A 57,671-nucleotide genomic window follows, 5' to 3' on the forward strand; every position below is an offset into this window, starting at 1 on the left:
CCACGATGAAGTGACTGCAGAGCGTTATCGCGCGGCTGGCGTCGAGGCGCAGGTGCAGCCCTTCATCAAAGACATGGCCCAAGCCTACAGCTGGGCCGACCTGGTGGTATGTCGCGCAGGCGCGCTGACCATCAGTGAACTGGCCGCCGCCGGTCTGCCCTCGATGCTGGTGCCTTTGCCTCATGCCATCGACGATCACCAGACCCGCAACGCCGAATATTTGGCCCGTGAAGGCGCAGCCTTCCTGATGCCACAAAGAACGACTGGCGCAGCGGATCTTGCCGCTCGCCTGACAGAGGTCCTGATGCAACCACAACGACTCAACGAAATGGCTACCGCGGCACGCCGCCTGGCCAAACCCGATGCCACCCGTAACGTGGTCGATAGCTGCCTGGAGGTGGCCCATGGTTGAGAGTCAGAAAGCCATGCCGCAACCGGAAATGCGCCGCATCCGTCGCATCCACTTCGTCGGTATCGGCGGTGTGGGCATGTGCGGGATTGCCGAAGTGCTGCTGAACCTGGGTTATGCCGTGTCCGGTTCCGACCTGAAGGCTTCGCCGGTGACTGAACGCCTGGAGTCCTTCGGCGCGCAGATCTTCATCGGCCATCGCGCCGAGAACGCCGCGGCCGCCGACGTGCTGGTGGTGTCGAGCGCCGTGAACACGTCCAACCCGGAAGTCGCTACCGCGCTGGAACGCCGTATCCCGGTGGTGCCGCGTGCAGAGATGCTGGCTGAGCTGATGCGTTATCGCCACGGTATCGCCGTTGCCGGTACCCACGGCAAAACCACGACCACCAGCCTGATCGCTTCGGTGTTCGCCGCCGGTGGCCTGGACCCGACATTCGTGATCGGTGGCCGCCTTAATGCCGCGGGCACCAATGCCCAGCTTGGCACCAGCCGCTACCTGATCGCCGAAGCCGACGAAAGCGACGCCAGCTTCCTGCACTTGCAGCCGCTGGTGGCCGTGGTCACCAACATCGACGCCGATCACATGGCGACCTACGACGGCGACTTCAACAAACTGAAGAAAACCTTCGTCGAGTTCCTCCACAACCTGCCGTTCTATGGCCTGGCCGTGGTGTGCCTGGACGATCCGGTGGTGCGTGAAATCCTCCCGCAGGTCAAGCGTCCGACCGTTACTTACGGCTTCGGCGAAGACTGCGACGTGCGCGCCATCAACGTGCGCCAGCAAGGCATGCAGACCTTCTTCACCGTACTGCGTCCCGACCGCGAGCCACTGGATGTTTCGGTGAACATGCCGGGCAACCACAACGTATTGAATGCCCTTGCGACCATCTGCATCGCCACCGACGAAGGCGTCAGCGATGAAGCCATCGTCCAGGGCCTGTCCGGGTTCCAGGGGGTCGGCCGACGCTTCCAGGTCTACGGCGAACTGCCGGTGGACGGCGGCAATGTGATGCTGGTCGATGACTACGGTCACCACCCGACGGAAGTCGCGGCCGTGATCAAGGCCGTACGCGGTGGCTGGCCGGAGCGCCGCCTGGTGATGGTCTACCAGCCGCACCGTTACAGCCGCACCCGTGACCTGTACGACGATTTCGTCAATGTGCTGGCCGACGCCAACGTACTGCTGCTGATGGAAGTCTATCCGGCCGGCGAAGAGCCGATTCCGGGCGCCGACAGCCGCAAGCTGTGCAACAGCATCCGTCAGCGTGGCCAGCTCGACCCGATCTACATCGAGCGTGGCGTTGACCTCGCGCCAGTGGTCAAGCCGCTGCTGCGCGCCGGCGACATCCTGCTGTGCCAGGGCGCCGGCGATATCGGCGGTCTCGCACCAAAACTGTTGAAAAGTGAGTTGTTCGCCGGTGCCGTTGCCGCGCCGGAGAAGGGGAAGTTGAAATGACTGTTGCCTACGCCAACCTGGTCTCCACGATCGCGCCGAAAGACTTCGGCCGCGTCGCCGTGCTGTTCGGCGGCAAGAGCGCCGAGCGTGAGGTCTCCCTGAAGTCGGGTAACGCCGTTCTGGACGCGCTGCAAAGCGCCGGTGTGGACGCGTTCGGCCTCGACGTGGGCGATGACCTACTGCAGCGTCTGCTCAACGAAAAAATCGACCGCGCCTTCATCATCCTCCACGGCCGTGGCGGTGAAGACGGCAGCATGCAGGGCCTGCTCGAATGCCTGGGCATTCCGTACACCGGCAGCGGCATCCTGGCTTCCGCCCTGGCCATGGACAAACTGCGCACCAAGCAGGTCTGGCACAGCCTGGGCATTCCAACCCCACGTCACGCGGTACTGAGCAGCGAGGCCGATTGTATTTCGGCGGCGACGGAACTGGGCTTCCCTTTGATCGTCAAACCGGCCCATGAAGGTTCAAGTATCGGTATGGCCAAAGTGAGTTCCGCGTCCGAATTGATCGACGCATGGAAGGCGGCCAGTACCTACGATTCGCAAGTGTTGGTCGAGCAATGGATTCACGGTCCGGAGTTCACCATCGCCACCCTGCGTGACCAGGTGTTGCCACCGATTGCCCTGGGCACCACGCACAGCTTCTACGACTACGACGCCAAGTACATCGCCAACGATACCCAGTACCGCATTCCGTGCGGTCTGGACAGCGCCAAGGAAAAGGAACTCATGGACCTCACGGCGAAAGCCTGTGAAGCGCTGGGTATCGCCGGTTGGGGCAGGGCAGACGTGATGCAGGACGCCGACGGGCAGTTCTGGTTCCTGGAAGTCAACACCGCACCGGGCATGACCGATCACAGCCTGGTGCCGATGGCGGCCCGTGCCGCCGGTCTGGATTTCCAGCAACTGGTTCTGGCCATTCTGGCCGAGAGCGTTGTCGGCAAGACTGCCGGTAACCAAGAGTCGACGAGAGGTTAAGGCCATGCAAGGCGCTCAGCTCAGACATCAGCCCACCGCACCGATCGGCCGCAAGCCGGTACCGCGGGGTGCCAGCCGAATGGTGGCCAAAGAGCCGATGTCCGCGCGCCTGCCGAAAGCCAACTTCGGTTTTCTCAAAGCGTTGTTCTGGCCGGTACTGCTGGTGGCTTTGGGGTTCGGTACTTACGAAGGCGCGACACGGTTGTTGCCGTATGCCGACAGGCCGATCACCAGGATCAACGTGCAGGGCGACCTGAGTTACATCAGCCAGCAAGCGGTGCAGCAGCGGATCGCCCCCTACGTGGCGTCGAGCTTCTTCACCATCGACCTGGCGAGCATGCGCACCGAGCTGGAACAGATGCCATGGATTGCCCACGCCGAAGTGCGCAGGGTGTGGCCGGATCAAGTGGTGATCCGCCTGGAAGAACAACTGCCCGTGGCCCGTTGGGGCGACGAGTCGCTGTTGAACAACCAGGGCCAGGCCTTCACCCCGCGCGAGCTGGCGAACTATGAACACCTGCCACAGCTGTTCGGCCCACAGCGGGCTCAGCAGCAAGTGATGCAGCAATACCAGGTACTGAGCCAGATGCTCAGGCCGCTGGGCTTCTCGATTGCACGCCTCGAACTGCGTGATCGCGGCAGCTGGTTCCTGACCACCGGCCCCGGCAGTGCGGGTCCCGGGATAGAACTGCTGCTGGGACGCGGCAACCAGGTGGAAAAGATGCGCCGTTTCATCGCCATCTATGACAAGACGCTCAAAGAACAGATTACGAACATTGCGCGCATCGATCTGCGCTACGCCAACGGCCTCGCTGTTGGCTGGCGGGAACCTGTAGCGCCCACGGCAGCCCAACCCGCTGTCGCGAAGAATTAAGAAGAGGCAGGACCCATGGCAAACGTGCAAAGCGGCAAAATGATCGTCGGTCTCGATATCGGCACCTCCAAGGTGGTGGCGCTGGTGGGCGAGGTCGCGGACGACGGCACGCTGGAAATCGTCGGGATCGGCACCCATCCGTCCCGTGGCCTGAAAAAAGGCGTGGTGGTGAACATCGAGTCCACCGTGCAATCGATCCAGCGCGCCATCGAAGAAGCGCAGCTGATGGCTGGTTGCCGCATTCACTCGGCGTTCGTCGGCGTGGCCGGTAATCACATCCGCAGCCTGAACTCCCACGGCATCGTGGCGATTCGTGATCGCGAAGTCAGCTCGGCGGACCTTGAGCGCGTGCTCGACGCGGCCCAGGCCGTGGCGATCCCGGCTGACCAGCGCGTGCTGCACACCCTGCCGCAGGATTACGTAATCGATAACCAGGAAGGCGTCCGCGAACCGCTGGGCATGTCCGGCGTACGTCTGGAAGCCAAGGTCCACGTGGTCACCTGCGCCGTCAACGCCGCACAGAACATTGAAAAATGCGTGCGCCGCTGCGGTCTGGAAATCGACGACATCATTCTCGAGCAACTGGCTTCCGCGTACTCGGTACTGACCGATGACGAGAAAGAGCTGGGCGTGTGCCTGGTGGACATCGGTGGCGGTACTACCGACATCGCGATCTTCACCGAAGGCGCGATCCGTCACACCGCGGTGATCCCGATTGCCGGTGACCAGGTGACCAACGACATCGCCATGGCGTTGCGCACTCCGACCCAGTACGCCGAAGAAATCAAGATCCGCTACGCCTGTGCCCTGGCCAAACTGGCCGGTGCCGGTGAAACCATCAAGGTGCCAAGCGTTGGCGACCGTCCACCGCGTGAGCTGTCCCGCCAGGCCTTGGCCGAAGTGGTCGAGCCGCGCTACGACGAACTGTTCACGCTGATCCAGGCCGAACTGCGCCGCAGTGGCTACGAAGACCTGATCCCGGCCGGCATCGTGCTGACCGGCGGTACGTCGAAGATGGAAGGCGCTACCGAACTGGCCGAGGAAATCTTCCACATGCCGGTGCGCCTGGGCGTGCCTCACGGCGTGAAAGGTCTGGATGACGTGGTACGCAACCCGATCTATTCCACCGGCGTCGGCCTGTTGATGTACGGCCTGCAGAAGCAGTCCGACGGCATCTCGTTCTCGGGCATCGGCAGTCGCGACAGCTACAGCAACGAAGAGCCACAGGCTCCGCTGCTGGACCGCCTGAAGAAGTGGGTCCAGGGCAATTTCTGAAGATTTACCGCAATACCGTTACACCGAAGCACGCAGTAGGCGAAAAAACTAGAGAATGTAAAGGAGAGGGAAAATGTTCGAACTCGTAGACAACATCCCCGCAAGCCCGGTAATCAAAGTTATCGGTGTCGGCGGTGGCGGCGGCAACGCTGTCAACCATATGGTCAAGAGCAACATCGAAGGCGTCGAATTCATCTGCGCCAACACCGATGCTCAAGCGCTGAAAAACATCGGCGCGCGGACCATCCTGCAACTGGGCACCGGCGTGACCAAGGGCCTGGGCGCTGGCGCCAACCCTGAAGTCGGCCGTCAAGCCGCTCTGGAAGACCGTGAGCGCATTGCCGAAGTGCTGGCCGGCACCAACATGGTGTTCATCACTACTGGCATGGGCGGCGGTACCGGTACCGGTGCTGCGCCGATCATCGCCGAAGTGGCCAAGGAAATGGGCATCCTGACCGTTGCGGTCGTGACCCGTCCGTTCCCGTTCGAAGGCCGCAAGCGTATGCAGATCGCCGACGAAGGCATCCGCATGCTCTCCGAAAGCGTCGACTCGTTGATCACCATTCCCAACGAGAAGCTGCTGACCATCCTCGGTAAAGACGCCAGCCTGCTGTCGGCTTTCGCCAAGGCAGACGATGTACTGGCCGGTGCCGTCCGCGGTATCTCCGACATCATCAAGCGTCCGGGCATGATCAACGTCGACTTCGCCGACGTGCGTACCGTGATGAGTGAAATGGGCATGGCGATGATGGGCACTGGCTGCGCCAGCGGTCCGAACCGTGCACGTGAAGCGACCGAAGCGGCCATTCGCAACCCGCTGCTGGAAGACGTGAACCTGCAAGGCGCTCGCGGCATCCTGGTGAACATTACCGCCGGTCCGGATCTGTCCCTGGGTGAATACTCCGACGTGGGTAGCATCATCGAGGCATTCGCCTCCGAGCACGCGATGGTCAAGGTCGGTACCGTTATCGATCCGGACATGCGCGACGAGCTGCACGTGACTGTCGTTGCCACAGGTCTGGGCGCTAAAATCGAGAAGCCTGTGAAGGTCATCGACAACACCGTTCACACTTCGATGGCTGCACAGCCACAACAACAGGCCCCTGTTCGTCAGGAAGCTCCAGCGGTGAACTACCGTGACCTGGACCGTCCGACCGTCATGCGCAACCAGGCTCAGGCCGGTGCTGCGACTGCCGCGAAGATGAATCCGCAAGATGATCTGGACTACCTGGACATCCCGGCTTTCCTGCGTCGTCAGGCCGATTGATGGAATGTATCAGGGCTATGAAGGTGATTGGTGTTCAGCAAAGGCGTGGTCTGCTATCATCGCCAGCCTTTGTTGATACCAGTTCGCAATTTGCGCTGAAGCGGCCCAAGCCATGATTAAACAACGCACACTGAAAAATATTATCCGTGCCACAGGTGTAGGCCTGCACTCCGGGGAGAAGGTCTACCTGACCCTCAAGCCTGCGCCTGTCGACACTGGCATTGTGTTTTGTCGCGCTGACCTCGACCCTGTGGTGCAAATTCCTGCCCGCGCGGAAAACGTCGGTGAAACCACTATGTCGACCACGCTGATAAATGGCGACGTCAAAGTGGACACGGTAGAGCACTTGCTCTCGGCCATGGCTGGCCTGGGCATCGATAACGCCTACGTCGAGCTCTCCGCGTCCGAAGTCCCGATCATGGATGGTAGCGCTGGACCCTTCGTATTCCTGATTCAATCGGCAGGCCTGGAAGAACAGGACGCCGCCAAGAAATTCATCCGCATCCTGCGTGAAGTGACAGTGGAAGACGGCGACAAGCGCGCCACTTTCGTCCCTTTCGAAGGGTTCAAGGTGAGCTTCGAGATCGATTTCGATCACCCGGTTTTCCGGGACCGCACCCAAAGTGCAAGCGTGGATTTTTCCAGCACTTCGTTCGTAAAAGAAGTCAGCCGCGCCCGTACTTTCGGTTTCATGAGTGATATCGAGTACCTGCGCAAGCACAACCTCGCACTCGGCGGCAGCGTTGAAAACGCTATTGTGGTCGACGCCGATGGCGTACTGAACGAAGACGGCCTTCGCTATGAAGACGAATTCGTGAAGCACAAGATTCTCGATGCAATTGGTGACCTCTACCTGCTGGGCAATAGCCTGATTGGTGAGTTCAAGGGCTTCAAGTCCGGCCACGCACTGAACAACCAGCTGCTGCGCAAGTTGATTGAGCAGACAGATGCCTGGGAAGTCGTGACGTTCGAAGACGCCAGCACTGCACCGATCTCTTACATGCGCCCGGTTGCGGCCGTGTAAGCAAAAAACCTCTCTAGTTTTTAAAGGCTACCTTCGGGTGGCCTTTTTTTATGTCCGAAGTTTGTAGTGCCTGGGCTGGCCTCATCGCGAGCAAGCTCGCTCCCACAGTTGATTGCATTCCCCTGTGGGAGCGAGCTTGCTCGCGATGGCGTCCTCCCATCCAATGAAAATCCTATTCGACACAAACCACCCGGTTACGCCCCCCTTCCTTGGCCTGATACAGCGCCTTGTCGGCACTGAACAGCAATTGCTCCAGGTTGATATCGCTGGCCGCCGTCCAGGTGGCAATACCGATACTCACACTCATCGGCGGTCCACCGACGTCCACCAGTGGCAGTTTCTGCACCGCCTCGCGGATGTGCTCGGCGATCTGCTTCGCGCCTTCACTGTCAGTTTCGGCCAGGATCACCGAAAACTCCTCGCCGCCATAGCGAGCCACCAGATCCGTCGGGCGATGGACATTGGCGCGCAGGACCCCGGCCAACGCCCGCAAGGCTTCGTCGCCGGCCTGATGCCCGTGCCGGTCATTGAAGGCCTTGAAGTGATCGGCATCGATCATCAGCAACGACAACGGCCTGCCACTGCGCTGCGCACGAAACCATTCATGGCGCAGGGTCTGATCAAGGGATCGACGGTTGGCCACGCCGGTCAAGGCATCGGTGGCCGCCAGTTGCGCCAATTCCTGCTCGGCACTTTGGCGCCGTCGCAGCTCGCGGCAGAGCAGCCAGGTCAGCCACAACAGGCCGATGCACAAGACCCCTGTTGCACCGCTGATCACATAGGCCGTGCGGTTCCAGGTGGCGAACACTTCGTCGATGGAAAGGGCCACGATGACGGTCAGCGGCAGATTGCCGACCCGGGTAAAGGTGTACAGGCGCCGTTGATGATCGACACTCGACACGCTTTCAAAGGTACCACTGCGCTCGCGCAGCATGCGTGCGACGTTGGGACGGCTGGAGAAGCTTTTGCCGATGGCGTTTTGCTCCCGGTACGGTTTCTGCGCCAGGAGGATCCCGTCATCGTTAATGATGCCCAGCGTACTGCCGTTGCCGATGTCGAGGCTGTTGAACAGTTGGTCGAAGTAGCTCATGCGCATCGACGCCACCGCGACCCCCACAAACTCACCCGTGGGCGAAGAAATGCGCCGGCTGAAACTGATGCGCCATTCGTCGCTGTCATCGCAGTCGCAGCGTGGCTTGAACGGTCGGCTGATAAACATGCCGGTGTCGTGATTGAAGGCATGGGCCAGGAAATAATCGCGGTCAGCGAAGTTGCCCGGTTTCGGTTCGATCAATGATGAGTCGGCCAGCACGTCGCCGTGCTTGTCCAGCAGCAGGATGTCGCCCTTGTAGCGCGCAGTGGTGGAGCGGTCGAACAGCACCAGATGACGGATCTGCGGTGCAACCTGTTTAAGGTCGTCCCGTTGGGCGGCGGCGATCAGGCCCTGCAAGGTCAAGTCATAGAGCTCGACCGTACGCAGGACATCGGTATCGATCAGTTGCGCAATGGTGGTCGCGCTGCGTGTGGCGGTCTGCTGGGCGTAGGCGTGTTCGCGGATCAGCAGGAAAGTGACGATGCACAGGATCGAGATGACGGTCAGGGTACTGCCGAAGATCACCATGATCTCGGGTCGCCCGGTCGGGCCTTGAAAATGTGCAGTGCGGCTTGCGGTCATAGGGCTGACGTTCGCTAAAGGGACGCTCTAAGCGTAGTTGCATAAACGTAGCAGCCGAGTGAATCGTTCCCGTTGCTCGAACGATTGATCCTGGGTGTGGGCGTCAGTGACTTTCGTTGCGCAAATTGCAATGAAGGCCGAGTCGCCACTATAAAAAAAGCCGCTGACAGCAGCGGCTTTGAAGACAACTTCTCAAAGGGAAGAGCCGATGAAAAGTGTCGAGGGAAACGGGAGTGATCGGTGCGGATCAGCTGTCTTTCTCGGCCAGTGGCTGGGCCTGGATGCTGGATGCCTGCGGGGCTTGGGAGTCTTGAGCAGCCTTGGCCGTCATCTCGATCTGATGCTCTTCGAACGTTGCAGCGCGTGCGGCGTTATGCGCGACGAAAGTCTGCGATTCTTCCGCCATCGCCAATGGCGACAGGAACAAAGAGGACAAAACGAAAGCGCTGGCAATACCCATACTGTTGGACATTTTTAAAACCTTCTTGCTTGGCAAGTGCTGTTTGGTGCGGGCAAAGATAAGGATATGAGGCGAGGGGAAAAAGAGCGGATTCATGAAAGGACTGTTGCGCTTATGGCAATAGTTGATTGGCCGCTTATATGTGTTCAACCCAATCCAATGTGGGAGCGAGCTTGCTCGCGATAGCATCACCTCGGTTCAGAAGTTGCACCGAGTCGCCTGCATCGCGAGCAAGCTCGCTCCCACAAAGGAGAGGGTTTCAGACGGGAAGATGAATCCCGAAAGTATTCATCCCATGATCACTGCGCACGAACACATCGCCGCCATGCATCAACGCAATTGCCTTGACGATGGCCAGCCCCAGACCGTGATTGTGGCCGCTGTTGCTACGCGACGCATCGACCCGGTAGAAGCGTTCGAACAGGCGCGGCAGATGTTCGTTGGCAATCGGCGAACCCGGGTTGGCGACGCCGATGCTGACTTGATGCTCCTGGGTTTCGATCCGCACTTGAATCACCTGTCCGGGCGCGGTGTGCTGCACCGCATTATTCAGCAAGTTGATCAATGCCCGGCGCAGATGGGCGATCTCGATGCGCACCTGCGCGTCACCACTGACCTCAACCTGGACCTGAGCGTCTTCGAGAATGAAATCCAGATATTCCAGGGTCGTGGCCACCTCGTCGGCCAGCGAGGTTGAGGTGAGCTTGGTCGCCTTGCTGCCCTGATCGGCGCTGGCGAGAAACAGCATGTCGTTGATGATCGAGCGCAGTCGCTCAAGCTCTTCGAGGTTCGATTGCAGCACTTCGAAGTAATGCTCGGCGGAGCGCCCGCGGGTCAATGCGACCTGGGTCTGGCCGATCAGATTGGTCAGTGGCGAGCGCAGTTCGTGGGCGACATCGGCGTTGAATGACTCAAGGCGCGAGTAGGCTTGCTCGACCCGTTCCAGGGTCGAATTGAACGAGCTGGCGAATTGATCGAGTTCCGGCGGCAACGGTGACAATCGCAAGCGCCCCGAGCGCAACGGCGGGGCCAGGCGCTGGGCTTCCTGGGACAGTTTGATCAGCGGCTTGAGCCCGATCCGCGCCACCCAATAACCCAGTGCCGAGGCCAGCAGCACACCGACAATCGCCAGGCTGATCAGCGCGACCAGCAGGTGATGCTGGGTATGGAAAAACGTTTCGGTGTCGATGGCGATCATGAAGCGCAACGCTGGGCGCTGGTCCTTGGCCGGGAACTCGCTGACCAGCACTTTCAGCGGATACGGGTGCTCCGGCAGATGCATGTCGCGCGTACCCAGCGGGCCTTGGGCAAAGGCACGGATCTGCGAGGTCAGGTTGCCGTATTCGTAGTGTGGATCGCCGCTGATGATCCAGAAACTGATGCGCTTGTCTTCTTCGCTCAGCAGGTTGAGCTTGTTGTTGATCTTCACCCAGTGCTCTGGCGTGCCGTAACGGCCGACCGTGGATTCGAGCACGCTGTAGCGCGCATCGAGTTCGGCTTCTGGCAGCAGGCCCAGGCCCTTGTCGACCTGCTGGTACAGCGCCCAGCCAATCAGCAGGAACACCAGCAGCGCCACCAGCGTGAACATTGCGCTCAGACGCAGGGCGATGGAATTACTGGACACCACGGCTCTCCAGCACATAACCCATGCCACGAATGGTGTGCAGCAGTTTCTCTTCGAACGGCCCGTCGAGCTTGGCCCGCAGGCGTTTGATCGCGACTTCGACGACGTTGGCGTCGCTGTCGAAATTGATGTCCCAGACCATCTCGGCAATGGCGGTTTTCGAGAGGATTTCACCCTGGCGCCGGGCCAGTACACTGAGCAGCGAGAACTCCTTGGCGGTCAGGTCCAGGCGTGTACCGGCGCGGGTGGCCTTGCGGCTGATCAAATCTATCCACAGGTCGGCGATGCTCACTTGCACCGGTTCATGACCGCCGCTGCGCCGGGTCAGCGCTTGCAGGCGTGCCACCAGTTCAAGGAAGGAAAACGGTTTGCCCAGATAGTCATCGGCGCCTTCACGCAAGCCCTTGATGCGGTCTTCCACACGCTCGCGGGCGGTGAGCATGATCACCGGGGTTTGCTTGCGCGCACGCAGGGCGCGCAACACACCGAAGCCGTCGAGGCCCGGTAGCATGACGTCGAGGACGATCACCGCGTAGTCGCTCTCTAGCGCAAGGTGCAGACCTTCCACACCATCGCGGGCCAGATCCACGGTGAAACCCTGTTCCGTCAGGCCGCGATGTAGATAATCCGCGGTTTTTTCTTCGTCTTCGATAATCAGAACGCGCATGACCCCGCCTCAGTCTGTGGTCGCCAGCACCGGTTCTGGCGCAGGTTTAGGTCGATGGAATAGCCGCTCAAGCCACAAGTATATGACCGGTGTGGTGAACAGCGTCAGCGCCTGGCTCACCAGCAAACCGCCGACCACCGCGATCCCCAGGGGCTGGCGCAGCTCGGCACCGGTGCCATAGCCGAGCATCAACGGCAGAGCGCCGAGCAGGGCGGCGAGGGTGGTCATGATGATCGGCCGGAACCGTGTGATGCAGGCCTTGAAAATTGCGTCCTCGGGCGACATTCCGCCATTGCGCTGCGCTTCGAGGGCGAAGTCGATCATCAGGATGCCGTTCTTCTTGACGATACCGATCAACAGCACCAGTCCGATCAAGGCCATGATGGAAAAGTCCTGGCCGCAAATCCACAGCATGATCACCGCGCCGAGGCCCGCCGAAGGTAAGGTCGAAATGATCGTCAGCGGGTGCACGAAGCTCTCGTAGAGCACGCCGAGAATGATGTACACCGCCAACAGCGCCGCAAGGATCAGCCATGGCTGGCTGGCCAGCGAGCTCTGGAACGCCTGGGCCGCGCCCTGGAAATTACCGCTGATGGCGGTCGGCATGCCGATGTCGGCCTTGGCCTGGTTGAGCATGATCACCGCATCGCCCAGTGCCACGCCGGGGGCCAGGTTGAACGACAGGTTGGCGGCGGGGAACATCCCGTCATGGGCGATGGACAGCGGGCCGACAGTCGGCGCATCGAACCTGGCCAGGGCCGACAGCGGCACCATTTCCCCGCTCAGGGGCGAGCGCAGGTAGAAGTAGTTGAGGCTTTCGGCCTTGCCGCGCTGCTTTGTATCCAGTTCCAGGATCACGTTGTACTGGTTGATCTGGGTCTGGAATTCATTGACCTGACGCTGGCCGAAAGCATCGTACAGGGCTTCGTCGACGTCACTGGCGGTGAGGCCGAAACGTGCAGCGGCGCTACGGTCGATGCTGATGTGGGTGATGCTGCCGCCCAGTTGCAGGTCGTTGGAAATATCGCGGAACGCCGGGTTGCTGCGCAGTTTTTCCGTCAAGCGTTGGGTCCAGGTACTGAGGGTCGCACCGTCGTTGCTCTTGAGCACGTATTGGTACTGGGCGCGGCTCGGGCCGGAGCTGAGGTTGATGTCTTGCCCTGCACGCAGGTACAGGACGATGCCCGGGACTTTCATCAGTTGCGGGCGAATCCGGTCAATGAATTCGCTGGCCGAAACATCACGGTCGCCGCGTTTTTTAAGGGCGATCCAGAAGCGACCGTTAGCGATGGTCTGGTTGCTGCCCGAGACGCCGACCGAGTGGGAAAATGCTTGAACCGCAGGATCAGCGGCGACGATTTCGGCCATCACCAGGTGTTTTTTCACCATGTCGCCGTAGGAAATATCCGCAGCTGCTTCGGTGGTACCGAGAACAAAGCCAGTGTCCTGAATCGGGAAGAAACCTTTAGGGATAAAGATGTACCCGGCGACCGCCAACCCCAGGGACAAACCGAACACGCCGATCATCAATTTCTGGTGGGCGAGGGCACGGCGCAGGCCTTTTTCGTACCACGTCAACAGGCGCTCACCGAACCCCGGTTTGTCGTGGGCATGATGCACGGGCGCGCGCATGAACAGCGCAGCGAGGGTCGGTGCCAACGTCAGCGAAACCACCACCGAAATCATGATGGTGGAGGTGGCGGTCAGGGCGAATTCCTTGAACAGTCGGCCGACCACACCGCCCATGAACAGCAGTGGAATGAACGCCGCCACCAGCGAGAAACTGATCGACACCACGGTAAATCCGATCTCGCCGGCGCCCTTGATCGCCGCCTCGCGCATGCCGTCGCCGGCCTCCAGATGCCGGTGAATGTTCTCCACCACCACGATCGCATCGTCCACCACAAAGCCCACGGCGACCACGATCGCCACCAGCGTGAGGTTGTTCAGGCTGAAGCCCATGACGTACATCAGCGCAAAGCTGGCGATCAGCGACACACCGAGCACTGCCGACACGATCAGCGTGGCCGACAGTTGGCGCAGGAACAGCGCCATCACCGCCACCACCAGCATCACAGCGATCATCAAGGTGATTTCCACCTCGTGCAGCGAGGCGCGGATGGTCTGGGTGCGGTCGATCAACACCTTGACCTGCACCGAGGCGGGCAACATCGCTTGCAGCGCCGGCAGCGCGGCCTGAATGCGATCCACGGTCTCGACGATGTTGGCGCCTGGCTGGCGGAAAATCACAAGGTTCACGCCCGGTTGCGAACCCGCCCAGGCCTGAACGTAGGCATCTTCCGAACCGTTGACGACTTTCGCGACATCCTTGAGGTGAACCGGTGCACCGTCCTTGTAGGAAACGATCAACTGGCTGTATTCGTCGGGGTGGAACAACTGGTCGTTGGTCGACAGGGTTGAAATGCTTGATTCGCCGTACAGCGCCCCTTTGGCCAGGTTGAGGCTGGTCTGCTGGATCGCCAGGCGAATGTCCGCCAGAGTCAGGCCGATGGCGGCGAGTTTGTCGGCGGACACCTGGACACGGATCGCCGGACGCTGCTGACCGGTGATGACGACCTGGCCTACACCGTCCACCTGACTGAGCTGACGGGACAACAGGGTTTCCGTCAGGTCGCTGAGCTCAGGGCCAGGCATCAGCGAGGAGTTGACGCTGAGGATCAGCACCGGGCTGTCGGCCGGGTTGACCTTGCGCCAGGTCGGCAGGTTCGGCATGTCCTTGGGCAGTTTGCCCGCGGCGGTGTTGATCGCCGCCTGCACTTCCTGGGCGGCGGTGTCGATGCTCTTGTCGAGGGTGAATTGCAGGGTCAGGTTGGTCGAGCCCAGTGCACTGCTCGAGGTCATCTGGGTTACGCCGGGAATGGCACTGAATTGCACTTCAAGGGGCGTGGCCACCGAGGAAGCCATGGTTTCCGGGCTGGCGCCGGGCAGTTGCGCGGCCACCTGGATGGTCGGGAATTCTGCCTCCGGCAACGGCGCTACCGGCAGGCGCGGAAACGCGATGACACCCAGCAGCACCAGGGCGAACGTCAGCAGGACCGTGGCCACCGGGTGGTCGATGCACCAGGCTGAAATCGAACCATGGCCCTTCATTGCGCCGCCTCCGATCGCACCACCTGAGGTGGCTCGGTCAGCACTTGCACAGTAGCGCCGGGCTTGAGCCGCGACTGACCATCGCTGACCAGTACATCACCCGGCTTCACACCCTTGATGATGTCCTGGCCGCTGCCTTGATAGACCATCTGCACCTGCACGGCTTCGACCTTGTCCCCATTGACCCGGTACACGAAGTGCTGGTCGAGGCCGCGTTGTACGACTGTCGGCGGCACCACCAGCGCATCTTTATCCAGGGCTGTCTGAATCTTTACCGTCACCAGCAGGCCCGGCCAGAGTTTCTGTGCGTCGTTGTCGAATTCGGCTTTGGCGCGGATGGTGCCGGTGTTGGCGTTGATCTGGTTGTCGATCAGGGTCAGGTGACCTTCGCCGAGCAGGTTGCCGGTTTCGCCGTCGGTGTCGGCCCCGATGTAGGCCTTGACCCGGGCGTGCTGTGGGTCGTTGATCAGGCCTTGCAGGGTCGGCAGCATTTGCTGCGGCAGGGAGAATTCCACAGCGATCGGGTCGATCTGGGTCACGGTGAACAGGCCTTGGGTGTCGGTCATGCGCAGGAAGTTGCCTTCGTCGACGGTACGAATGCCGACACGACCGCTGACCGGGGAGCGAATTTGTGTGTAGGAAAGCTGTACCTCGGCGGAGTCAATCGAGGCCTGGTTACCTTGGGCGGTGGCCTTGAGCTGGTTGACCAGGGCTTGTTGCTGGTCGTAAGTCTGCTTGGACACGCCATCGTCGACACTCAACAGCTTGTAGCGCTTGAGGTTGACCAGCGCCACTTGCAGTTGCGCCTGGCTTTCGCCCAGTTGTGCCCGGGCCTGGTCGAGGCTGGCGCGGATCGACCGGTCGTCGATGGTGGCCAGCAGATCACCTTTTTTCACCAGTTGGCCTTCTTTGACCAGCAATCTGGTGAGGATGCCGTCGATTTGCGGGCGGACCACGACGCTGTGCAGGGACAGTACCGAACCGATGCCGCTGACGTAGCGCGGTACGTCTTTTTCGGCGACGGCGACCACGCGCACCGGGATGGCGGTGGGGGTGGCGAGTTTGGCCTTGGCCGGTTTGGTGGCGTACCACAGGCCCAGCGCTGCCAGGACGATCAGAAGGGCGACGAGCAGGGCGGATTTTTTCTGGATTCGCATGCGAGTGGGGCGCCGGGGCTGGGTGGTCGGTAGGTGGGTAAGGTAGTTTCCTTTATAAACCTGTTTGCTGGTCAGGAGGGTGACGGCTAACTGACGGCGCTGTCAGTTTGCGGTTTGGTTTGGTCTTGGCGGCCTCTGGGCCGACCATGTTGTGGGTGACCGTGTGCATATCCGTTTCTTCGGTCACGGCGGCTATCGGTTCCGCCCTTACGGCGGGTCACTTGGAAAAGCCCCAAGTAACCAAGGGCTCTTGCCCCTGACGTTCGGCCCTTCGCTTAGGCTCAGGGTGCCCTCGCTCCGGTCCTGCTCCGTGGGCCCGCCGCCATCGGCCATCCATGGCCGGGGGCGGCTAACCCGGCATCCATGCCGGGTTGCCCACTCCGCAGAACCTGCGCTCAGCCTCTCGAGGGGGCGTGTACCGCAAAAGCAAAAGCGAGGCGGCCTACCGGCCGGCCTGATTTTCCTGACCGTGCATAATTCAAAATGTGGGAGCGGGCTTGCTCGCGAAGGCGGCCTGACAGCCGGCCAATTTCTGGCAGATTGATGCAAATCCAACTGTGGGAGCGAGCCTGCTCGCGAAAGCGGTGTATCTGCTCACAGAGATTTGAATGTGAGTACGCCATCGTGAACAGGCTCGCTCCCACAAGGGATCAATCTGATATGAGCCGGGCTCGGGCATCCATCAATTCGCCACCCGAACCCCACCCAGACTCCCGCTCAATTCATACGCCGCCAATTCCGCCTGATGCGCCGCCAGCAATTCAGGCAACGATCCACGCAAATACTCGACCCAGGTCTTGATCTTCGCATCCAGGTACTGGCGCGACGGGTAGATCGCATACAGGTTCAGTTCCTGGGAGCGGTAGTTGGGCATCACGCGCACCAGTGTGCCGTTGCGCAGGCCCTCTATCGCGGCGTACAGCGGCAGCACCCCAACGCCCATGCCGCTGATGATCGCGGTTTTCATCGCGTCGGCGGAGTTCACCAGGAAGGGTGAGCTGTTGATGGTGACCATTTCCTGGCCATCAGGGCCGTCGAAGGCCCATTTCTCCAGCGGAATCACCGGGCTGACCAGGCGCAGGCAGGCGTGGTTGAGCAGGTCGCTGGGTTTTTGTGCGCAGCCGTTGGCTTTGACGTAGGCCGGCGAGGCGCAAACGATGCTGTAGGTAATGCCCAGGCGCTGGGAGACGAAACCCGAGTCTGGCAGTTCGCTGGCGAGGACGATGGACACGTCGTAACCCTCGTCGAGCAGGTCCGGCACGCGGTTGGCCATGGTCAGGTCGAAGGTCACGTCCGGGTGGGTCTTGCGGTAGCGGGCGATGGCGTCGATCACGAAGTGCTGGCCGATGCCGGTCATGGTGTGCACTTTCAGTTGCCCGGCCGGGCGTGCGTGGGCGTCGCTGGCCTCGGCTTCGGCTTCTTCGACGTAGGCCAGGATCTGTTCGCAGCGCAACAGGTAGCGCTTGCCGGCTTCGGTCAGGGCGATGCGGCGGGTCGTTCGGTTGAGCAGGCGGGTTTGCAGGTGGGCTTCCAGGTTGGAGACCGCGCGCGAGACGTTGGCCGTGGTGGTGTCCAGTTGCACGGCGGCGGCGGTGAAGCTGCCGGCTTCGGCCACGTAACTGAAGGCGCGCATGTTTTGCAAAGTGTCCATGGGGGGCTCTCGTGTGCGATGGCAAATTGTGACACGAAGTTTCAGAGTCTGAGACCCCAGACTTAAGGATTATCTCGTTAACGGTAACAAAGATTCACAGGAATCCCAGCTTATCGCCATTCAGGCCGCCCCATAGAATTGCGCAACTTGGGGAACCGGGGCTCGACCCACCGCATAACCTGTGGGAGCGGGCTTGCTCGCGAAGACGGTCTGACATTCACCATCAATGTCGACTGATGTACCGCTTTCGCGAGCAAGCCCGCTCCCACAAAAGCGGAACTCCAGTTTCCAGAAAATCTCGTACCTCCCCCTATTTCAGGAAATCGCAGCAGTGCCGCGTCGCATCAGCAGAGCGCTTCAGCCGCTCAGTGTTTTGGCTTTAACCCTGGCAATCAGCGGCTGCATCGGAACCGGAGGTATTGCCCCACAGGGCAAGGCGCTGGAGGCCAATTCACTGGCTACCGACGAAGCGATCCAGAGCGCCGCGCAGGATGCCCACTGGCCCACCGCACAATGGTGGCAAGCCTACGGCGACCCGCAACTGAATCGCTGGATCGACCTCGCCCTGCAAGACAGCCCGACCTTGGCCATGGCCGCCGCCCGGGTGCGTCAGGCCAGGTCCATGGCCGGCGTGGCCGAAGCGGCCGAATCGCTGCAGATCAATGGCGAGTCCACCCTCAAGCGTCACAACTGGCCTACCGACCAGTTCTATGGCCCTGGTGAGCTGGCCAACAGCACCACCTGGGACAATAACGCAGCGCTGGGTTTGAGCTATGCCCTCGACCTCTGGGGCCGCGAAAGCAATGCCACCGAGCGCGCCGTGGATATGGCGCACATGAGCGTTGCCGAAGCGCGTCAGGCCCAGCTCGAATTGCAGGACAACATCGTACGGGTCTACATCGAGTTGTCGTTGCATTACGCCCAGCGGGACATCGTTGAAGCGACCTTGAAGCAGCAACAGCAGATTCTCGAACTGGCGCAAAAGCGTCTGGACGGTGGCATCGGCACCCATTTCGAAGTCAGCCAAGCTGAAACACCGTTGCCGGAAACCCATCGTCAGATCGACGCCCTCGACGAAGAAATCGCTTTGAGCCGCAACCAACTCGCCGCCCTCGCCGGCAAGGGCCCGGGGGAGGGCGCGCAGTTGCAGCGGCCAACGCTGTCACTGGGTGCGCCATTGAAGCTGCCGTCGTCGCTGCCGGCACAATTGCTCGGTCAACGCCCGGACGTGGTCGCCAGCCGCTGGCAAGTGGCGGCGCAGGCGCGGGGAATCGATGTCGCCCATGCCGGTTTCTACCCGAACGTCGATCTGGTCGGCAGCCTTGGCTACATGGCCACCGGCGGTGGAGCCCTGGAGTTCTTGACCGGCAAGAAACTCAACTACAGCGTGGGGCCGGCGATTTCGTTGCCGATCTTCGATGGCGGGCGCTTGCGCGCGGAATTGGGCGAAGCCTCGGCCGGGTATGACATCGCCGTGGCCAAGTACAACCAGACCCTGGTCAACGCCCTGAAAAACATCTCCGACCAGTTGATCCGCCGCGAGTCCATGGACAAACAGCAGGCGTTCGCCGCCGAGTCGGTGGCCACTGCGCAGAAGACCTACGACATCGCGATGATCGCCTACCAGCGTGGCCTGACCGACTACCTCAACGTGCTCAATGCCCAGACCTTGTTGTTCAAGCAGCAGCAAGTGCAGCAGCAGGTTCAGGCGGCGCGCCTCAGTGCCCATGCCGAACTGGTGACGGCGTTGGGCGGTGGTCTCGGTGCCGGTATTGACGTGCCGAACGCCGAAGAGACTCAAGTGCCGAAAACCCCGAGCCTTTTGCGTTGAACACGAACCCTGTGGGAGCGGGCTTGCTCGCGAAAGCGGTTTGTCAGGCGGAAAAAATGCTGACTGACACTCCCTCTTCGCGAGCAAGCCCGCTCCCACAGGTCCTGAGTCTGACCTTATTTTTATTGAGCAGGATTTCATGACTCCCTTGCCCGCCCCTTTGCGCTGGCTGTACTCCCTGGAATGGCGCCGGGGTTTCTTCGACTGGGCACGCAGCGACGGCGTGACTTGGGTCTACATTTTCAAGGTGCTGTTCGCGGCATTCCTGGCGTTATGGCTGGCCATGCGCCTGGAGCTGCCGCAACCGCGTACGGCGATGATCACCGTGTTCATCGTCATGCAGCCGCAAAGCGGCCAGGTGTTCGCCAAGAGCTTCTATCGTTTTCTCGGCACCCTGGCCGGTTCGGCGGTGATGGTCGCGCTGATCGCCCTGTTTGCGCAGAACACTGAGTTGTTCCTCGGTTCGCTGGCGATCTGGGTCGGTATCTGCACGGCCGGCGCCGCCCGCTGCCGCAACTTCCGCGCCTACGGTTTCGTCCTCGCCGGATACACCGCGGCGATGGTCGGCTTGCCCGCGTTGGCCCACCCGGATGGCGCGTTCATGGCGGCGGTCTGGCGGGTATTGGAAATCTCGTTGGGCATTCTCTGTTCGACCCTGATCAGTGCCGCCATCCTGCCGCAATCGGCTAGCGCGGCGATGCGCAATGCCTTGTATCAGCGCTTTGGCGTGTTCGCCCTGTTCGTCACCGATGGCTTGCGCGGACGCAGCCGGCGGGAGGCGTTCGAGGCCGGTAACGTGCGTTTCATCGCCGAAGCCGTGGGCCTGGAAGGCTTGCGCAGTGTCACGGTGTTCGAAGACCCGCACATGCGTCGACGCAATGGCCGGCTCAGTCGCTTGAACAGTGAGTTCATGGGCATCACCACGCGCTTCAATGCCTTGCACCAGTTGCTTGAACGCTTGCGCAGCAGCGCGGCGGACACCGTGGTGGCGGCCATCAAGCCGGGTCTGCAGGACCTCGCCGAGTTGCTCGACGGCTTCAGCGGACGTGCCCTGACCAGCGCCGATGCGGCACGCCTGGTCGCGGTGCTGAGCGCCTACAAGGAAGGTTTGCCGGCGCGAGTGCGCTGTCTGCGGGCAACGTTCCAGCAGCACAATCCGAGCGATGCCGAGCAACTGGATTTCCACACCGCGTACGAGCTGCTCTATCGTTTCGTCGACGACTTGCACGGTTATGCACAGACCCACGCCTCCCTGGCCGATCACAGTCACGAACGGGAGCGCTGGGACGAGCCGTTCACCCCGCAAACCAACTGGATGGCAGCGGCAGCATCGGGAATTCGCGCAGCGTTCATTCTGGCGGTATTGGGCAGCTATTGGGTGGCAACCGCCTGGCCGAGCGGGGCGACCATGACCCTGATTGCCGCCGCGACGGTGGGCCTGTCCGCCGCCACCCCGAACCCGAAACGCATGGCCTTTCAGATGGCGTGCGGGACATTGCTCGGGGCGCTGATCGGCTTCGTGGAGATGTTTTTCATTTTCCCGTGGATCGACGGATTTCCGTTGCTGTGCGTGATGCTCGCGCCGGTGATCGTACTGGGCTCGTTCCTGACTTCGCGGCCGCAATACGTCGGCGTCGGCCTGGGTTTGCTGATCTTCTTCAGCACCGGTTCGGTGCCGGACAACCTCACGGTCTACAACCCCTACACCTTCATCAACGACTACATCGCCATGGTGCTGGGCATGCTGGTGTGTGCAGCGGCCGGGGCGATCATTCTGCCGCCCAACAGCCGCTGGCTGTGGCGTCGGCTGGAGCAGGATTTACGCGGCCAGGTGGTGTACGCCATCAGCGGCAAGCTCAAGGGTCTGGCGTCGAGTTTCGAAAGCCGCACCCGCGATCTGGTGCATCAGGCCTACGGCTTCGCGGCGGGCCAACCGCAAGTGCAGCGGGACTTGCTGCGCTGGATGTTCGTAGTGCTGGAAGTCGGCCACGCGATCATCGAGTTGCGCAAGGAACAGGCGATTTTGCCGGTGCATCCGGCCTATGCCGAATCCCAGCCGTGGCGCCAGGCGATCCGGGTGATGGGGCGTGCACTGGTGCGGCTGTTCCTGCAACCGAACAGCAGCAATCTCGAACGCGCGCTGATTGCCGTCGATCACGCGATCAGCCGTGTGCAGTCCACCGACGAACCCTTCGCCCCGCACTTCGATACCTCGGCGTTGCGCCGGGTGAAGAGCTACCTGCACTTCATCCGCACCTCTCTGCTCGATCCGCAATCACCGCTCGCCGCCTTCGCAAACAGCCAGCCCCAAGGACTTGAACATGCCTCGTGAAATCGCCTTCCACGGCGTGTACATGCCGACCATGACCCTGATGTTTTTCATCGCCGCGGCGCTTTCCTGGGCGCTGGACCGGTTCCTGTCCGGGTTCGACCTGTACCGTTTTTTCTGGCATCCGGCGTTGCTGCGCTTGAGCCTGTTTACCTGTCTGTTCGGCGCGTTGGCGCTGACTGTCTACCGTTGACTCTCTATCACTGACTCTCTATCACTGACTCTCTATCTCTGAAGAATGCCCCGATGAAAAAGTTTTTCAGCCTGCTCGCGACCTTGCTGGTGCTGGCCCTCGCGCTGTGGATCGGCCGCTCCTTGTGGGAGCACTACATGAACACGCCATGGACCCGCGATGGCCGCGTGCGCGCCGATATCATCAACGTCGCCGCCGACGTCACCGGCGAAGTAGTGGACGTGCCGGTGCGCGACAACCAGTTGGTGAAGAAGGGCGATTTGCTGATGCAGATCGACCCCGAGCACTACCGTCTCGCAGTGAAACAGGCACAGAGTCTGGTGGCATCGCGCAAGGCGACCTGGGAGATGCGCAAGGTCAACGCCCATCGTCGCGCCGATATGGACAACCTGGTGATCTCCCGGGAAAACCGTGACGACGCCAGTAACCTCGCCGACTCGGCCCTGGCCGATTACCAGCAGGCCCAGGCGCAACTGGAAGCTGCCGAGCTCAACCTGAAACGCACTGAAGTGCGCGCGGCGGTGGATGGCTACGTGACCAACCTCAACGTGCATCGCGGCGACTACGCGCGCATCGGCGAGGCTAAAATGGCCGTGGTCGACATGAACTCGTTCTGGGTCTACGGCTTCTTCGAAGAAACCAAGCTGCCCCACGTGCGCGTTGGTGATAAGGCCGACATGCAACTGATGAGCGGCGAAGTACTCAAGGGCCACGTGGAAAGCATCTCGCGTGGCATCTACGACCGCGACAACCCGGAGAGCCGAGAGCTGATTGCCGATGTGAACCCTACGTTTAACTGGGTGCGTTTGGCGCAGCGGGTGCCGGTGCGGATTCACATCGATGAAGTGCCGGAGGGGGTGCTGTTGGCGGCGGGGATTACGTGTACGGTGGTGGTCAAGCAAGGTGATGGGGCATAACCCATTCCCCTGTAGGAGCGAGCCTGCTCGCGATGAACCAGAGCGCGCCGCGTGTATTCAGAATGCACGCGTTATCGTTGACGTCGATCGCGAGCAGGCTCGCTCCTACAGTTGATCGTCGTCGTGTTCAGCAGAAGGTCTCTTGCAGATGCCGCCAAAGAATTCTGCCTTCCACCTTCTCGAACACCACGGTCGAGCGACGATCCGAGTGCAGTCCGGTGGCATCGGTCTGCTGTTCGCGGTAACTCACGGTCGCGCCACCGTCATGCAACGCAATACCGCGCAACTCACTGAGCTCGATGCGGAACCCGAGCTTCTTGCCACCCGCCAGCGAGAACAATTCGTTCAGCGCGTCAAAGTCCAGCACCCGGCCGAGCGGCGAGACCATGGAGAACTGCGGCGAAAAACGTGTCAGCAGTTTTTCGAGCTCGCACGCGTCACGTTCTTCGGCCAGCCATTGTTCGATAGCCACGTGGGCCTGGATCACTTCTTCGAAGTATTCGGTGTAGTCGGTCATTGTGCAGTTACCTGAAGTTTTGTAGGGACTGTGCGGGTCTCTTCGCGAGCAAGCCCGCTCCCACAATTAATTGTGTTTCTTCAGGAACAACTCGGTCAAATGTGGGAGCGGGCTTGCTCGCGAAGGTGTCGACGCGGTCTCAGAGCTGCCCACGCAGCCCGAACCGCTTCATCAGCCCGGACTCGAGCCAACCCTTGGGCAACAAACCCGCAAGCAGCGGCAACGCGCGGCTGCCATTGCCCAGGCGAATCAGTCGCGGTGGCTTGTCCTGCTGCACAGCCTTGAGCAAACCGACGGCAAATTCACTGGCCGGGGTCGGATTGTCCTGAGAGGCTTTGGCCCGGGCGCGTATGCCTTCGCGCAGCGGAAACCATGGCGACTGTTCGCTGATCAGTTGCTCGGCTTCGTGCCCGGCATTCCTGGCGAAACTGGAAGCGATGGCTCCCGGCTGGACTTCCATGACCCGCACACCGAACGGCGCCAGTTCCATGCGCAAGGCATCGCTCAAGGCATGCACGGCGGCTTTCGAGGCGCAGTAGGCGCCGGCGAATGGCGTGACCAACACACCCGAAACGCTGCCGATATTCACGACCAATCCTTTGGTCCGGCGCAGCACGGGAAACATCGCGCGAGTGACGCCGACGATGGCGAACACATTGGTTTCGAACTGGCGCTGCATGGCTGGTACGCCACCATCGAGCAGCGGTCCCATGGCGCCATAACCTGCGTTGTTGATCAGCACGTCGAGACCACCGCGCTCCTGGTTGATGCGCTCGCTCAACTGCTCAAGGGCAACACCGTCGTTTACGTCAAGTTGCACGGCGGTAAATCCGGCAGCGCTCAGCATGGCAACATCTTCGGTCTTGCGCGCACTGGCCCAGACTTCATATCCGGCGACTTTGAATGCGTCGGCAAGGGCGCGGCCAATGCCGCTGGAGCAACCGGTAATCAACGCAACGGGCATGGCGCATTCCTTGTGCAAAAAGGGGGGGGAGGGATCAGTCGGAAAAGCTACCCTGCAATCGCTCGGCGCGAAACTCCAGGGTTTCCGGACGGTAGCCAGGGCGCAGTGGCGGCAGCGGCAAACAGTCTTCCCAGTTGCCACCGGCCTGCAATTCACCAGGGCCACGATAGCGCGGGGCGGTGTATTGATTGTCGGCCAGGTTCACCGTATCGCCCGGTGCATAAGCCGCGACCCGCCAGCGCAACTCAGTGAGCGGCACGTCATTGCCGTTGTTCAGGGTTAATTGCAATGGGCGGTCGGCGGGACACTGCTGCGGTGCGTAACTGATGCGCAACTCCAGGCGTTGCAGTTGCTTGAGTTCGTGGTGGTCCATCCAGATGACCCAGGTGGCGACGATGCCCAGCCCCACGGCGGCGGCCACGGATACGGGCAAGGCCTTGGCCGGATAGCGCAGCAACAGGATCAGCCAGGTGATGACCAGCAGGACGCCGATGAACATGACGTGAAATCTCGGGAATAGAGAGGGTCATCCTACCTAAGCGCAGGTGGGGTTGGCGATGGGCGATTCGGTGGTGTGCCGACTGGCCCATCGCGAGCAAGCTCGCTCCCACAGTGTACCGAGCCGAGCACAAAATATGTGATCAACCCAACACCCTGTGGGAGCGAACTTACTCGCGATGGGGCCAGGCAAGGCACTACAAAAACTCAGTACAAAAAAGCCCCCGCCCAGCCTGCTGCGGATAGGGAACGCAGCAGGCTGGACGGGGGCTTCTGTTTTACTGAACGTTACTGCGCGATGGTTTTCACCGACACGCCACGCTCGACCGGCGTCGAGCGCCCGTAGATATCTTCAAACCGCTCGATATCGTCTTCGCCCAGGTAGCTGCCCGATTGAACTTCGATGATCTCCAACGGAATCTTGCCCGGGTTGCGCAAACGGTGAACCGAAGCGATCGGAATGTAGGTCGACTGGTTCTCGGTCAGCAGGAACACGTTCTCGTCACAGGTCACCTCGGCGGTGCCGCTGACCACGATCCAGTGCTCGGCGCGGTGGTGGTGCATCTGCAGCGACAGGCAAGCCCCCGGTTTGACCGAGATGTGCTTGACCTGGAAGCGGCCGCCCATGTCCACCGAGTCGTAGGAGCCCCACGGACGGTAGACCTCGCAGTGGTTCTGGGTTTCGCTGCGGCCCTGTTCGTTGAGGGTGTTGACCATCTGCTTCACGCCTTGGACCTTGTCCTTGTGGGCGATCATCATGGCGTCCTTGGTTTCGACCACGACGATGTTTTCCAGGCCGATCACCGACACCAGTTTGCCGTTGCCGTGGATCATGCAGTTTTTGCTGTCCTGGATTACCACGTCGCCTTTGGTGACGTTGCCGTTGGCGTCTTTTGCATTGACTTCCCACAGCGACGACCAGCAGCCGACATCGCTCCAGCCCGCGGTCAGCGGCACGACGCAGGCACGTTGGGTTTTTTCCATCACCGAGTAGTCGATGGAATTGTCCGGGCAGCACGCGAAGGTGGCTTCGTCGAAGGTGATGGTGTCGGCATCCTGGTGGCTGCGCTCCAGGGTCAGCACGCAGGTGTCGTAGATGTCCGGATCGTGCTTCTTCAGTTCTTCAAGGAAGCGGCTGGCGCGGAACAGGAACATGCCGCTGTTCCAGAAGTAACCGCCGGACTGGACGAACTCGGTGGCGCGCTTCACGTCGGGCTTTTCGACGAAGTGCGAGACGCGGCTGACGCCTTCAGGCAGCAGCGAGTCGTTGGTCGACTTGATGTAGCCATAACCGGTTTCCGGCTTGGTGGCCGGCACGCCGAACAGCACCATTTCACCGTTTTCGGCGGCGACGGTGGCCAGGGCCAGGGCGCGTTGCAGGGCTTTCTGGTCTTCCAGCACGTGGTCCGCCGGCAGCACCAGCATCAGCTCGTCGCGACCTTCGTTGACCAGCATCAACGCGGTCAGGGCCACGGCCGGCGCGGTGTTGCGACCGAACGGTTCCATCAGGATGCGCTGGGTTTCCAGCTTGCGCGCGGCCAACTGCTCGTTGACGATAAAGCGGTGGTCCTTGTTGCAGACCACGATTGGCGAATCCATGCCTTCGAACACCAGGCGTTCCAGGGTTTGCTGGAACAGGGTGTGTTCGCCGGTCAGGGCCAGGAACTGCTTGGGGAATTGCTTACGGGAAAGCGGCCAAAGACGTGAGCCACTACCACCTGACAAGATCACCGGAATCATGTTTTTACTCCTTGAAAATCGATTGGTTAGAGCTACTGCGTTCTGTCGTTTCACTCTTGTTTTTGTTCCGTGTCCGGATTGACTACTCGATCTACTGTGGGAGCGGGCTTGCTCGCGAAAGCGGTGGGTCAGTCAACATCATCGTTGAATGTGAATCCGTATTCGCGAGCAAGCCCGCTCCCACAAGGGGATTGGGGTCAATCCGGCAAATTCATTAGCGCGTCGACACCGGGCGTTTCACCCAGACCGGCGACAGGCTGCTTCCGCTGCCGGTGACGTACAGCACCGCGGCTTCACCGCGTTCCAGGGCGACCGGTTTCACGTCGCCGACTTTGGTGGTGCCGTCGTACAAGGCCAGGCTGACCTTGACCGGGTTGATTTCACGCTCGCCGCGACCCTTGGGCGCAACGTTCGGGACCACGTCGGTCTTACCGTCGGCGGTCTTCAGGGTCAGCGCCTTGTCGCTGAGGTTTTGCACGCGTACCAGGGACTTCTGTTTGTTCTTGAACGGCGGCTCTTCGATCAGTTGCGGGGCGCCGCTGGCGTTGTTGACCAGGGTGTAATAGTGGTCGCCGGCCAGTTTCACCGGCAGGGTCTGGCTGCCAACCTTGGCGCTGTAGTCGCCGCCCGGCATGAAGCTGAAGTCAGTGCTGGACAGTGGCGCGACGTCGCTCAGGTTGGTGCTGCCGACGGTGGCGCTGACTTCGGCGTTGCCGGCGTTGTAGATACGCACGAAGGTCGAGCCTTTCGGTGCGGTCGGGCCGTACAGGGCGGCGTCGCCTGCGGCGAAAGCCTGTACCGACAGCACGCTGAGGCCGGCAACCAGGGCAAAGCTTTTAGCGAGACGACGAGGAGTTGTAGTGAAAGTCATGGTGTACCTCTCTTTCAGTTTTGCGCCCGGTCGGGCGTCTCGGATTTAGTGTTTGCAGCTACGTTTTGTTGGCGGGCGCCGGCTTGTTTAAGCTCTGCGACCCACTGCGGGTCGGCGTCGCCGATTTCGTTGTTCACGGGCAGATATCGTTCAGGGAACTCCCAGATCAGCACCTGTGGCGGGCTGTTCTTGAAGGCGTCGCTCTTGAGGTAGCTGAGCATCGGCAGAATCGGGCCGTGGCCGTCTTCGGCGTAATTGACCACGTCGCTGTTCAGCGCTTGCTTGAGCGCACCGACGAAGTTCCAGTTGGGGTTGGCGCTGTAGCTGGTGCCGATCAGGGCCACCGGCACTTCGGTGTTGGCGAACAGCGCGTCGTCACCGGCGGATTGATCTTCAGCCACGACCGTATTGCGCTTCTGCAATTGCTCCTGTTTAGGCATCAGGTTTTCGAAAAGCGGGTCCAGTGGCAGGAACAGACGCAGGTCGCCCTTGTGCGTAATGGTTTCGGCAGGTTCAGTGACGAAACGCTGGGGCTCGCCGCTCAGCGGGTACTTGTCGGCAATGGTCCTGGCCAGACGGTTGGCGGCGATCTCGGCACCTTGCGGCGTCCAGTGGGTGTCGGTGCGCAGGAACACTTGCTGGCCATTCTGCTTGGCCTGTTGCAGCGGGCCGAGCAGGTCAGGGGCCGGAATACGGTCGGCGGCCAGGCGCTGGTGGAAGTCCTTGTAGAGGTTGGCGTGGATGCTCGCCGGTTTCACTTCACCGAGGTGTTCCGGGTACAGGCGCACCTTGGCCGGCACCACCGCCATCACCAGTTGCACGCCTTTTTCCTTCAAGGTCTGGCGTACGCCTTCGACCAGCGCGTAGTTGCCTTGCAGGTTCAGCTCTTCGTTGACTACCGGGTGGAATTCTTCATCGCTGTACAACCACTGGTCGCGACCGAGCACCACGCCCGGACGACCTTCGTTGAACAGTTTGAAATCCAGCGCGGCCCAGAGGTTGGTGCCCAGGCGTTTGATCGGGAACTCGTCGTCGTAGTGCGTTTCCACGGCTTTGCTCCAGCGGCCGTTGAGCACAGTCGCATCGGCGTTGGTGCTGAAGCCGAAGAAGCTGCGCACCGACCACAGACCGAGCACCAGCAAGGTCACCAGGAACAGCGCGATGTAGAAGATGCGTAATGAGCGGGTCATGGTCAGATCCCTCAGAACTGGAAGTAAAGGAACGGCGAGAAGCTCTGCGCCGAGAGTTTGAGAATCGAGGCAATGAACAGCAGCAGCACCAGCGCACGCATCACGTAACGCGACCAGTCAGCGGTCCAGTAGGCCGGTTGCACCTGGGCTTCGACGCCGACGGTGTAGCCTGGCTGGTGGATGCTCGCCGGGTTATCCCCAGGCACGGCCTTGATCGTTCCCGTTGTCGCAGCGGCCGGGCCGTCGGTGTCGACGCTCACGGCAGGCTTGGTCTTGACCGTAGGCTGGTTGGTGTAGAAATCGCGCAGGCCGAAGAACGCCAGGGTCACGTAGGCCACGATCAGGGTCGCCACTTGCAGACCGGTGAGGCTGGCCTGGTTGAGTTCTGACAGCGACCAGTCGCCGAAGCTGAACATCGCGCCGTACATGCGCCCGGCGACGTGCAGGTTTTCCGCGCGGAAGATCACCCAGCCCATCACCACCAGCAGGAAGGTCAGTGCCCAGCGGATCGGGTTGAAACTGCGTGGCGAGGTGTTCAGGCCGATGGCTTTTTCAATCGCCAGCCACATGCCGTGCCACGCACCCCAGACGATGTAGGTGATGTTCGCGCCGTGCCACAGACCACCAAGCAGCATGGTCAGGAACAGGTTGCGATAGGTCATCAGCGTGCCTTTGCGGTTACCGCCGAGGGTGATGTACAGGTAGTCACGCAGCCAGGTCGACAGGCTGATGTGCCAGCGCCGCCAGAACTCGGTGATCGACTGGCTGATGTACGGCTGCTTGAAGTTTTCCATGAAGCGGAAACCCATCATCAAGCCCAGGCCGATGGCCATGTCGCTGTAGCCGGAGAAGTCGAAATACAACTGCGCGGTATACGCCAGGGCGCCGAGCCAGGCATCGCCCGTGCTCGGGTTTTGCAGGGCAAAGCAGTGGTCGGCCACCACCGCCAGGGTGTCGGCGATGAAGACTTTCTTGATGAAACCCTGCATGAACCGCGTGCAGCCCTCGGAGAACTTGTCGAGGGTGTGGGTGCGGTTGTTGAACTGGTCGGCCAGGTCACGGAAACGCAACACGGGGCCTGCGATCAAGTGCGGGAAGATCGCCACGAACGCTGCGAAGTCGATCAGGTTGCGGGTCGCGGGGGTGTCGCCACGGTAGACGTCGATGATGTAGCTGATGGACTCGAAGACGTAGAACGAGATCCCGATCGGCAGCAGCACGTGGGTCAGGATGAAGGGTTCCAGACCCACCGACGTCATCATTGCGTTGATGCTGTCGACGCCGAAGTTGGCGTACTTGAAGTAGCCGAGGATGCACAGGTCGACAGCCACGCCGAGCAGCAGCCAGCGCTGCGCCGGTTTGGTCCTGACCCCGGCGGCACCGACTTTCAGGCCGATCCAGTAGTTCCACAGCGTAACGCCGGCGAACAGCGCTAGGAAGTCCACACGCCACCAGGCGTAGAACACGTAACTGGCAATCAGCAGCAGCAAATTGCGATAGCGTTGCCCGCTCAGATAGTACAAGCCGAGGAAGATCGGCAAGAACAAAAACAGGAACACGTTGGACGAAAAAACCATCCCGATCTCTCCTTGTTTGAACCAACAGTCAAGGGCCAACGGCCCCCCCAAACCCCCCACGGAAATCCGGGGGGATCACACTCAACTAACGTCTTGCACTGACCCAGTGTGGGAGCGGGCTTGCTCGCGAAAGCGGTGCGTCAGTCGACATCTTTGGTGGATGTCAGACCGCATTCGCGAGCAAGCCCGCTCCCACAGGGGATCTGAGTTTGTCCTAGGAACCCTTGCTGCCCTTTTCATTGGCCGGGTCGTAGACCTTGGTCAGGTCACCGCCGAGGCGGAAGGTCTTGAACGGTTGCATCTTGTGCTTCTTCGCCAGCACCTCGGGCGAGCAGGTGTAGAGCGAGCAGAACGGTTCGAGCCAGGCGAATTTCGAGTCGACCTTCAAGTCGGTCATGTCCTGTTCCTTGCCGTTCTTTTCCTCGAACTCATCCGGGTCTTTCACCCCGGCGAGCACGCGATCACCCAGGCGTTTCAATGCGCCGTTGTTTTCCTGGCGCAAATCCACACCGTTGACCTGGGCGAAACTGGCGATCATCGCCAGCGGCGGCAGGGCGTAGTTGTGGTAGGCCAGGGCCCGTTGCTGACGCTTGAGTTCGTTGGGCAGGTAGCCGTCGGCGTCGACCTGGTTGGCGCCGACCTTGTATTCCTTCACTGCCCAGTCGAACAGGTCGCGACGGTTGGTGGCGACGGACGTGGCCATCACCGACCAGGCGGCCCAGTACGAGTGGTTGTTGGTCTGGTCGAGCGGCAGGTTGTCCCAGTCGCTGACCACCTGGTCGGCCATCTTGCTGAACCAGGCTTCGATCAGCTGCGACTCTTGCTGATGGTTGGCCAGCGGACGGGAGTCGGAGAATTTCAGGCGAATGTACGACGACGCCATGCTGCCCAACGCCCATTTGCGCATGGACTTGCCGGTGTGGTTGAAGTCCTTGGACATCAGCGCATCGGCCTTGGCCCAGGCGGTCAACCAGGTCAGCGTGCACTCCAGTTGTTCCGGGCGGCCGTCACGCATGAACTGCATCACGCGCTTACTGATGCCTCGCTCGATCTTGGTGATGTCGGCGGTACTTTCGCGGAAGGCTTTTTCCGACTGCTCGTTCAGGGTCGCGCGGGCCTTGTCCGAACCTTCGTATTTGCTGCGAAATTGCAGCGAGCCGGTGTACGGCGTCGGCATCGCATCGCAGCCTTCGCTCTTGTCGCCGGTTTTGATTTTTTCAATCGGCGCGAAGTATCCCTGCGGCGGGCGCAGTGGCGCCGCAGCCTGCGCTGCACCGGCGAACATCGCCAGGCTTAACAGGGTGGGTGCCAACAATTTTGAAAGTATCGGATTTCGCATAGCAGACCTCATTGCCCGACCGAAGCAGTACGCTGTTCGGCGCTCGGGAATACGTTGCGTTTGCAGATTTTCGCTTCGACTTTCTGTGGCGTGGTGGCGTTTTCAGGCCCCTGGATTTCGACGGCCAGCAGATTCTGCGTGGCCCAGTCTTCGTCCGTGCGCAACTCGAAGGCGAAACGCCCGTCGGTATCGGAGGTTTCCGGTTTGTCGATCTTGATGTCCTCGTGGCGTCCGTTCATGTACCAGAGGGTGGCTTGCAGGGTTTTCACCGAGGTGTCGGCGAAGCGGATGTCGACCTGGTGACTGCCGTTTTGCAGGTTCAGGTTTTTGCTGTTGACCATCAGTTCATTCTTGCCCGGCTTCAGGGTGGTGCTGCCGGACATCTGTGCATCCTTGCCTTCGCAACCGTTGTCCAGCAGCGCCATCATCTGGCGGTAGATGGTTTCCTGGTCGAGGCGATACAGCGGCGAGAATTCCCAGATGAGAATCTTCGGCGGGTTCTTCTGGAACTCGTCGCTGCCCAGGTACTGCAGCATCGAACCTTCCAGGCCGCCGCCGGGGAACGCCACGTTGAGAATGTCGGCGCCGATGGCCTCTTCGAGGAAACCGGCGAAGTTGTAGTTCTTGCCGCTGTGGGAGGTACCGACCAGGGTGATTTCCGGATTGCCGGAATCGCCGAACAGATCGCCATCACCCGCTTCGCCCTTCGGCTCGGTGGTGAACTGATCCATGTACTGGATCGCGTAGCTGGTGCCACAGAGTTGACCGGCCATGTTGTGCAATGTTCCGGTCTTGCCCATGCGACCCGACTTGTGGGTCTCGAATTCGCGCTTGGGAATGTCGGCGAACTCAGGCAATTGCTTGACCTTCTCGGCGACGATTTTCGCCGTGCGCTGGGCACCGTACGGCGTCCAGTGCTGGTCGCCACGGAAGTAGAAATCGTGGGCGGGCAGGGTGTCGGGCAGTTGCTCGTTGGTCAGCGGCGACAGGTCCGGAACGACATAGCCCATCTGCGCAAAACGACCGAGCATGGACTTGTAGTTCCTCAGCGCCTTGTCGAAGTCGAAGCTGGCTTTCTCTGCCGGATTGAGCTTGTTGCGGTTCACCAGGCCACGGGTCGGCTGATAGACCACGACCAGTTCGACACCTTTGCTCTTGAACGCATCGTGCAGTTGTTTCATGCGTTTGTAGCCGGCGGGCGTGGTGTCGAATTCGGTGCGCAAGTCTTCTTGCGTACGGAACAGCCAGTCGCCCTGGGCCTGTACCAGCGTGGTGAAGTTCTGCTGATAACGGGTGGTGTAGTTCTTCGCGTCGTGGGCGGCCGGGCACAGGCTGCAGCACGGTTCTGCGGTGAAGCTAGGCGCTTTGACCTCATCGGCACGAGCACCACCGCTGGCGGCGAGAATGCCGGCGGTCAAGGCCGACAGGCTGAGTAATTTGATCAAGTGTGGGTGCATAAGATTATCCTCAGTCCCGCATTTCGGTCTGGCGTTCGACGGGGTCGATCAGCACGGCTTTCTGCTGGCGCACCAGCAGGTCGAGAATTTCATCCTGGCGCTCGCCGAGAATCCCCGAAAAGCTGATGCCGCTGGATTTGGTCGGGGCGAGCATGGACACGCGATACAACTCGACACTCAGCGGCGAGTCGATGGACAGCGGCCCGCTACCGTTGGCCGCCAGTTCACCGCCGACCACGATCAGCGACACCTGGGCGTCGAACGGGTCGAGCTTGATGTCACGGTCGGTGTTGCTCAGGTCCTTGATGTGCCCGTAGACGCCGGTCAGGCCATTGGCCATGGCGACGTTTTCGTAGAGGCGAATGTTCACGCTGTTACGAATGCGGATGCCGTGGCGGCGGTTGCTGACGACCTTGTTGCCCCACAGCAGGTTGTCGGCACTCTCGTAGAGGGTGATGCCGTCGGTGTGGTTCTGGTAGATCTCGTTGTGGGCGATCAGGTTGTTCACGCTGTTACGGTCGATCACCAGGCCCGACAACTTGTTGTCGTAGCTGCGGTTGTTGAAGATGAAGCTGTCGTTGACCTCACGGGAAATAATGATCCCGTGCTTCTTCTTGGTCCCGTACACCGTGTTGTCGGCAATGATCAGACCGTGGGAACGGTCGTGGGGGTCGATGCCGTAGACGATGTTGTCTTTGTAGGTGTTGCCCTTGACCACGAAGTCGCGGGTTTCATAGCAGTAGAAGCCGTACCACATGTCCGAGAATTCCGAGCCGACGATCCAGCCGGTCGGCTCAGGACGCTTGAGCACCTTGGCCATGTTCGGCGTGTATTGGGAAATACTCACGCCGTAGGATTTACTGTTGGCGTAGCCGAAACTGGCGATCTTGCTGTTGGCGATGTAGGTCTCGGTGCCGCCCCAGGACAGCAGGAACGGACGGAATTCCTTGGGCGAATTGAACGTCGCCGGGCCGTTGTCCTTCTCGCGCCAGCCAGTGATTTTGGTATCGCGAACGAACAGCTGGCCGTCGTTGACCAGGAACGAGCCGGCCTCCTGGGACAGGCGCAGTTCCTGGGTCTGCTTGTCGATTTCCAGGATGCCGTGGCGACCGACCACGATCGGCAACTTCGCCAGGAACACACCCGGCGAGGTTTCGCTGAAGTATTGCTTGGGGACCTTTTTCGCCAGGTCCTTGAGGTTCATGTAGCCGTCGTCGACGAAGATCGCCTGGGGGATGCCGTGCTGACGCACTACCCACTCGGCCATCTTGTTGTCGCCACCGATGAAGTCCTTCAGGGCGTCTTCCTGCATCATCCGGCGCAGGCTGATCTTGCCCGGTTTGCTGCGCACGATCTTCGCGGCGATGGCTTCGGCTGTATAGCCGGAAACGTCCGGCAGTTTCGGCGTGGCCAGTTCCAGCGGCGCGGTCGGTGCGCTGCTGACGGTGTAGGTCTTGGCCTGTTGCAGTTCCTTGGCCGTGGTTGCCGGCTTCGCCGGCTCCACATTGGCGAAGCCAGTCGCACTGGCCAGCAGCATCGCGCCGGCCAGCAGGCTGATCGAGCCTTTTCGGGCTGGATGATTCATCTGGAAGACTCCCTTCGCAATGTGCATCAGAAGCGCCAGATCACGTCGATGAACGCGCGGTGCATGTACGAATCGACTTCCTTGCCGTACGCATCGCCTGGCTTGAACACGCCGCCACGAAAGCGCACCAGGGCCGAAGGCTCATCGATCGCCTGACTCATCGAAGCCGGCAACAGGCCTTGCTTGAAGTACTTGGTCACCACCAGGTCCATTTCCTGACCGAGGTCTTTCTCGCCATCGTTCAGTGGCAGGGACGTACTGGAGAGGATCGCGCCAGTCACGTCATCGGTATTGTTCTGCACAGCGTCGATGCCGTTGCTGCCGACCGGCTTGTTGCCGTCGACGCGCCAGAATTTGTGGTAGATCAGGCTGGCGTCGTATTCGTCGTTGAGCATCCACGAACCGAACAGAGTGGCGCTCTGCATGTTGTTCATTTCGCCACGGAAGGCCTCGCCGAAACGGTGCACGCGCGAGCGGGTACCGGTGTAGTTCGAGCGGTTACTTTCCAGACCGTTCTGTTCATAGTCTTCGCTGGCGCGGGCGTAGGCCGCACCGACTTGCCATTGCGGATCGAGGCGCAGGCGAACACCCAGATCGGTGGCCCAGCCATCGACATCGCCGCTGCGCTTGGCTTGTGCGGGAGCGGTGCCATCGGCGTTCAGCGGATTGACCGTGTCGCGGTCGCCGCTCATGCCGGTGATGCTGCCCCAGTAATTGACTGTGTTGGTATTGCGCCAGTTGTAGGCGTCGCTGTCGGCGGTGAGGCCGAGCCAGCTGATGTCGCCGTTCTGTTTCTTGTCCAGCGAATCGCTCGGCACGCCCGGTTGTGCGTAGTCGAGTTTGCCGTCGTCGTGGGTGTGATGACCGCGGATGCCCACCCAGTTGCCCGGTGTCCACTGGTACGCCGCATCGGCGTAAGCGTGCAGGCGATCCTTGTCCTCTGGCGCGAGCTCCTTGAGGTCGGTGCGGTACTCGCTGAAGCGTTCGGCGATACCGACGTTGGCGCGCAGCAGGGTGGTGTCGAAGGTCCAGTTAAGGGCTTCGATGTTGGTGTCGCGCCATTGGCCGTCGTCATTGCGCAGGCGCTGGCGACCGAATTTCAGGATCTCGCCGGGGTAGGGCGTGAAGCCGCTGTAGCCGACCCAGAACTCACGCATCGCCAGGTAGTTTTTCTTGGTCTCGCGATCACCATTGTCGGTGTTCTCGGCGCCATCGGATTGTTGCAGGGTGTCGGTCTCGATGATGTCGGTGGACGTCACCGCCTGACCCATGGCGTAGGCGCTCCACGCGCCGCTTTCGCCGTAGACCCACGGACGCAGGTCGAGACCGACGCCGTTGACGTCGCCGCCGTCAGCGGTGCCGAGGTCACGGTCGTCTTCGGACTGGCCGGTGATTTTTACGTCCAGGCCGAAGTTCTTGGTTTCTTCAGTCATCGCAGCCAGCGTCGGGCAAGACCAGATCAGCGCGAATGTCAGGCCGATGCCGGCCTTCATGAATGGATTCAACTTCATTGGGATTCCTCGCCATCTTCTTCTTGCAGGGCATGCAGTTCCGGCGTGTTCGGGCTCAGGGCACCGCGCACGGCCTGTTCTTGTTTCAACAGGCGTTGGGCCTCGGCCAACCGGTCGGGCGGCAGCTGCGTTTGGATTGTTTGCGCAAGCTCGGTGGCTTGCGGAGTGTTCTGGGCCAGGGCCAGTTGGCTGAAGACATAGGCGTTCAGCGGATCCGGCTTGGTGCCCTTGCCTTGGGAAAACAGTTGGGCGATGGCGAAGTCGGCGCTGTTCTGGCCGTTGCGCGCAGCGGTTAACAGATGGTCGAGGGCCTTCTGCGGATAGACCTTGCCCAGGTAGCCACGGCGATAAATCTGGCCGAGGTAGTAATCGGCAGCGACTTCACGGCCGACGGCTTTCTGGAAATGCGCTTCGGCGACCTTGGCATCGGCCGGCACCAGTTTGCCTTCGAAGTAGAGCTTGCCCAGCAACAGCTCGGCGCGGGGCTGGTCGGCGGCGCGGCCGTTGTCCAGGTACTTCATCATCTGGTCGACGTCGCCCAGTTCGGGGAAGTCGTAGAGCAGTTGCGCGAGGGAGACCCACGACGCCGGGTAGCCCGGTGCGATCGGCTCTAGCAGCGACTGCGCGGTTTTCTCGTCTGTCTTGCCCAGGGAGGCATCGGCGAGCACGCGGGCGACGCTGTCGACGCGCTGCGCCGAAACGGTGCCATAGGCATGAGCCGCTTGCATCTGCTTGATCAGCTCGGCCTGTTGCTCTGGCTTGGCCTGTTTCTGATAAACCGTGGCCAGTTCGACGTAGCAGATGTCGCTGGTGTTGAGCGCGGCCTTGCAGATTTTTTCCACGTCATCCAGATGCTGGTCGTAGGTGCCCTGGGTGCGATAGAGCAACACCTGCGCCAGACCCGCTTCCGGCTTGCCTTCGGCGCGCCATTGGCTGATCTGCTGCTGGGCATTCACGTTGGGGAAACTGTGCGGGTATTGCAGGTACAGCATCGCCAACGGGATCAGCGTATTGCCTTCGCCCGCCGCGGCGGCTTTTTTCAACAGGGTTTCGGCTTCGTGTTGTTCCGCTTCGGTGGAGCCGGGCTTGGCCACCAGCAGACGACCGAGGCGTGCCTGGGCGCGCGGCGAAACGCTGGCCGCGGCGCGGTAAGTCGCCTCGGCCTGCTTCATCTGCGCCGGGTCACGGCTGTCGACCTGGATATCGGCCAGGCCGACCTGGGCTTCGCTGTAGCCCAGGTCTGCCAGTTGCCGATAGTTCTGCGCGGCGGTGGCGGTATCGCCACGTTTGAGCGCTTCGTTGGCCAGGCGCTGGTCGGGCAGGCCGGCGCAGCCGGCCAGGCTCACCGCCAATGCCACAGCACACAGAGACCCCATGTGGGAGCGGGCTTGCTCGCGAAAGCGGTGTGTCATCCCACATTGATGTTGAATATTAAACCGCATTCGCGAGCAAGCCCGCTCCCACAGGGGCTGCGGCGTGTTTTGAGTTTTTGTGATAGTCACAGGCATGTCCTCGACTTAAAGACCGACAGCCATGGCTTTGTCGATCAGCCAGTTCAGGTTCGGGCCACGGTCGCTGTTCACTTCCACCGGGCGGCCGGCGAGGGAGCTGTCCAGGGTTTCGTCCGGCTGGATCAGCACGCGGATGTCCGAAGACAGGTCGGCGCTTTTCAGGCTGGTGCTGCTGACGATCTTGCCGGTGCGGCTCTTGTCCTCGCCGGCGATCTGGAAGCGCACCGAAGTACCCGGGCGCACGTCGCTGAACTGGCGATAGGAGAAGCGCGCTTCTACGTTGGCTTCGCTGTTACGCGGCACCAGTTGGAAGATCACGTCGCCCTTGCTGGCGTACTGGCCGTTGGCGACCATTTGCTGGGCCACGGTGCAGTCGCAAGGCGAGGTCAGGGTGCCGGTCATCTGCTTGCCGAACAGTTCTTCAACCTTGGCCGGTTGCAGTTGGTCTTCGTCCAGATGGCCCTTGAGCACGTCGAGCATGCTGGTGCTGAAGGTCGCCAGCGGTGCGCCCTTGGCGGCCACGCCGTCGGCTTTCACCAGGCTCTGCACGGTGCCGTCGCGGGGCATGGTGATGTTCACGCCCGGCACGCTGACCAGACCGGCCTGGGCGTGGCTGACGAAGTACATGCCGTACACCGATTTGAAGACAAAGCCGAATGCGGCCACGCCGACAACGAAGATCCCCAGGCTGAAGGTCACGGCTTTCAGGCGTCCGAACGCGGACATGCCGTGGCCGCCGTCCTTGACCTTGCGCGCCTTGGTGAAGTTGTCGCGCTGCAGGGTCGCCAGCATTTCACCCACGCTGACGATGTCGCCAGCCAGGTGCGAAGTGATCAGGTGGCGCAGGGTCGAGATGTCCCGTGGTTCCAGGTTCTGGAACTGGCAGCCGGCGCGTCCGGTCTCGCGATCGAAAGAGCGGACCTGCAACTCGACGTCCATGGCCAGGCCGAGGTTGTCGATGACGAATTGCAGGCGGGCCTTGTACACGTCACCCATCTTCAGCGGCAATTGACCGGCGTTGAACGCCAGGCCACCGGCGGACAGGTCGATCACCCGGGCTTCGACCGGCGTCCGGTCAGGGCCGAAGAAACGCAACTTGGCCGGGATTTTCACTCGGGCGTGTTGGCGCTGGGCTTCGGATTCATGCACTACGTTGGCGTTGACGGCGGTATTCATAAAGGCGATTTCCTGGTTAATTCAATAAGGGGGCGGTCAGACCATCAACAGCAGCACGGCGACAAAAATGCTGCCGGCAGAGAAGGTCATGGTCCGAGACGACCAGGTGTTGAACCAACGTTGAAAGCTGGCGAGATTACGGGTCAGAGACGTGGGTTGGCGGGTCCAGGACTGTTGGTCGAGGCGGAAGAACACGTAGATCTTCACCAGCGCGCCGACGATCTGGTTGTAATAGAGAATCGCCGGGTAAGCCGGGCCGATCCGGTGTCCGGAGCACGACAGCAACAAGGTCAGGATGAACCGGGTGATGCCGATCCACAGCAGGTACACCAGGATGAACGCGGTGCCGTACTTGAAGCTGGCGATCAACGCCACGGTCAGGCCCAGCAGCGAGGTCCACATCGACACGCGCTGGTCGAACAGCACCACCGAAGTGAACACGCCGAGGCGTTTGATCCCCAGGCCCAGGGCACGGGAGTTCTGCCGCAGGTTGTTGCCGTACCAACGGAACATCAGCTTGCGGCTGGCCTTGATGAAGCTCTTTTCCGGCGGGTGTTCAACGGTGTTGATCGCCGCGTCGGGCACGTAGAACGTGTCGTAGCCCAGGCGCATCAGGCTGAACCAGCTCGACTTGTCATCGCCGGTAAGGAACTTGAAGCGACCCAGGCGCCAGTGTTGCAGCGAGTCGCTTTCCACGTCGGCGATGAAGTCCGGGTTGGTGACCACGGTGGCGCGGAACACCGACATGCGGCCGGTCATGGTCAGCACGCGCTTGGACAAGGCCATCGAGCACATGTTGATGTGGCGCTGGGCGAAACGCAGCTTGTGCCATTCGCTCATGATGTAGCCGCCGCGCACTTCGCAGAATTCGTTGGTGGTCAGGCCGCCGACGTTGCCGAACATCTGGAACCACGGCACGGTCTTGAGCACCACGCCTTCGGCCAGCACGGTGTCGCCATCGATCACCGCGACCACGGCGCGATCATCCGGCAGGTGCCGGGAGATGGCGCGGAAGCCGTAGGCCAGGCCATCGCGTTTGCCGGTGCCGGGAATGCGCACGAAGTCGAGCTTCACTCGGGACGGCGGATTCATCCGTTTCCACAGGCTTTTGACCAGCAGCTCATCGGACATTTCCACGATGGAGCAGACCACGGTGGTCGGCAGGCCGCAGTCGATGGCTTCGCGGATCACCGAGCTGTAGACCTGTGCGGTGGTCAGGGCGTCGATGCGGAAACTGGTGACCATCAGGAACACGTGGGACGGGTCAGCCGCTTTGCCCAGCTTGCGCACTTTGCGCCGCAGGTGCGGGTAGACGATGTACAGAAAAATCATGCCGCGCACAAAGTGGGTGGCACCCATCGAATAGCGCCAGATACCCACGGCGCCAATCAGGAAAATGAAGTCCTTCGACTCGGAGTCGAACGTGGACACGGGCAACGCCATGGCGAGGCCCATCAGTAAACTCAGGTAGAACAGCCAACCGGCGGCCTGGAGTAGGCCGTGTTTTAGCCTGTGCATAATCGGAATCCTAAAGTCAGTTGCAAGCCCCAAGCTTCCAGCCCCAAGCGAGGAGCTTTGAACTTGCGGCTTGGAGCTTGAAGCTTGCGGCTGCTTTACCAGCAGATACCTTCAGTCCGGCCAGTCACGCTGGTGGCCTTGGACATGAAACCGACCAGGTCGATCACTTGCTTGCCGTGTGGAACTTCCTGCACCAGCGCGCGGAACTTCTCGTCGCGGTTGCCGAGGATGATCACGTCGGAGTTGTTGATCACCGCGTCGAAATCGGAGTTCAGCAAGGACGAGACGTGAGGGATCTTCGACTCGATGTAGTCCTTGTTCGCACCGTGAACGCGGGCGTACTCGACGTTGCTGTCGTAGATGCTCAGGTCATAGCCCTTGCCGATCAGCATTTCTGCCAGGTCGACCAGCGGGCTTTCGCGCAGGTCGTCTGTGCCGGCCTTGAAGCTCAAGCCCAGCAGGGCGACTTTGCGTTTGTCGTGGCTGGAAACGATGTCGAAAGCGTTCTGCACCTGGGATTCGTTGCTGCGCATCAGCGAGTTGAGCAACGGGGCTTCCACGTCCAGGGAACCGGCGCGGTAGGTCAGGGCACGCACGTCTTTTGGCAGGCACGAGCCGCCGAAGGCGAAGCCTGGGCGCATGTAGTACTGGGACAGGTTGAGGGTCTTGTCCTGGCAGACCACGTCCATCACTTCACGACCGTCGACGCCGACCGCCTTGGCGATGTTGCCGATTTCGTTGGCGAAGGTGACCTTGGTGGCGTGCCACACGTTGCAGGTGTACTTGATCATCTCGGCGACCGCGATGTCCTTGCGGATGATCGGTGCGTCGAGCTCTTCGTACAGCGATTGCAGAACGTCGCCGGACGCCTTGTCGAATTCACCGATGACGGTCATTGGCGGCTGGTCGTAGTCGGCGATGGCGGTGCTTTCGCGCAGGAACTCAGGGTTCACGGCCACGCCGAAATCAACACCGGCCTTCTTGCCGGAGCAGTCTTCGAGAATCGGGATGACCACATTGGCCACGGTACCCGGCAGTACGGTGCTGCGCACCACGATGGTGTGGCGGGTGGTCTTGTCACGCAGGACAAAACCGATTTCGCGGCACACTGCCTCGATGTAGTTCAGTTCCAGATCGCCGTTCTTCTTGCTCGGCGTGCCCACACAGATCATCGACAGGTCGGTGTCGCGAATCGCCTCGGCGAAGTTGGTGGTGCCACGCAGACGACCTGTCTGGATGCCTTGGGCCAGAAGTTCACCCAGGCCTGGTTCAACGATCGGCGATTTGCCGGCATTGATCATATCGATCTTGTCTTTGGCCACATCGACGCCAACGACGTCATGGCCCCGTGCAGACAGGCAACCGGCACATACTGCGCCGACGTAACCCAAACCAAAAATGCTGATGCGCATCGCAATTACCTCTGTATTGATCAAGCCATTAGATGGCCGGAGTTAATGGTGTTCAGCGTGTTTTAGTGCACTCGCAAGTGTGCCTTACAGGCACGACAATGCCCTGTGCTGGCATATAAGTTACGAGTGTCTAAATAAATGCACTCAAGGTGTGCGCAACTAGGCCTTGTTATTATGATTTGCCCTGTTATGCAGCCGATCCCTCTTTCGGAGGATGCAGGCGCAACGGCCTTGCACGCCTGATGTCAGGCCGAAAGCCCGTAGATCAAGCGGTTGGGTGCTCGGGTGAGCACGTTTATAGGGGCGCTGTCGTGGCCTTGTAGGGGATAGTCATACCGCGTTATCTCCTGTCCGATTGCTGTTGTCCAAATCGGTGATTAGTCAGCGCAAGTTAATATTACAACTTCGCTACACGAATCGCTTATCTGCGTAAGTTATCTCGTACACGCTCGGCGAGAATCGTTACCGGTGGTATGAGCGGCGCGTTTGGACATAGTTCCAGCCCACTCATCGCGAAATCTGAAATTTCTTGAAATATTGAGAAAGATGGCACTGCTCTCAAATTGATAGCACTTGCCGTTTCGCCCTTTATATATAGGCGGATAATTGGGTCGGATAGTTTTTTGCCACTACTGTTAAAAAAAGTCAGTGCCACTACGCAAAAAAATGATTGAAGTCGAGTGAAACTAAAGTTAGAAAATCAGCTGGTGTTTTTATGGCGCCAAAAAAATGGCGAAATGGCGGGGAAGTCTGAAGTGAGTCAAGGGTCGGCGCACGAGGGTTGTGGAGGTCGTGCGCCGACCGGATGCATCACTCTGGTGCGTGATCGCGTAGAAACACCAGATTGTCCGGCTTGGACTGTTCGGCGCTGTAGCGATAGCCTTGAACGTCGAACTGCTTGAGGGTGACCGGGTCGTTGATGCGTTCTTCGATGACGAAGCGACTCATCAAGCCACGGGCCTTTTTCGCGTAGAAGCTGATGATCTTGTACTGGCCGTTCTTCAGGTCCTTGAATTCGGTATTGATGATGCGCGCGTTCAAGGCGTTGCGTTTGACGGCCGAGAAGTACTCGTTGGACGCAAGGTTGAGCAGCACGTCATCGCCTTGATCGACCAGGGCTTCGTTCAGCCATTCGCTGATGCGCGTGCCCCAGAAGGCATACAAATCCTTGCCCCGAGCGTTGGCCAGTTTGGTTCCCATTTCCAGGCGATAGGGTTGCATCAGGTCCAGCGGGCGCAGCAGGCCATAGAGGCCAGAGAGCATGCGCAGGTGTTTTTGGGCGTAATCGAAATCGGCTTCGCTGAGGGTCTGCGCATTCATGCCGGTGTACACATCGCCCTTGAAGGCCAGCAGCGCCTGCTTGGCGTTTTCCGGGGTGAACGCGGGCGTCCAGCTGCCGAAACGCGCGGCGTTGAGCCCGCCGATCTTGTCGGAGACGTGCATCAATTCGCTGATTTGTGCGGGCGTCAGCTCGCGCAATTGCAGGATCAACTCCTGGGAGTGGTCGAGGTACTGCGGTTGGGTGAAGCGCTGGGTCGCCGGCGGTGTTTCATAGTCGAGGGTCTTGGCGGGTGAAATCACCATCAGCATGAAGTCGTCTCCTTTAATCGTGGCGGCGATTCTAGGGGGTTGTCCTCGTTGACTCCAGCTATCGCGTCCATAGGTGATGGCCGGTTCGCCACCAACCCCTTGTGGGAGCGGGCTTGCTCGCGAATGCGGTATGACATTCAGCGAAAATGTCGACTGATACACCGCTTTCGCGAGCAAGCCCGCTCCCACAGTGGTTCGGTGTTGCTGCAGGAGGTGTGTCTGGATCAGCTATAGTGCCGCGCGGGTTTTGTTATGGAGACATCCCATTGCGTATCGCTTTTCTCATTTCGATCTGGCTACTGAGCTTCGGCGCCATCGCGGCTCCGGGCGATGTGGCGACGCTCGATCGCAGCACCTGGCCGGAGAAACTCGGCAACCCGACACTGTTCGACGTGGCGTCCAGGGCCGAGATCCTCATGTTTTCCAGTGTCCTGTTGGCCAGCGAGTCGCTGAATGAGCCCGCCCTGGCCCAGCGCCTGGGCCTGCGCACGATCAATCTGGAGTCGGTCGACCGGGTTCGTCAGCGCATGTGGCAACGGTTGCTGGCCAACTACAACTTCGCCCAACAGAGTTGCGACCAGGATGCCTCCTTCTGTTTTCTGGTCGAAGACATGCCCACCTTGCGCGAGCAGGCTGCCAAATTCCAGGTCGGCGCAGACAGCTATTACATCAAGTGGGCCGAGCCGAGCCGTGCGTTCCACACCCAGTACCTGGACGAACAGTTGCGCAAGGCCGCTTTGTTCCCGCAAACCAGCAGCGAAGTCGATCATTTTGGCGACTATGAGCGCAGCGGCGGCGGGATGCATGACCGGCTGTTTCTGCTGACCTTCGACAGCGCGGCCAACGCCGCACCGGATAACACCGCCTGGGTCGCCGAGTACCTGCGCAAGTCGAACCTGAGCGGGACGTTCTTCGTCCTCGGCAAGGACATCCAGGCCCGTTTGGCCGAACATTCGGTCAGTAACCTGCAAGCGACCTACTCGAGCCAGTGCATCGGCGTACAAGGCTGGGAGTTCCGTTCCCACAGCCACTGGCAGGACTGGCAGGACTCGGTGCGCCGCAGCGCCGAACTGGTCAAGAGCAAGCTGCCGGAGAACTACGTGCCCCTGTTCCGTCCGCCCGACGGTCAGCGCCGTTCCGATGCCGAAGGCTTCTTCAAGACTCAGGGGTTGCAGGTAGCGTTGTGGGACATCGACGCCCAGGATGGTGCCGGCAAACTCAAGGGCAACCCGAGTGCGCAACGGGTGCTGACCCTGATGCTGCTGTGGCGGCACGGAGTGATCAATTTCAATGTGAAACAGGATGCAGTGAAAACGGCGTTGCCGTGGCTGGTCACGCAAACGGCGCCTGTCGGGATCGGCTGGGAGGATTGCCAGGATGCGTTTCGCTGAAAATGACAAAACCCCGTAAACATTGGGTTTTTGGCAATTTTGGAAGGGGATTCGTTGCAGGTGGACTTCCGACTTTAAACGGGTGATGGCAGTCCGCCAAGTGCTATTGGTCAATCTGCAAAATAAACTTCAAAAAAGCGTCAAAGTACTTTTTTCTGTCACACGTTTTGGAGTATTACGAAGACAGACCGCCGAAACCTGCAACACAGGTGGCGTCTTCCAAGACCCCGCATGTATGCAGAACACTTGAGTCCCCGCAGGTGTATTCGGCAGTCACTTCGAGGCGCAGCACCGTCAAGGTATTGCGTCGAATGGCTCCCACAAAGGTGACCGAGTATGGATGATCACGGACGTAGCTCTTCTTCCAACCAGCCAATCCTTTATGTACTCGATACCAACGTATTGATTCACGATCCAAACGCGCTGCTTAACTTCGAAGAACACCACGTCGCGATCCCGATGACCGTGCTTGAAGAGCTCGACAAGCTCAAGAGCGGGCATCACAGCGTAGCCGCCGAATGCCGCCAGGCCATCCGCCTGATCGACAAGACTCTGGGCGATGCCTCACCCGAGGACGTCGAGCAGGGTGTGCCGATCCAGCGTGGCAAAAGCGGACCCAAGGGTTTGCTGTCAATTTTGATGAGCAAGCATGCCGAGCCGAACCTGATTCTGCCCGAGCACCTGAACGACAACAAAATCATCAATCAACTGATCGACCTGCACGCGCGCGATCCGAAGAAGCCCGTGGTGCTGGTCACCAAAGACATCAACATGCGCCTCAAGGCGCGCGCCTGCGGAATCGCGGCCGAGGACTACAGCACCGACCAACTGGTCGATGACGTGTCCTTGCTGCCCAATGGCTACCACAACATGACCGGCTCTTTCTGGGACCGCGTGAGCAAGGTTGAAACCCGTCAGGACCACGGCCGCACCTGGCATCAGGTGCAATTGATCGACAACCTGCCGGCGGTGCACATCAACGAATTCATCATTGATGAACAGGGCTTTGTCGGCTGGATCAAGGAGATTGAAGAGGACCGCTTGCTGATCCTCGACCTGCACCAGGAACCGCTGCTGCACCAGGAAGCCTGGGGCCTCAAGCCGCGTGATATCTATCAGAGCCTGGCGTTGTACGCCTTGCTCGATCCGGATATCCACCTGGTCAACCTGTCGGGTGCCGCGGGTTCGGGTAAAACCATCCTGGCGCTGGCCGCTGCGATCGAGCAGACCATGGTCAGCAAACGTTATCGCCGCATCATCGCTACCCGTAGCGTGCAGGGCCTGGATCAGGAAATCGGCTTCCTGCCCGGTACCGAGGCGGAAAAAATGGAGCCGTGGCTGGGCGCCATCACCGACAACCTCGAAGCCTTGCACATGGATGACGAAAGCACCCATGGCAGCGTCGACTACATCCTCAGCAAAGTGCCGTTGCAGTTCAAATCCCTCAACTACATCCGGGGCCGCAGCTTCCAGCAGAGCCTGATCCTGATCGACGAATGCCAGAACCTCACGCCGCACCAGATGAAAACCATCATCACCCGTGCCGGTGCCGGTTCCAAAGTGGTGTGCCTGGGCAACCTGGCACAGATCGACACCCCTTACCTGTCCGCGACCAGCTCCGGGCTGACCTACCTCACTGAACGCTTCAAGGACTTCCCGAACGGGGTGCACATCACCCTGCAAGGGGTACCACGTTCGATCCTGGCCGAATACGCCGAATCGCATCTGTAACTGTCCACCGAAACCGGGCGCCCGCAAGGTCGCCCGGTTTTTTATACCCAACACAAATCCAAATGTAGGAGCGAGCCTGCTCGCGATGGACGTCAACGAAAACGCGTGCTACCTGAATGGCCGCGTTGTCCCTGCGTTTTTCGCGAGCAGGCTCGCTCCTACAGGGGGATTGTGTGAGCCGATAATCGTGCGTGCGGAAAATTGACCCGCAGGTTTACAATCGACGCTCCTGATCAGGAGTAATCCCGTGCTGACTCATCTCGATTCCCAAGGTCGCGCCAACATGGTCGACGTCACTGAAAAAGCCGTGACGTTCCGTGAGGCGACCGCTCAAGCGCTGGTGCGCATGCTGCCCGAAACCCTGCAGATGATCGTCAGTGGCGGCCACCCCAAGGGTGATGTGTTTGCCGTGGCACGCATTGCCGGTATACAGGCGGCGAAGAAAACCAGCGATCTGATTCCCCTGTGCCATCCGCTGATGCTGACCGGCGTCAAGGTCGAGCTCAGTGCCGAAGGCGAGGATTCGGTGCGCATCGTGGCGCGTTGCAAGCTGTCAGGGCAGACCGGCGTCGAGATGGAGGCCCTGACCGCCGCCAGCGTCGCCGCGCTGACGATCTACGACATGTGCAAGGCCGTGGACCGTGGCATGACCATCGAAAGCGTGCGTTTGCTGGAGAAGGTCGGCGGCAAGAGCGGACATTTCCAGGCGGAGCAGTCATGAACGTTACCGTAAAGTTTTTCGCCCGTTATCGTGAAGCGTTGGGTCTGGAGTCGGTGAATGTAGAAGGCAACTTCGCCACCGTCGACGACGTCCGCGCACTGTTGGCCCAACGTGACGGTGCCGAGGTGTTGAGCGAGCAGAACCTGATGTGCGCCCGCAACGAAGACCTGTGCCAGCTCGACGAGCCGGTCAGCGACGGCGATGAAGTGGCGTTCTTTCCGACTGTGACCGGAGGCTGAACCATGGCGATTCGCGTGCAGTCCACGGCGTTCGACCCTGGGGCCGAAGTCAACGCCATGCACGATGCCAATGTCGGCGTGGGTGCAGTGGTGAGTTTTGTCGGCTACGTGCGCGACTTCAATGACGGCCTCGACGTGGCCGGGATGTTCCTCGAACACTATCCCGGCATGACTGAAAAAGCGTTGGGCAAGATCGCCATCGAGGCAGAGCAGCGCTGGCCGCTGCTCAAGCTGGAAGTGCTGCACCGCATCGGCGCCCTGGAGCCGGGCGAACCGATTGTCTTCGTCGGCGCGGCCAGCGCCCATCGTCAGGCGGCATTCGACGCCTGCGCCTTTGTCATGGATTACCTGAAAACCCGTGCGCCGTTCTGGAAGAAAGAAAACACCAGTGACGGGCCGCGTTGGGTCGAGGGGCGTGACAGTGATCATGCGGCGGCGGATCGCTGGAAGCAGTAGTTTCTGCGGCGTTCTTTAGTCCGTCTTCGCGAGCAAGCCCGCTCCCACAATGGATCTGGTTGAACACAAATTTTGTGTACGACACAGAACCCTGTGGGAGCGGGCTTGCTCGCGAAGGGGACATCCGACTCACCCAATACCTTGCAGAACCACCACCCGACCACCGGCCGGCGCGAGCTGCATTTACCTCATTGACGATGCATACATAAAAGTCCAGTATGGAATTATAAGTACAAAAAAGGTTTCCACCCGTTTCAGCTTTTTCTTCTGTCTTGCCAAACCAACAACAACCGCGAGAAAACGAACATGAAGAAGTTCCCCCTCATTACCGGTCTGGCCCTGAGCCTGTTGGCGTGCAGCTCTGTGTTCGCCGCCGAGAAAACCCTGCGCATCGGTATCGAAGCGGCGTATCCACCGTTCGCCTCGAAAACCGACAAAGGCGAAATCGTCGGTTTCGACTATGACATCGGCAATGCCTTGTGCGCACAGATGAAGGCCAAGTGTGTGTGGGTCGAAGGTGAGTTCGATGGTCTGATTCCGTCCCTGAAGGTGAAGAAAATCGACATGGCGCTGTCGTCCATGACCATCAATGAAGATCGCAAGAAGTCGGTGGACTTCACCCACAAGTACTATTTCACCTCGTCGCGTCTGGTGATGAAGGACGGTGCGGTGGTGGATGACCAGTACGCCAGCCTCAAGGGCAAGACTGTCGGTGTGCAGCGCGCCACCACCACCGACCGTTACGCCTCCGAGGTGTTCGAGCCCAAGGGCATCAACGTCAAGCGCTACAGCAACAACGAAGAAATCTACATGGATCTGGCCGCCGGTCGCCTCGACGCGATTTTTGCCGACACCATTCCACTGAATGACTTCCTGTCGATGCCGCGAGGCAAGGGTTACGCCTTTGTCGGGCCGGAGCTCAAAGATCCGAAATATGTGGGCGAGGGTGCCGGGATTGCCGTGCGCAAGGGCAACACCGAGTTGGTCAGCGAGCTGAACACGGCCATTGATGGCATTCGCGCCAGTGGTGAGTATCAGAAGATTTCGGACAAGTACTTCAAGTCCGACATTTACGGCGACTGATAGTCCGCTTTCGCGAGCAAGCCCACTCCCACAATGGATCTCTACCAAACACAGATTTTGTGTTCGACGCAGAACCAGTGTGGGAGCGGGCTTGCTCGCGAAGAGGCCAGATCAAGCAATACAAATCTCAGGGCCTAGCCCTTCAATTCCTTCAAATGCTTGTACACCGTCGCCCGGCCCATGTTCAGCACATTGGCCACGTAGTTCGAGGCGCTTTTGCCCTTGAACGCGCCTTCGGCGTGCAACGCCAGCACCAGTTCACGCTTGTGGTCGCGGGTCAGCAGATTCAGGCTCAACTGACGTTCGCGCAGCCAGGCGTGGAGGAAGGTGTTGATCCGCTCCTGCCAGTCATCGCGGAACAGTGCATCCGGTTGCGGGATCAGCTTGGTCGGCGACAGGAACAGGTCCAGGGCGGCCTTGGCATTCTCGAACAGCGAAATATTCAGGTTGATGCACAGCACCGCCAGCGGACGACCTTCGCTGTCCCGTAGCACCGTGCTGAGGCTGCGAATCTTCTGACCATCCCAGTTGAGCTTTTCGTACGGCCCGATATTTCGTTCGCTGACATCGTCGCTGAGCATGTCTTCCAGCGCCGAGTCGTCGCCGATTTCCCGCTTGGACAGGTTGTTGGCGATGTAGTCGACCTTTTGCGTGCGCAGGTCGTGCAGCACCACTTCGGCGTGGGGGAAAAACAACGTGGCGATGGCGTCGGCAATCGCGTGGAAGTTATCCAGGGACGTGTCGTCCAGGGCCGAGTCTTTTTCGGGGGCGTTCATACAGTGGAACTCCAGGCGGCGTCAGCGCCCCATCAAAGGGGCGCTGAAAGTGTGCCGTAATCGTGTGGGCTCGTCACCTGAGGATCAGGATCAGCCAAGGCGGGCAGGGGAGAGCATTTCGGCATTCAGGCCGAAACGGCCGAGCGATTCGGGCAACGCGGCACCGCGCACCAGTGCCGCGCTGGCCTGGCCCATGGCCGGCGAGGTCTGGATGCCATAACCGCCTTGTGCCGCCACCCAGAACAGCCCCCCTACCAGTGGGTCGAAGCCGGACAACAGGTCGCCGTCGCTGACGAAGCTGCGCAGGCCGGCCCAGGTGCGGGTCGGGCGGCGAATGGTCAGGGTCGTGGCTTCTTCGATCTGGTAGATGCCCATGGCGATGTCCAGCTCTTCGGGCTGCACGTCGTGGGGTTCCACCGGGTCGGCGTTGGCCGGCGAGCCGAGGAACATCCCGGCGTCGGGTTTCATGTAGAAGGATTCATCGAGGCTGACCAGCATCGGCCAATGGTGGATGTCCACGCCTTCGGGGCCGGCGAAGATGAACGCGGCACGGCGTTTGGGTTGCAGGCCCAGGGGTTTGGCGCCGGCCAGTTCGCCGATCTTGTCGGCCCAGGCGCCGGCGGCGTTGATGATGATTGGCGCGCTGAACGTCTGGCTGTTGGTCTGAACGTGCCATGCACCTTGGCCGTCGCGGCTCAGGCCGACGACTTCGCTGTCGGTATGCACTTCGCCCTGGTTGCGGCGGATACCGCGCAAATAGCCCTGGTGCAGGGCATCGGTGTCAATGTCGCTGGCGGTCGGGTCGTAGATGGCGCCGTGGACCTTTTCCCGGCGCAGGATCGGCACCAGCGCGCAGGCCTCGTCGGCGCCAAGCAATTGCATCTCCGGGACCGTGGTTTTTGCGCTCTGGTATTGCCTGTTAAGTTCGTCCGGGTCGCCGGTCAAGTCCACGGTCATTTCGCCCCGCGGGGTCAGCAGCGGGTGTTCGCAGAAACCGCTGGGCGGGTTGTCGAAAAAGTCCCGGCTGGCCAGGGTCAGCGCCCGTACTTGCGGGGTGCCGTAGGCCGCGGTGTACAGCGCCGCCGAACGGCCGGTGGAGTGATAGGCCGGATGGGATTCGCGTTCGAGCACGATCACGCGGCCGTGCTGCGACAACCAGAAACCTGTGGAAGCACCGGCAATTCCGCCGCCGATGATGATGAAATCTGCCTGGCTCATGAACGTCTCCTGGTGGGGCGAAAATGCCAAAATTGTGGTTGCTACCTGTGGGAACCGGACTCTGTGGCGAGGGGGCTCGCCCCCGTTCGACTGCGCAGCAGTCGCAATTCCCGAGCATGGGGTTTTACTGAGTGACCACCGCCGTCGATTTTGGGGCGGCTTCGCCACCCAACGGGGGCAAGCCCCCTCGCCACAAAAGCTCACTCCCACAGATGAGTGGTGGTGTCAGTGAGATAGGCGATAGATCGCATTGGCCAGCGCAATGTCTTCCAGGCCCAGGCCGATGGAGCGGAAAAACACATGACGGTCGTAGTCGGGGCGCTGCACTTTCTCGCTGAGCAGGTCGGGCAGGTCGCCGACAATCGCGCCCTTGTCCCAGCCGTGCCGTTCGGCGGCGATCAGCATTTCACCGGCCGAGCCCGGGGTGGTCAGACGATAGTCGCAGAACACCTGCATGTCGTTGAGGCTCTGCGGCGGCACTTCGTGGGCACGCGGCGCATTGGTGCTGATGGAGGTGATCAACGCCGGTTTGCGCAAGCTCGACGGATCGATCACCGGACCGGCGGACGAGGTGCAGAGCATGATCACGTCGGCATCCTGAACGGCAGCTTCGCGGCTGTCGACGATGTTCAGGCGTGGCTCGATGTTTTTCAGCAGGCTCACGGTTTCGGCATCTTCGTTAAGGCTAGGCGAGTACAGGCTGATGCTCTGCCAGTCGCGCAGGCCTTTCACGTAGTGCAGGTGCGCCTGGGCCACTTTACCGCTGCCGATGATGGCCAGACGATTGGCTGTGAGTGGCGCCAGGGCGTCGACTGCCACGGCGGTGGTGGCCGCCGTGCGCGCGGTGGTCAGTTCTCCGGCATCGCACAGCAACAGCGGCTGGCCGGTCTGCATCGACATCAGCAGCGTCCATGCAGTCACCAGCGGCCCCTGTTCACGGACGATGTACGGTGACGTCTTGATCCCGTACACGCCGTCTTCGGCCAGCACGCCCAGGTAATTGATGAAGTCGCCGGCACCCTGCGGGAACTCCACCAGTTGCTGCGCCGGTTGCACCGCTTGCCCGGCGGCCAGGTCGCGGAACAGTTTGCGTAGAATCTGCGGCACATCGACTCGCGCCAGATACTCGCGGGCCTGGGCTTGGGTGATCACTTGGGGAGTACTGGACATGGTCGGCTCCGGGATTTGAATTAAACTAATTTGTCCATTATGGACTTTTAGTTCTCTAGAACAATATCCGGGCGAAAAAAAAGCGCAGTCCGTTGCCGGCTGCGCTTGTCTTTTCAGCGTCGCTTAATGAGGACGCTTGCGCTCAACCGCCCGCAACAGATGCGTCGGTGGCGTTTCACAGCTGATCTTGCGCCCCAGCTTTTCCTCGATGGACGGTAACTGGTAGGAGTCGTCTTCACCGGCAAAGCTGATGGACACACCGTCGGCACCCGCACGACCGGTACGACCGATGCGGTGCACGTAGTCGTCCGGCACTTCCGGCAGGGTGAAGTTGATCACGTGGCTGATGCCGTCGATGTGGATACCGCGACCGGCCACATCGGTGGCGACCAGTACGCGGATTTTGCCTTCGCGGAAGCCTTCGAGGGTCTTGATGCGCTTGTGCTGCGGCACGTCGCCGGACAGTTGCGCGGCGTTGATGCCGTCGCGCACCAGGCGTTCTTCGATGCGCCGCACTTCATCCTTGCGGTTGGCGAAGACAATGACCCGCTCCCAACCATTGTCGTTGACCAGGTTGTAGAGCAGCTTGTACTTGTCGGCACCGGCCACCGCGTAGATGTGCTGCTCGACGTTTTCGTTGGCAACGTTCTGCGACTCGATCTCGACGATCGACGGATCGGTGGTCCATTGCTTGGCCAGGTTCATCACGTCTTCGGTGAAGGTCGCGGAGAACAGCAGCGTCTGGCGCTCGGACTTCGGCGGCGTCTGGCGAATGATCTGGCGCACTTGAGGGATGAAGCCCATGTCGAGCATGCGGTCGGCTTCGTCCAGCACCATCACTTCGACCATGTCCAGATGCACGTCGCCGCGCTGGTTGAAGTCCAGCAGGCGGCCCGGCGTGGCCACGAGGATGTCGCAGTGGCGGGCTTCGAGGTGCTTGAGCTGCTTGTCGAAGTCCATGCCACCGACGAACGTCATGACGTTGAGGCCGGTGTACTTGGTCAGGTCGGCGGCGTCCTTGGCGATCTGCACCACCAGTTCGCGGGTCGGCGCGATGATCAGTGCCCTTGGCTCACCCATGTAGCGCTCTTTCGGCGGCGGGGTCTGCAGCAACTGGGTGATGATCGAGATCAGGAACGCAGCGGTCTTGCCGGTACCGGTCTGGGCGCGGCCGATGGCGTCTTTGCCCGCGAGGGTGAAGCCCAGCACCTGTGCCTGGATCGGCGTGCAATACGGGAAGCCCAGATCCTGGATGGCGTGCATCAGTTCAGGGGCGAGTTTGAAATCGTGGAAGCGGGTCTTGCCTTCCTGGGGTTCGACGACGAAGTCTTCGAGTTTCCATGGGATGACCGGTGCCTTGGGCTTGGGTTCGCGGCGCGGTTTGGCGGGTTTCGGCGTGTCGCTGCGCGGCTGCTCCGGGGCTGTGATCGCCGCAGGCTGGGCGTCTTCTACGGTCTTCGGCTCGTGCTTGGGTGCAGTCGTGGTGGCGGTCCGTTCAGACTGATTGCCGTCGGTGCGGTGGCCGGGAGCGTGAGACGGAGCGCTGGGGACTGGCGCGAGTTGCTCAGTCTCGCTTTTACCGAACATTTTCTTGAGTGCTTTGAGCACGGTCATCTCATCAATTGGTTAAGGAATGTACGCCGGGCAGTGTAATGCAAGAATCGGGCGCGGCGTAGTGGGATGGATCAAAGGGCGCTTTTAAACAGAAATGCTTAACGCAAGCGCTCGGCGAGCCAGACGCCGATGTCGCGAATTTCTTCGGGTAACACTTCGTGACCCATTGGGTATTCCTGCCATGTCACGGTGACACCACGCAGCTTCAAATGCTCGTAGGCGCTGCGCCCCATCGAGTTCTGCACCACATCGTCGTACTGGCCGTGCAGGCACAGCACTGGGATGCGCTGCTGGCTGGCGGACATTTCCAGTTGGTCACTGAAAGTCGGTGCATAAGTGGAGAGGGCGAGTACGCCACCCAGTGGTCCCTGCCATTTCAGAAACGCGGTGTGGAGCACCACCGCACCACCCTGTGAAAAACCTGCCAGGAAAATCCGCGAGGCGTCTATTCCGCTGGCCTTCTGCGTTTCGATCAGTTCGATGATCCAGTTGGCAGATTCTTCCAATTGCTCGCGGTTGATCGCGCGCGCGGGGCTCATGGCCAATATGTCGTACCAGCTCGGCATCTCGTATCCGCCATTGATGGTGACGGCGCGGCTCGGCGCCTGGGGCAAAACAAAGCGGGTGCTCAGCAGGGTTTCCTGCAGGGCTTCGGCCACTGGCAGGAAGTCGTAGCGATCGGCACCGAGGCCGTGCAGCCAGATAACGCAGGCATCTGCGGTCTTGACGGGTTCAAGAATCAAGGGGTTGGTCATGGCTGCTCCAAAATTGTGCGTGCGCTCTCATTGAGTGCTAAGGCTGAGTGCGTGTCTGGTTGATCAGTTACGAAGATGTCGCAAGGTTACAAGTTTTGCTATTGACCTGCAGCTGAACCGCTTCGGAGAGCAGTGTGGTACGGGCTTTGCTATGGCGAAGTCTGTATGAAAAATCCCACGCCTGTCGGTAACACTATCAGGCCAAGGTTATTAGTGGGATTGAAAAGAATCCGGTGATGGATGTTCGCCAAAGGCCGATATGGGGCTTCGCGAACGTGAAAGGGCTACAGCCCGTTCGGCCGACTGGTGAGAGTGAGTTTTCCATGACGTGGATTTTCTCCTACTAGACTCATAGCTAACGTCTTACGTCGGTTGACCCCCAAAACAAGCCAACACGGGTCGACTACGCCTCAAAAGGGTGCGACAGGACTCACGCTCCGACACAACAAGAGCAAAACTGGAGGTTTGAATGAAGATGTTGAAATCCACCCTGGCTATCGTGACTGCAGCCGCAGTACTCGGTGTCAGCGGGTTTGCCCAGGCGGGCGCAACCCTGGATGCAGTGATGAAGAAAGGTTTCGTGCAGTGTGGCGTCAGCGATGGCTTGCCAGGCTTCTCAGTTCCGGATTCCACCGGCAAGATCGTGGGTATCGATGCTGACTACTGCCGTGCAGTAGCGGCGGCAGTCTTCGGCGACGCGACCAAGGTCAAGTTCAGCCAGTTGAACGCCAAGGAGCGCTTCACCGCGCTGCAGTCCGGCGAAATCGACATTCTGTCGCGCAACACCACCATGACCAGCTCCCGTGACGCGGGCATGGGCCTGAAATTCCCGGGCTTCATTACCTACTACGACGGTATCGGCTTCCTGGTAAACAACAAGCTGGGCGTGAAAAGCGCTAAAGAGCTGGACGGTGCAACCATCTGCATCCAGGCCGGTACCACTACCGAGCTGAACGTTTCCGACTACTTCCGCGGCAACGGCCTGAAGTACACCCCGATCACCTTCGACACCTCCGATGAAAGCGCCAAGTCGCTGGAATCCGGTCGTTGTGACGTTCTGACCTCCGACAAATCCCAGCTGTTCGCCCAGCGCAGCAAGCTGGCTTCGCCGAAGGATTACGTGGTTCTGCCGGAAACCATTTCCAAGGAGCCTCTGGGCCCGGTCGTGCGTAATGGCGACGACGAGTGGCTGGCCATCGTGCGCTGGACTGGCTACGCCATGCTCAACGCTGAAGAGGCCGGCATCACTTCGAAGAACGTCGAAGCCGAAGCCAAGGGCACCAAGAACCCTGACGTTGCCCGTCTGCTGGGTACCGACGGTGAATACGGCAAAGACCTGAAAGTGAAGAAAGACTGGGTCGTGCAGATCATCAAGCAAGTCGGCAACTACGGCGAAGTGTTCGAGAAAAACCTCGGCAAGAGCACTCCGCTGGAAATCGACCGCGGGCTGAACGCTCTGTGGAACGCTGGCGGCATTCAATACGCACCACCAGTGCGCTGATGGTTCTATCACCCGGTGGGCCAACCACCGGGTGATGTTCTGTTCCATTATTTCCGGGGCACTTCATGCAAAATTCAATCGGCGCACCAAAGCAGAGGCTCAGCCTCAGCGATCCACGCGTGCGTGCTTGGGTATTCCAGATCATCACGATTATCGCGGTGGTCTCGCTGGGCTGGTATCTGTTCGATAACACCCAGACCAACCTGCAACACCGGGGCATCACCTCCGGTTTCGACTTTCTGGAGCGCAGTGCCGGTTTCGGCATCGCTCAACACCTGATCGACTACACCGAAGCGGACACATACGCCCGGGTGTTTGTCATTGGTCTGCTCAACACCTTGCTGGTGACCTTCATCGGCGTGATCCTGGCGACGATCCTGGGTTTCATCGTGGGTGTGGCGCGGCTGTCGAAGAACTGGATCATCGCCAAGCTGGCGACGGTATATGTGGAAGTCTTCCGCAACATTCCGCCGCTGCTGCAGATCCTGTTCTGGTACTTCGCGGTGTTCCTGACCATGCCGGGGCCGCGCAACAGTCATAACTTCGGCGACACCTTCTTCGTCAGCAGCCGTGGCCTGAACATGCCGGCCGCGTTGATGGCGGACGGCTTCTGGCCGTTTATGACCAGTGTTGTAGTCGCCATCGTCGCCATCGTGCTGATGAGCCGCTGGGCCACCAAGCGCTTCGAAGCCACCGGTGTGCCGTTCCACAAGTTCTGGGTTGGCCTGGCGATGTTCCTGGTCATCCCTGCGCTGTGTGCGCTGATTTTCGGTGCACCGGTGCACTGGGAAATGCCGAAGCTGCAAGGCTTCAACTTCGTCGGCGGCTGGGTGTTGATCCCGGAACTGCTGGCGCTGACGCTGGCTTTGACCGTGTACACCGCGGCGTTCATCGCCGAGATCGTGCGCTCTGGCATCAAGTCGGTCAGCCACGGCCAGACCGAAGCGGCGCATTCCCTCGGCCTGCGCAACGGTCCGACCCTGCGCAAGGTGATCATCCCGCAAGCCCTGCGCGTGATCATCCCGCCGCTGACCAGCCAATACCTGAACCTGGCGAAGAACTCCTCGCTGGCGGCCGGTATCGGTTATCCGGAAATGGTCTCGCTGTTTGCCGGGACCGTGCTCAACCAGACCGGCCAGGCGATCGAGGTGATTGCCATCACCATGAGCGTGTACCTGGCGATCAGTATCAGCATTTCCCTGCTGATGAACTGGTACAACAAGCGCATTGCGCTGATCGAGCGGTAAGGAAAAGCGCATGAGTACTCATACTTTCAAACCCGACATGCCACCGCCGGCCAAGGTCTTCGGCCCGATGGCGTGGATGCGCGCGAACATGTTCTCCAGCTGGCTCAACACCCTGCTGACCCTGTTTGCGTTCTACCTCATCTACCTGGTGGTACCGCCGATCCTGCAGTGGGCGATCCTTGACGCCAACTGGGTCGGCACCAGCCAGGCCGACTGCACGAAGGAGGGCGCCTGCTGGGTGTTCATCCAACAGCGCTTCGGCCAGTTCATGTACGGCTACTACCCGCCGGTACTGCGCTGGCGCGTGGACCTGACGGTGTGGCTGGCGATTGTCGGCGTGGCGCCGTTGTTCATCTCGCGCTTTCACCATAAGGCGGTGTACGGGCTGAGCTTCCTGGTGCTGTACCCGATCA

General features: G+C 60.5%; 48 protein-coding genes (2 of these 48 running past the window's edge). 20 read left to right on the plus strand and 28 right to left on the minus strand.

All coding sequences use genetic code 11. From position 1 onward, the window contains the following. From murG to lpxC, 7 genes are all read left to right on the plus strand, one after another. On the plus strand, positions 1 to 412 hold the 3' portion of the coding sequence (murG, locus tag KGB29_RS26465) for an undecaprenyldiphospho-muramoylpentapeptide beta-N-acetylglucosaminyltransferase (protein WP_046041926.1). The gene continues 659 nt to the left of window position 1, outside the view; the window shows 412 of its 1,071 coding nt (coding positions 660-1,071); the start codon falls outside the window, past its left edge; the stop codon is at positions 410 to 412. Continuing rightward, on the plus strand, positions 405 to 1,865 hold the full coding sequence (gene murC, locus KGB29_RS26470; protein ID WP_007989894.1) for a UDP-N-acetylmuramate--L-alanine ligase: 1,461 nt from the start codon (positions 405 to 407) through the stop codon (positions 1,863 to 1,865). Before murG ends, murC begins: the two co-directional genes overlap by 8 nt. Continuing rightward, complete coding sequence (locus KGB29_RS26475; protein ID WP_150814942.1) at positions 1,862 to 2,845, plus strand: D-alanine--D-alanine ligase; 984 nt, start codon at positions 1,862 to 1,864, stop codon at positions 2,843 to 2,845. Before murC ends, KGB29_RS26475 begins: the two co-directional genes overlap by 4 nt. 4 nt (positions 2,846 to 2,849) lie before the next feature. Next, the gene (locus KGB29_RS26480; protein ID WP_150814941.1) at positions 2,850 to 3,719 is read left to right on the plus strand and encodes a cell division protein FtsQ/DivIB; all 870 of its coding nucleotides are present in this window, start codon (positions 2,850 to 2,852) and stop codon (positions 3,717 to 3,719) included. Between the two features lie 15 nt (positions 3,720 to 3,734). Beyond that, on the plus strand, positions 3,735 to 4,994 hold the full coding sequence (gene ftsA / locus KGB29_RS26485) for a cell division protein FtsA (RefSeq protein WP_007989901.1): 1,260 nt from the start codon (positions 3,735 to 3,737) through the stop codon (positions 4,992 to 4,994). 73 nt (positions 4,995 to 5,067) lie between these two features. Beyond that, the gene (gene ftsZ, locus KGB29_RS26490) at positions 5,068 to 6,261 is read left to right on the plus strand and encodes a cell division protein FtsZ (RefSeq protein WP_008016708.1); all 1,194 of its coding nucleotides are present in this window, start codon (positions 5,068 to 5,070) and stop codon (positions 6,259 to 6,261) included. 112 nt (positions 6,262 to 6,373) lie between these two features. Further along, positions 6,374 to 7,285: a UDP-3-O-acyl-N-acetylglucosamine deacetylase gene (lpxC, locus tag KGB29_RS26495; protein ID WP_007916984.1), complete on the plus strand. Its 912-nt coding sequence runs from the start codon at positions 6,374 to 6,376 to the stop codon at positions 7,283 to 7,285. 172 nt (positions 7,286 to 7,457) lie between these two features. Here the strand turns inward: lpxC and KGB29_RS26500 are convergent, their stop codons facing one another. The 7 genes from KGB29_RS26500 to KGB29_RS26530 all read right to left on the minus strand — a co-directional run bounded on the left by KGB29_RS26500 (position 7,458) and on the right by KGB29_RS26530 (position 17,630). After that, positions 7,458 to 8,960 (minus strand): sensor domain-containing diguanylate cyclase, encoded by a 1,503-nt coding sequence (locus KGB29_RS26500; protein ID WP_150814288.1) that lies wholly within the window; start codon positions 8,958 to 8,960, stop codon positions 7,458 to 7,460. A 247-nt stretch (positions 8,961 to 9,207) separates the two neighbouring features. Beyond that, complete coding sequence (locus KGB29_RS26505; RefSeq protein ID WP_057713368.1) at positions 9,208 to 9,432, minus strand: hypothetical protein; 225 nt, start codon at positions 9,430 to 9,432, stop codon at positions 9,208 to 9,210. 247 nt (positions 9,433 to 9,679) lie between these two features. Further along, positions 9,680 to 11,044, minus strand: coding sequence for a heavy metal sensor histidine kinase (locus KGB29_RS26510; RefSeq protein ID WP_150814289.1), 1,365 nt, complete (start codon positions 11,042 to 11,044; stop codon positions 9,680 to 9,682). Continuing rightward, complete coding sequence (locus KGB29_RS26515) at positions 11,034 to 11,711, minus strand: heavy metal response regulator transcription factor (RefSeq protein WP_056726212.1); 678 nt, start codon at positions 11,709 to 11,711, stop codon at positions 11,034 to 11,036. Before KGB29_RS26515 ends, KGB29_RS26510 begins: the two co-directional genes overlap by 11 nt. Positions 11,712 to 11,720: 9 nt before the next feature. Beyond that, complete coding sequence (locus KGB29_RS26520) at positions 11,721 to 14,822, minus strand: multidrug efflux RND transporter permease subunit (RefSeq protein ID WP_150814290.1); 3,102 nt, start codon at positions 14,820 to 14,822, stop codon at positions 11,721 to 11,723. Then, positions 14,819 to 15,979: an efflux RND transporter periplasmic adaptor subunit gene (locus tag KGB29_RS26525; protein WP_057713371.1), complete on the minus strand. Its 1,161-nt coding sequence runs from the start codon at positions 15,977 to 15,979 to the stop codon at positions 14,819 to 14,821. Before KGB29_RS26525 ends, KGB29_RS26520 begins: the two co-directional genes overlap by 4 nt. 682 nt (positions 15,980 to 16,661) lie before the next feature. Then, positions 16,662 to 17,630 carry a LysR family transcriptional regulator gene (locus tag KGB29_RS26530; protein WP_150814291.1) on the minus strand — a complete coding sequence of 323 codons (969 nt, stop codon included), beginning with the start codon at positions 17,628 to 17,630 and terminating at the stop codon, positions 16,662 to 16,664. Positions 17,631 to 17,961: 331 nt separating this feature from the next. Between KGB29_RS26530 and KGB29_RS26535 the strand changes: the two genes are divergently transcribed. The 4 genes from KGB29_RS26535 (at position 17,962) to KGB29_RS26550 (ending at position 22,900) form a co-directional block, all read left to right on the plus strand. Next, positions 17,962 to 19,461: an efflux transporter outer membrane subunit gene (locus tag KGB29_RS26535; RefSeq protein WP_150814292.1), complete on the plus strand. Its 1,500-nt coding sequence runs from the start codon at positions 17,962 to 17,964 to the stop codon at positions 19,459 to 19,461. Positions 19,462 to 19,600: 139 nt separating this feature from the next. Further along, positions 19,601 to 21,793: an FUSC family protein gene (locus KGB29_RS26540; RefSeq protein WP_150814293.1), complete on the plus strand. Its 2,193-nt coding sequence runs from the start codon at positions 19,601 to 19,603 to the stop codon at positions 21,791 to 21,793. Next, positions 21,783 to 21,983, plus strand: a complete 201-nt coding sequence (locus KGB29_RS26545; RefSeq protein WP_090457594.1) for a DUF1656 domain-containing protein — start codon at positions 21,783 to 21,785, stop codon at positions 21,981 to 21,983. The genes KGB29_RS26540 and KGB29_RS26545 overlap by 11 nt, the downstream gene beginning before the upstream one ends. 53 nt (positions 21,984 to 22,036) lie before the next feature. Then, a complete protein-coding gene (locus KGB29_RS26550) occupies positions 22,037 to 22,900 on the plus strand; it encodes an HlyD family secretion protein (protein ID WP_057395860.1) in 864 nt (287 codons plus the stop codon). A gap of 127 nt (positions 22,901 to 23,027) precedes the next feature. Here KGB29_RS26550 and KGB29_RS26555 read toward each other — a convergent pair whose 3' ends face one another. The 16 genes from KGB29_RS26555 to yaaA all read right to left on the minus strand — a co-directional run bounded on the left by KGB29_RS26555 (position 23,028) and on the right by yaaA (position 43,356). Further along, positions 23,028 to 23,417 (minus strand): DUF4440 domain-containing protein, encoded by a 390-nt coding sequence (locus KGB29_RS26555; protein ID WP_102671009.1) that lies wholly within the window; start codon positions 23,415 to 23,417, stop codon positions 23,028 to 23,030. Between the two features lie 139 nt (positions 23,418 to 23,556). Continuing rightward, positions 23,557 to 24,381 (minus strand): SDR family oxidoreductase, encoded by an 825-nt coding sequence (locus KGB29_RS26560; protein WP_057713376.1) that lies wholly within the window; start codon positions 24,379 to 24,381, stop codon positions 23,557 to 23,559. A 34-nt stretch (positions 24,382 to 24,415) separates the two neighbouring features. Then, positions 24,416 to 24,880, minus strand: a complete 465-nt coding sequence (locus KGB29_RS26565; protein ID WP_057713377.1) for a hypothetical protein — start codon at positions 24,878 to 24,880, stop codon at positions 24,416 to 24,418. A gap of 287 nt (positions 24,881 to 25,167) precedes the next feature. After that, the gene (locus tag KGB29_RS26570) at positions 25,168 to 26,619 is read right to left on the minus strand and encodes a mannose-1-phosphate guanylyltransferase/mannose-6-phosphate isomerase (RefSeq protein ID WP_057713378.1); all 1,452 of its coding nucleotides are present in this window, start codon (positions 26,617 to 26,619) and stop codon (positions 25,168 to 25,170) included. 214 nt (positions 26,620 to 26,833) lie between these two features. Then, on the minus strand, positions 26,834 to 27,490 hold the full coding sequence (locus tag KGB29_RS26575; protein ID WP_057713379.1) for an alginate O-acetyltransferase AlgF: 657 nt from the start codon (positions 27,488 to 27,490) through the stop codon (positions 26,834 to 26,836). 14 nt (positions 27,491 to 27,504) lie between these two features. After that, the gene (locus KGB29_RS26580) at positions 27,505 to 28,680 is read right to left on the minus strand and encodes an alginate O-acetyltransferase (protein WP_057713380.1); all 1,176 of its coding nucleotides are present in this window, start codon (positions 28,678 to 28,680) and stop codon (positions 27,505 to 27,507) included. 11 nt (positions 28,681 to 28,691) lie between these two features. Further along, positions 28,692 to 30,257, minus strand: coding sequence for an MBOAT family O-acyltransferase (locus tag KGB29_RS26585; RefSeq protein WP_150814294.1), 1,566 nt, complete (start codon positions 30,255 to 30,257; stop codon positions 28,692 to 28,694). 214 nt (positions 30,258 to 30,471) lie between these two features. Next, positions 30,472 to 31,596 carry a mannuronate-specific alginate lyase gene (locus KGB29_RS26590; protein ID WP_150814295.1) on the minus strand — a complete coding sequence of 375 codons (1,125 nt, stop codon included), beginning with the start codon at positions 31,594 to 31,596 and terminating at the stop codon, positions 30,472 to 30,474. An 8-nt stretch (positions 31,597 to 31,604) separates the two neighbouring features. Then, on the minus strand, positions 31,605 to 33,053 hold the full coding sequence (locus KGB29_RS26595; protein WP_150814296.1) for an alginate O-acetyltransferase: 1,449 nt from the start codon (positions 33,051 to 33,053) through the stop codon (positions 31,605 to 31,607). Positions 33,054 to 33,063: 10 nt separating this feature from the next. Beyond that, positions 33,064 to 34,638 (minus strand): mannuronan 5-epimerase AlgG, encoded by a 1,575-nt coding sequence (gene algG, locus KGB29_RS26600; RefSeq protein WP_057713384.1) that lies wholly within the window; start codon positions 34,636 to 34,638, stop codon positions 33,064 to 33,066. 26 nt (positions 34,639 to 34,664) lie between these two features. After that, positions 34,665 to 36,149 (minus strand): alginate export family protein, encoded by a 1,485-nt coding sequence (locus KGB29_RS26605; RefSeq protein ID WP_150814297.1) that lies wholly within the window; start codon positions 36,147 to 36,149, stop codon positions 34,665 to 34,667. After that, positions 36,146 to 37,657, minus strand: a complete 1,512-nt coding sequence (gene algK / locus KGB29_RS26610; RefSeq protein WP_150814298.1) for an alginate biosynthesis TPR repeat lipoprotein AlgK — start codon at positions 37,655 to 37,657, stop codon at positions 36,146 to 36,148. Before algK ends, KGB29_RS26605 begins: the two co-directional genes overlap by 4 nt. 9 nt (positions 37,658 to 37,666) lie before the next feature. Further along, entirely contained in the window at positions 37,667 to 38,836 is a 1,170-nt protein-coding gene (locus KGB29_RS26615) for an alginate biosynthesis protein Alg44 (protein WP_102671020.1), read from the minus strand. Between the two features lie 36 nt (positions 38,837 to 38,872). Next, entirely contained in the window at positions 38,873 to 40,354 is a 1,482-nt protein-coding gene (alg8, locus tag KGB29_RS26620) for a mannuronan synthase (protein WP_150814299.1), read from the minus strand. Between the two features lie 95 nt (positions 40,355 to 40,449). After that, positions 40,450 to 41,766: a nucleotide sugar dehydrogenase gene (locus tag KGB29_RS26625; RefSeq protein ID WP_057713389.1), complete on the minus strand. Its 1,317-nt coding sequence runs from the start codon at positions 41,764 to 41,766 to the stop codon at positions 40,450 to 40,452. An 810-nt stretch (positions 41,767 to 42,576) separates the two neighbouring features. Beyond that, entirely contained in the window at positions 42,577 to 43,356 is a 780-nt protein-coding gene (gene yaaA, locus KGB29_RS26630; protein WP_110662493.1) for a peroxide stress protein YaaA, read from the minus strand. A gap of 266 nt (positions 43,357 to 43,622) precedes the next feature. Here yaaA and KGB29_RS26635 point away from each other — a divergent pair, with 266 nt between their 5' ends. The 6 genes from KGB29_RS26635 (at position 43,623) to KGB29_RS26660 (ending at position 48,977) form a co-directional block, all read left to right on the plus strand. After that, complete coding sequence (locus tag KGB29_RS26635) at positions 43,623 to 44,747, plus strand: polysaccharide deacetylase family protein (RefSeq protein WP_150814301.1); 1,125 nt, start codon at positions 43,623 to 43,625, stop codon at positions 44,745 to 44,747. A 336-nt stretch (positions 44,748 to 45,083) separates the two neighbouring features. Next, on the plus strand, positions 45,084 to 46,478 hold the full coding sequence (locus KGB29_RS26640; protein WP_008050144.1) for a PhoH family protein: 1,395 nt from the start codon (positions 45,084 to 45,086) through the stop codon (positions 46,476 to 46,478). A 247-nt stretch (positions 46,479 to 46,725) separates the two neighbouring features. After that, positions 46,726 to 47,199, plus strand: coding sequence for a cyclic pyranopterin monophosphate synthase MoaC (gene moaC / locus KGB29_RS26645; protein ID WP_057713392.1), 474 nt, complete (start codon positions 46,726 to 46,728; stop codon positions 47,197 to 47,199). After that, complete coding sequence (moaD, locus tag KGB29_RS26650; protein ID WP_150814302.1) at positions 47,196 to 47,438, plus strand: molybdopterin converting factor subunit 1; 243 nt, start codon at positions 47,196 to 47,198, stop codon at positions 47,436 to 47,438. The genes moaC and moaD overlap by 4 nt, the downstream gene beginning before the upstream one ends. Before the next feature lie 3 nt (positions 47,439 to 47,441). Then, entirely contained in the window at positions 47,442 to 47,894 is a 453-nt protein-coding gene (moaE, locus tag KGB29_RS26655) for a molybdopterin synthase catalytic subunit MoaE (protein WP_007989960.1), read from the plus strand. Positions 47,895 to 48,200: 306 nt separating this feature from the next. Then, on the plus strand, positions 48,201 to 48,977 hold the full coding sequence (locus KGB29_RS26660) for an ABC transporter substrate-binding protein (protein WP_150814303.1): 777 nt from the start codon (positions 48,201 to 48,203) through the stop codon (positions 48,975 to 48,977). A 134-nt stretch (positions 48,978 to 49,111) separates the two neighbouring features. Here KGB29_RS26660 and KGB29_RS26665 read toward each other — a convergent pair whose 3' ends face one another. The 5 genes from KGB29_RS26665 to KGB29_RS26685 form a co-directional block, all read right to left on the minus strand. Continuing rightward, complete coding sequence (locus tag KGB29_RS26665) at positions 49,112 to 49,753, minus strand: transcriptional regulator (protein ID WP_150814304.1); 642 nt, start codon at positions 49,751 to 49,753, stop codon at positions 49,112 to 49,114. Between the two features lie 90 nt (positions 49,754 to 49,843). Continuing rightward, on the minus strand, positions 49,844 to 50,971 hold the full coding sequence (locus KGB29_RS26670) for an NAD(P)/FAD-dependent oxidoreductase (RefSeq protein WP_150814305.1): 1,128 nt from the start codon (positions 50,969 to 50,971) through the stop codon (positions 49,844 to 49,846). Between the two features lie 225 nt (positions 50,972 to 51,196). Further along, positions 51,197 to 52,141 carry an ornithine cyclodeaminase family protein gene (locus tag KGB29_RS26675; protein WP_150814306.1) on the minus strand — a complete coding sequence of 315 codons (945 nt, stop codon included), beginning with the start codon at positions 52,139 to 52,141 and terminating at the stop codon, positions 51,197 to 51,199. Between the two features lie 123 nt (positions 52,142 to 52,264). Further along, positions 52,265 to 53,755 (minus strand): ATP-dependent RNA helicase RhlB, encoded by a 1,491-nt coding sequence (gene rhlB / locus KGB29_RS26680; RefSeq protein WP_090457577.1) that lies wholly within the window; start codon positions 53,753 to 53,755, stop codon positions 52,265 to 52,267. 98 nt (positions 53,756 to 53,853) lie between these two features. Beyond that, on the minus strand, positions 53,854 to 54,510 hold the full coding sequence (locus KGB29_RS26685) for an alpha/beta hydrolase (protein WP_057713399.1): 657 nt from the start codon (positions 54,508 to 54,510) through the stop codon (positions 53,854 to 53,856). A gap of 469 nt (positions 54,511 to 54,979) precedes the next feature. Between KGB29_RS26685 and KGB29_RS26690 the strand changes: the two genes are divergently transcribed. From KGB29_RS26690 to KGB29_RS26700, 3 genes are all read left to right on the plus strand, one after another. Continuing rightward, complete coding sequence (locus KGB29_RS26690) at positions 54,980 to 56,011, plus strand: amino acid ABC transporter substrate-binding protein (protein ID WP_008018591.1); 1,032 nt, start codon at positions 54,980 to 54,982, stop codon at positions 56,009 to 56,011. Between the two features lie 65 nt (positions 56,012 to 56,076). After that, entirely contained in the window at positions 56,077 to 57,258 is a 1,182-nt protein-coding gene (locus KGB29_RS26695) for an amino acid ABC transporter permease (protein ID WP_057713400.1), read from the plus strand. A gap of 10 nt (positions 57,259 to 57,268) precedes the next feature. Further along, a protein-coding gene (locus tag KGB29_RS26700; protein ID WP_057713401.1) for an amino acid ABC transporter permease crosses the window boundary here: on the plus strand, positions 57,269 to 57,671 show its 5' portion. Its footprint extends 695 nt past the window's final position; only the first 403 of its 1,098 coding nucleotides appear in the window; it begins with the start codon at positions 57,269 to 57,271; its stop codon lies off the right edge, out of view.

The organism is Pseudomonas sp. BF-B-30 (assembly GCF_019956305.1).
In the GTDB taxonomy this organism is placed as follows: domain Bacteria; phylum Pseudomonadota; class Gammaproteobacteria; order Pseudomonadales; family Pseudomonadaceae; genus Aquipseudomonas; species Aquipseudomonas jessenii.

Bases quoted from the DNA above. Each gene is read 5' to 3' on its own strand.
- murC (WP_007989894.1), top strand. From the start codon at position 405: ATGGTTGAGAGTCAGAAAGCCATGCCGCAACCGGAAATGCGCCGCATC.
- KGB29_RS26475 (WP_150814942.1), top strand. From the start codon at position 1,862: ATGACTGTTGCCTACGCCAACCTGGTCTCCACGATCGCGCCGAAAGAC.
- KGB29_RS26480 (WP_150814941.1), top strand. From the start codon at position 2,850: ATGCAAGGCGCTCAGCTCAGACATCAGCCCACCGCACCGATCGGCCGC.
- ftsA (WP_007989901.1), top strand. From the start codon at position 3,735: ATGGCAAACGTGCAAAGCGGCAAAATGATCGTCGGTCTCGATATCGGC.
- ftsZ (WP_008016708.1), top strand. From the start codon at position 5,068: ATGTTCGAACTCGTAGACAACATCCCCGCAAGCCCGGTAATCAAAGTT.
- lpxC (WP_007916984.1), top strand. From the start codon at position 6,374: ATGATTAAACAACGCACACTGAAAAATATTATCCGTGCCACAGGTGTA.
- KGB29_RS26500 (WP_150814288.1), bottom strand. From the start codon at position 8,960: ATGACCGCAAGCCGCACTGCACATTTTCAAGGCCCGACCGGGCGACCC.
- KGB29_RS26505 (WP_057713368.1), bottom strand. From the start codon at position 9,432: ATGTCCAACAGTATGGGTATTGCCAGCGCTTTCGTTTTGTCCTCTTTG.
- KGB29_RS26515 (WP_056726212.1), bottom strand. From the start codon at position 11,711: ATGCGCGTTCTGATTATCGAAGACGAAGAAAAAACCGCGGATTATCTA.
- KGB29_RS26520 (WP_150814290.1), bottom strand. From the start codon at position 14,822: ATGAAGGGCCATGGTTCGATTTCAGCCTGGTGCATCGACCACCCGGTG.
- KGB29_RS26525 (WP_057713371.1), bottom strand. From the start codon at position 15,979: ATGCGAATCCAGAAAAAATCCGCCCTGCTCGTCGCCCTTCTGATCGTC.
- KGB29_RS26530 (WP_150814291.1), bottom strand. From the start codon at position 17,630: ATGGACACTTTGCAAAACATGCGCGCCTTCAGTTACGTGGCCGAAGCC.
- KGB29_RS26540 (WP_150814293.1), top strand. From the start codon at position 19,601: ATGACTCCCTTGCCCGCCCCTTTGCGCTGGCTGTACTCCCTGGAATGG.
- KGB29_RS26545 (WP_090457594.1), top strand. From the start codon at position 21,783: ATGCCTCGTGAAATCGCCTTCCACGGCGTGTACATGCCGACCATGACC.
- KGB29_RS26550 (WP_057395860.1), top strand. From the start codon at position 22,037: ATGAAAAAGTTTTTCAGCCTGCTCGCGACCTTGCTGGTGCTGGCCCTC.
- KGB29_RS26555 (WP_102671009.1), bottom strand. From the start codon at position 23,417: ATGACCGACTACACCGAATACTTCGAAGAAGTGATCCAGGCCCACGTG.
- KGB29_RS26560 (WP_057713376.1), bottom strand. From the start codon at position 24,381: ATGCCCGTTGCGTTGATTACCGGTTGCTCCAGCGGCATTGGCCGCGCC.
- KGB29_RS26565 (WP_057713377.1), bottom strand. From the start codon at position 24,880: ATGTTCATCGGCGTCCTGCTGGTCATCACCTGGCTGATCCTGTTGCTG.
- KGB29_RS26570 (WP_057713378.1), bottom strand. From the start codon at position 26,619: ATGATTCCGGTGATCTTGTCAGGTGGTAGTGGCTCACGTCTTTGGCCG.
- KGB29_RS26575 (WP_057713379.1), bottom strand. From the start codon at position 27,490: ATGACTTTCACTACAACTCCTCGTCGTCTCGCTAAAAGCTTTGCCCTG.
- KGB29_RS26580 (WP_057713380.1), bottom strand. From the start codon at position 28,680: ATGACCCGCTCATTACGCATCTTCTACATCGCGCTGTTCCTGGTGACC.
- KGB29_RS26585 (WP_150814294.1), bottom strand. From the start codon at position 30,257: ATGGTTTTTTCGTCCAACGTGTTCCTGTTTTTGTTCTTGCCGATCTTC.
- KGB29_RS26590 (WP_150814295.1), bottom strand. From the start codon at position 31,596: ATGCGAAATCCGATACTTTCAAAATTGTTGGCACCCACCCTGTTAAGC.
- KGB29_RS26595 (WP_150814296.1), bottom strand. From the start codon at position 33,053: ATGCACCCACACTTGATCAAATTACTCAGCCTGTCGGCCTTGACCGCC.
- algG (WP_057713384.1), bottom strand. From the start codon at position 34,638: ATGAATCATCCAGCCCGAAAAGGCTCGATCAGCCTGCTGGCCGGCGCG.
- KGB29_RS26605 (WP_150814297.1), bottom strand. From the start codon at position 36,149: ATGAAGTTGAATCCATTCATGAAGGCCGGCATCGGCCTGACATTCGCG.
- algK (WP_150814298.1), bottom strand. From the start codon at position 37,657: ATGCCTGTGACTATCACAAAAACTCAAAACACGCCGCAGCCCCTGTGG.
- KGB29_RS26615 (WP_102671020.1), bottom strand. From the start codon at position 38,836: ATGAATACCGCCGTCAACGCCAACGTAGTGCATGAATCCGAAGCCCAG.
- alg8 (WP_150814299.1), bottom strand. From the start codon at position 40,354: ATGCACAGGCTAAAACACGGCCTACTCCAGGCCGCCGGTTGGCTGTTC.
- KGB29_RS26625 (WP_057713389.1), bottom strand. From the start codon at position 41,766: ATGCGCATCAGCATTTTTGGTTTGGGTTACGTCGGCGCAGTATGTGCC.
- yaaA (WP_110662493.1), bottom strand. From the start codon at position 43,356: ATGCTGATGGTGATTTCACCCGCCAAGACCCTCGACTATGAAACACCG.
- KGB29_RS26640 (WP_008050144.1), top strand. From the start codon at position 45,084: ATGGATGATCACGGACGTAGCTCTTCTTCCAACCAGCCAATCCTTTAT.
- moaD (WP_150814302.1), top strand. From the start codon at position 47,196: ATGAACGTTACCGTAAAGTTTTTCGCCCGTTATCGTGAAGCGTTGGGT.
- moaE (WP_007989960.1), top strand. From the start codon at position 47,442: ATGGCGATTCGCGTGCAGTCCACGGCGTTCGACCCTGGGGCCGAAGTC.
- KGB29_RS26660 (WP_150814303.1), top strand. From the start codon at position 48,201: ATGAAGAAGTTCCCCCTCATTACCGGTCTGGCCCTGAGCCTGTTGGCG.
- KGB29_RS26665 (WP_150814304.1), bottom strand. From the start codon at position 49,753: ATGAACGCCCCCGAAAAAGACTCGGCCCTGGACGACACGTCCCTGGAT.
- KGB29_RS26670 (WP_150814305.1), bottom strand. From the start codon at position 50,971: ATGAGCCAGGCAGATTTCATCATCATCGGCGGCGGAATTGCCGGTGCT.
- KGB29_RS26675 (WP_150814306.1), bottom strand. From the start codon at position 52,141: ATGTCCAGTACTCCCCAAGTGATCACCCAAGCCCAGGCCCGCGAGTAT.
- rhlB (WP_090457577.1), bottom strand. From the start codon at position 53,755: ATGACCGTGCTCAAAGCACTCAAGAAAATGTTCGGTAAAAGCGAGACT.
- KGB29_RS26685 (WP_057713399.1), bottom strand. From the start codon at position 54,510: ATGACCAACCCCTTGATTCTTGAACCCGTCAAGACCGCAGATGCCTGC.
- KGB29_RS26690 (WP_008018591.1), top strand. From the start codon at position 54,980: ATGAAGATGTTGAAATCCACCCTGGCTATCGTGACTGCAGCCGCAGTA.
- KGB29_RS26695 (WP_057713400.1), top strand. From the start codon at position 56,077: ATGCAAAATTCAATCGGCGCACCAAAGCAGAGGCTCAGCCTCAGCGAT.